Origin of the sequence: Iningainema tapete BLCC-T55, assembly GCF_014698965.1 — a bacterium.
In the GTDB taxonomy this organism is placed as follows: Bacteria; Cyanobacteriota; Cyanobacteriia; order Cyanobacteriales; family Nostocaceae; genus Iningainema; species Iningainema tapete.
The window spans coordinates 1-57671 of sequence record NZ_JACXAE010000085.1 but is presented as its reverse complement, the minus strand read 5'-3'; the positions used below and the strand labels follow the sequence as shown (position 1 = coordinate 57671).

General features: G+C 41.9%; 40 protein-coding genes and 1 pseudogene (1 of these 41 running past the window's edge). 26 read left to right on the top strand and 15 right to left on the bottom strand.

Going from position 1 to position 57671, the window contains the following annotated elements; translation table 11 throughout:
• The 11 genes from ICL16_RS27925 to ICL16_RS27875 all read left to right on the top strand — a co-directional run.
• On the top strand, nucleotides 1–2422 hold the 3' portion of the coding sequence (locus ICL16_RS27925; RefSeq protein ID WP_190834681.1) for a non-ribosomal peptide synthetase. It extends 977 nt beyond the left edge of the window; 2422 of the gene's 3399 nt are visible here — the last part of the coding sequence; its start codon lies off the left edge, out of view; it ends in the stop codon at nucleotides 2420–2422.
• A complete protein-coding gene (locus tag ICL16_RS27920) occupies nucleotides 2419–7092 on the top strand; it encodes a type I polyketide synthase (protein ID WP_190834679.1) in 4674 nt (1557 codons plus the stop codon). The genes ICL16_RS27925 and ICL16_RS27920 overlap by 4 nt, the downstream gene beginning before the upstream one ends.
• Nucleotides 7093–7154: 62 nt before the next feature.
• Nucleotides 7155–8225: an LLM class flavin-dependent oxidoreductase gene (locus ICL16_RS27915; RefSeq protein ID WP_190834677.1), complete on the top strand. Its 1071-nt coding sequence runs from the start codon at nucleotides 7155–7157 to the stop codon at nucleotides 8223–8225.
• 50 nt (nucleotides 8226–8275) lie between these two features.
• Complete coding sequence (locus tag ICL16_RS27910; RefSeq protein ID WP_190834675.1) at nucleotides 8276–14836, top strand: non-ribosomal peptide synthetase; 6561 nt, start codon at nucleotides 8276–8278, stop codon at nucleotides 14834–14836.
• A 62-nt stretch (nucleotides 14837–14898) separates the two neighbouring features.
• Nucleotides 14899–16551 carry a pyridoxal-dependent aspartate 1-decarboxylase PanP gene (panP, locus tag ICL16_RS27905; RefSeq protein ID WP_190834673.1) on the top strand — a complete coding sequence of 551 codons (1653 nt, stop codon included), beginning with the start codon at nucleotides 14899–14901 and terminating at the stop codon, nucleotides 16549–16551.
• Between the two features lie 35 nt (nucleotides 16552–16586).
• Nucleotides 16587–21284: a type I polyketide synthase gene (locus ICL16_RS27900; RefSeq protein ID WP_190834671.1), complete on the top strand. Its 4698-nt coding sequence runs from the start codon at nucleotides 16587–16589 to the stop codon at nucleotides 21282–21284.
• Between the two features lie 23 nt (nucleotides 21285–21307).
• Nucleotides 21308–25429 carry a non-ribosomal peptide synthetase gene (locus tag ICL16_RS27895; protein ID WP_190834669.1) on the top strand — a complete coding sequence of 1374 codons (4122 nt, stop codon included), beginning with the start codon at nucleotides 21308–21310 and terminating at the stop codon, nucleotides 25427–25429.
• Nucleotides 25430–25438: 9 nt separating this feature from the next.
• Entirely contained in the window at nucleotides 25439–26815 is a 1377-nt protein-coding gene (locus ICL16_RS27890; protein WP_190834667.1) for a cytochrome P450, read from the top strand.
• Between the two features lie 42 nt (nucleotides 26816–26857).
• Nucleotides 26858–28222, top strand: coding sequence for a cytochrome P450 (locus ICL16_RS27885; RefSeq protein WP_190834665.1), 1365 nt, complete (start codon nucleotides 26858–26860; stop codon nucleotides 28220–28222).
• Between the two features lie 68 nt (nucleotides 28223–28290).
• Nucleotides 28291–29655, top strand: a complete 1365-nt coding sequence (locus tag ICL16_RS27880; RefSeq protein WP_190834663.1) for an MATE family efflux transporter — start codon at nucleotides 28291–28293, stop codon at nucleotides 29653–29655.
• A 95-nt stretch (nucleotides 29656–29750) separates the two neighbouring features.
• Complete coding sequence (locus ICL16_RS27875; protein WP_190834661.1) at nucleotides 29751–29972, top strand: MbtH family protein; 222 nt, start codon at nucleotides 29751–29753, stop codon at nucleotides 29970–29972.
• Nucleotides 29973–29988: 16 nt separating this feature from the next.
• Here the strand turns inward: ICL16_RS27875 and ICL16_RS27870 are convergent, their stop codons facing one another.
• Nucleotides 29989–33048, bottom strand: coding sequence for an ATP-binding protein (locus ICL16_RS27870; protein WP_190834659.1), 3060 nt, complete (start codon nucleotides 33046–33048; stop codon nucleotides 29989–29991).
• 143 nt (nucleotides 33049–33191) lie between these two features.
• Here ICL16_RS27870 and ICL16_RS27865 point away from each other — a divergent pair, with 143 nt between their 5' ends.
• The 4 genes from ICL16_RS27865 to ICL16_RS27850 all read left to right on the top strand — a co-directional run bounded on the left by ICL16_RS27865 (nucleotide 33192) and on the right by ICL16_RS27850 (nucleotide 37365).
• Nucleotides 33192–34394 carry a sigma-70 family RNA polymerase sigma factor gene (locus ICL16_RS27865; protein WP_190834657.1) on the top strand — a complete coding sequence of 401 codons (1203 nt, stop codon included), beginning with the start codon at nucleotides 33192–33194 and terminating at the stop codon, nucleotides 34392–34394.
• A gap of 61 nt (nucleotides 34395–34455) precedes the next feature.
• On the top strand, nucleotides 34456–35625 hold the full coding sequence (locus ICL16_RS27860) for a DUF1822 family protein (RefSeq protein WP_190834654.1): 1170 nt from the start codon (nucleotides 34456–34458) through the stop codon (nucleotides 35623–35625).
• A 70-nt stretch (nucleotides 35626–35695) separates the two neighbouring features.
• The gene (locus tag ICL16_RS27855; RefSeq protein ID WP_190834651.1) at nucleotides 35696–36163 is read left to right on the top strand and encodes a DUF4870 domain-containing protein; all 468 of its coding nucleotides are present in this window, start codon (nucleotides 35696–35698) and stop codon (nucleotides 36161–36163) included.
• 92 nt (nucleotides 36164–36255) lie between these two features.
• Nucleotides 36256–37365: a Gfo/Idh/MocA family protein gene (locus ICL16_RS27850; RefSeq protein WP_190834650.1), complete on the top strand. Its 1110-nt coding sequence runs from the start codon at nucleotides 36256–36258 to the stop codon at nucleotides 37363–37365.
• A gap of 30 nt (nucleotides 37366–37395) precedes the next feature.
• Here ICL16_RS27850 and ICL16_RS27845 read toward each other — a convergent pair whose 3' ends face one another.
• Entirely contained in the window at nucleotides 37396–37725 is a 330-nt protein-coding gene (locus ICL16_RS27845; protein WP_190834648.1) for a hypothetical protein, read from the bottom strand.
• A gap of 612 nt (nucleotides 37726–38337) precedes the next feature.
• On the opposite strand from ICL16_RS27845, the gene ICL16_RS27840 reads away from it, so the two are divergent.
• A complete protein-coding gene (locus ICL16_RS27840) occupies nucleotides 38338–38565 on the top strand; it encodes a hypothetical protein (protein ID WP_190834646.1) in 228 nt (75 codons plus the stop codon).
• Between the two features lie 183 nt (nucleotides 38566–38748).
• Here the strand turns inward: ICL16_RS27840 and ICL16_RS27835 are convergent, their stop codons facing one another.
• The 5 genes from ICL16_RS27835 to ICL16_RS27815 form a co-directional block, all read right to left on the bottom strand.
• Entirely contained in the window at nucleotides 38749–39345 is a 597-nt protein-coding gene (locus ICL16_RS27835; RefSeq protein ID WP_420485310.1) for a hypothetical protein, read from the bottom strand.
• 93 nt (nucleotides 39346–39438) lie between these two features.
• Nucleotides 39439–39906: a MarR family winged helix-turn-helix transcriptional regulator gene (locus ICL16_RS27830; RefSeq protein ID WP_190834644.1), complete on the bottom strand. Its 468-nt coding sequence runs from the start codon at nucleotides 39904–39906 to the stop codon at nucleotides 39439–39441.
• Nucleotides 39907–40090: 184 nt separating this feature from the next.
• A complete protein-coding gene (locus tag ICL16_RS46960) occupies nucleotides 40091–40303 on the bottom strand; it encodes a winged helix-turn-helix transcriptional regulator (RefSeq protein WP_190834642.1) in 213 nt (70 codons plus the stop codon).
• Between the two features lie 168 nt (nucleotides 40304–40471).
• On the bottom strand, nucleotides 40472–40609 hold the full coding sequence (locus ICL16_RS27820) for a hypothetical protein (protein WP_190834641.1): 138 nt from the start codon (nucleotides 40607–40609) through the stop codon (nucleotides 40472–40474).
• Nucleotides 40609–41892: a proton extrusion protein PcxA gene (locus ICL16_RS27815; protein ID WP_190834638.1), complete on the bottom strand. Its 1284-nt coding sequence runs from the start codon at nucleotides 41890–41892 to the stop codon at nucleotides 40609–40611. Before ICL16_RS27815 ends, ICL16_RS27820 begins: the two co-directional genes overlap by 1 nt.
• Nucleotides 41893–42242: 350 nt before the next feature.
• Between ICL16_RS27815 and ICL16_RS27810 the strand changes: the two genes are divergently transcribed.
• From ICL16_RS27810 to ICL16_RS27795, 4 genes are all read left to right on the top strand, one after another.
• Nucleotides 42243–42773 carry a COP23 domain-containing protein gene (locus ICL16_RS27810; RefSeq protein ID WP_190834636.1) on the top strand — a complete coding sequence of 177 codons (531 nt, stop codon included), beginning with the start codon at nucleotides 42243–42245 and terminating at the stop codon, nucleotides 42771–42773.
• Nucleotides 42774–42854: 81 nt separating this feature from the next.
• Nucleotides 42855–43706 carry a S1 family peptidase gene (locus tag ICL16_RS27805; RefSeq protein ID WP_190834634.1) on the top strand — a complete coding sequence of 284 codons (852 nt, stop codon included), beginning with the start codon at nucleotides 42855–42857 and terminating at the stop codon, nucleotides 43704–43706.
• Between the two features lie 3 nt (nucleotides 43707–43709).
• Nucleotides 43710–45827, top strand: a complete 2118-nt coding sequence (locus ICL16_RS27800; RefSeq protein ID WP_190834631.1) for a serine protease — start codon at nucleotides 43710–43712, stop codon at nucleotides 45825–45827.
• 208 nt (nucleotides 45828–46035) lie between these two features.
• Nucleotides 46036–47736, top strand: a complete 1701-nt coding sequence (locus tag ICL16_RS27795; protein WP_190834629.1) for a serine protease — start codon at nucleotides 46036–46038, stop codon at nucleotides 47734–47736.
• Nucleotides 47737–47883: 147 nt separating this feature from the next.
• On the opposite strand, the gene ICL16_RS27790 is transcribed toward ICL16_RS27795, so the two are convergent.
• Nucleotides 47884–49290 carry a serine/threonine-protein kinase gene (locus ICL16_RS27790; protein ID WP_190834627.1) on the bottom strand — a complete coding sequence of 469 codons (1407 nt, stop codon included), beginning with the start codon at nucleotides 49288–49290 and terminating at the stop codon, nucleotides 47884–47886.
• 447 nt (nucleotides 49291–49737) lie between these two features.
• Between ICL16_RS27790 and ICL16_RS27785 the strand changes: the two genes are divergently transcribed.
• Together ICL16_RS27785 and ICL16_RS27780 are read left to right on the top strand one after the other, a co-directional pair.
• Nucleotides 49738–50268 (top strand): COP23 domain-containing protein, encoded by a 531-nt coding sequence (locus ICL16_RS27785; protein ID WP_190834625.1) that lies wholly within the window; start codon nucleotides 49738–49740, stop codon nucleotides 50266–50268.
• Nucleotides 50269–50349: 81 nt separating this feature from the next.
• Nucleotides 50350–52059 (top strand): serine protease, encoded by a 1710-nt coding sequence (locus ICL16_RS27780; RefSeq protein ID WP_190834622.1) that lies wholly within the window; start codon nucleotides 50350–50352, stop codon nucleotides 52057–52059.
• A gap of 143 nt (nucleotides 52060–52202) precedes the next feature.
• Here ICL16_RS27780 and ICL16_RS27775 read toward each other — a convergent pair whose 3' ends face one another.
• The 4 genes and pseudogenes from ICL16_RS27775 to ICL16_RS46060 all read right to left on the bottom strand — a co-directional run.
• Nucleotides 52203–52721 carry a hypothetical protein gene (locus ICL16_RS27775; protein WP_190834620.1) on the bottom strand — a complete coding sequence of 173 codons (519 nt, stop codon included), beginning with the start codon at nucleotides 52719–52721 and terminating at the stop codon, nucleotides 52203–52205.
• A 115-nt stretch (nucleotides 52722–52836) separates the two neighbouring features.
• Nucleotides 52837–52986, bottom strand: a complete 150-nt coding sequence (locus ICL16_RS47415) for a ribbon-helix-helix domain-containing protein (protein WP_337907134.1) — start codon at nucleotides 52984–52986, stop codon at nucleotides 52837–52839.
• A 92-nt stretch (nucleotides 52987–53078) separates the two neighbouring features.
• Nucleotides 53079–53234, bottom strand: coding sequence for a hypothetical protein (locus ICL16_RS27765; protein WP_190834726.1), 156 nt, complete (start codon nucleotides 53232–53234; stop codon nucleotides 53079–53081).
• A 2-nt stretch (nucleotides 53235–53236) separates the two neighbouring features.
• A pseudogene (locus tag ICL16_RS46060) lies at nucleotides 53237–53371 on the bottom strand (protein kinase domain-containing protein); the annotation flags it as partial.
• A gap of 23 nt (nucleotides 53372–53394) precedes the next feature.
• On the opposite strand from ICL16_RS46060, the gene ICL16_RS27755 reads away from it, so the two are divergent.
• Complete coding sequence (locus tag ICL16_RS27755; protein WP_190834616.1) at nucleotides 53395–54024, top strand: hypothetical protein; 630 nt, start codon at nucleotides 53395–53397, stop codon at nucleotides 54022–54024.
• A gap of 63 nt (nucleotides 54025–54087) precedes the next feature.
• Here ICL16_RS27755 and ICL16_RS27750 read toward each other — a convergent pair whose 3' ends face one another.
• A complete protein-coding gene (locus ICL16_RS27750) occupies nucleotides 54088–54297 on the bottom strand; it encodes a type II toxin-antitoxin system HicA family toxin (protein ID WP_190834614.1) in 210 nt (69 codons plus the stop codon).
• Complete coding sequence (locus tag ICL16_RS27745) at nucleotides 54294–54497, bottom strand: type II toxin-antitoxin system HicB family antitoxin (protein ID WP_190834612.1); 204 nt, start codon at nucleotides 54495–54497, stop codon at nucleotides 54294–54296. Before ICL16_RS27745 ends, ICL16_RS27750 begins: the two co-directional genes overlap by 4 nt.
• A gap of 454 nt (nucleotides 54498–54951) precedes the next feature.
• Between ICL16_RS27745 and ICL16_RS27740 the strand changes: the two genes are divergently transcribed.
• Nucleotides 54952–56124 (top strand): tetratricopeptide repeat protein, encoded by a 1173-nt coding sequence (locus ICL16_RS27740; RefSeq protein ID WP_190834610.1) that lies wholly within the window; start codon nucleotides 54952–54954, stop codon nucleotides 56122–56124.
• A gap of 78 nt (nucleotides 56125–56202) precedes the next feature.
• Here ICL16_RS27740 and ICL16_RS27735 read toward each other — a convergent pair whose 3' ends face one another.
• Entirely contained in the window at nucleotides 56203–56823 is a 621-nt protein-coding gene (locus ICL16_RS27735; RefSeq protein WP_190834607.1) for a Uma2 family endonuclease, read from the bottom strand.
• A gap of 150 nt (nucleotides 56824–56973) precedes the next feature.
• On the opposite strand from ICL16_RS27735, the gene ICL16_RS27730 reads away from it, so the two are divergent.
• Nucleotides 56974–57267, top strand: a complete 294-nt coding sequence (locus ICL16_RS27730; protein WP_190834605.1) for an antitoxin family protein — start codon at nucleotides 56974–56976, stop codon at nucleotides 57265–57267.
• The gene (locus ICL16_RS27725; protein WP_190834604.1) at nucleotides 57264–57485 is read left to right on the top strand and encodes a type II toxin-antitoxin system VapC family toxin; all 222 of its coding nucleotides are present in this window, start codon (nucleotides 57264–57266) and stop codon (nucleotides 57483–57485) included. Before ICL16_RS27730 ends, ICL16_RS27725 begins: the two co-directional genes overlap by 4 nt.
• Nucleotides 57486–57671: the final 186 nt, after the last annotated feature.

The window sequence follows — 57671 nt, the reverse complement described above, 5'->3', positions numbered from 1 at the left end:
GATTCAAGGGCTAATTGGATTCTTTGTCAATACCCTAGTTCTGCGTACTAACCTTTCTGGGAACCCAAGTTTCTTAGAGTTGCTCCGTAGAGTACGCGAGGTGTGCGTGGGTGCATATGCCCATGCAGATCTGCCTTTTGAGCAACTAGTGCAAGAACTACATCCAGAGCGAAATCTCAGCTACATGCCTTTTTTCCAAGTCATGTTTGTTTTACTTGAAGATATTCACAAGGAGTTGACATTACCCGGTTTAACCCTAAGTTGGCATCAGATGCACAGTAAGACTGCCAAGTTTGATTTGACTCTGTACGTCATAGACGGTGAGTTAGAACTGACAGGGTTTTTGGAATACAACACCGATCTGTTCAATTCGGAAACCATTACTCGAATGGTGGAGCATTTTCAAACCTTACTGGAAAGTATTACTGCCAATCCGCAAGCAAAGTTATCTGACTTACCCCTGTTGACAGCAACTGAGTTGCATACTCTAATAGTGGAGTGGAATAATACCTCTACTGATTGGTCTAGTGATGTATGTATTCACGAGTTGTTTGAAGCACAAGCGGCAATGACACCCGATGCTATTGCAGTGGTATTTGAAGAGCAAAAATTAACCTACCGAGAACTAAACACAAGGGCAAATCAATTAGCACATTACCTGAGAAAGTTGGGCGTCAAACCAGAAGTACTGGTGGGCATTTGTATAGAGCGATCCCCAGAGATGGCGATCGCGCTTTTGGGCATTCTTAAAGCAGGGGGTGCATACGTACCCCTAGATCCAGCGTATCCACAACAGCGCTTAGCCTTCATGCTAGAGGATGCAAAAGTTTCAGTACTGCTGACGACTCAGCAAGCCAACACACTTGGGCAACATCAAGCACAGATAGTTTACCTTGACACTGATTGGGATTGTATTGCCCTAGAAAGCCCACACAACCCTGTCAATCATTGCACCACTGACAATCTGGCATATGTGATTTATACCTCTGGCTCAACAGGTAAACCTAAGGGAGTTTGTGGTTTGCATCGCGGAGCAGTTAATCGTTTTCAATGGATGTGGCAGAAGTATCCATTTACACCAGATGAAGTTTGCTGCCAAAAGACATCCTTAAACTTTGTCGATTCAGTGTGGGAAATTTTTGGACCCTTACTGCAAGGAATTCCGACAGTCATTGTGCCAGATAGCGTTGTACTAGATCCGCCAAAATTCGTGGCAACCCTTGCCCACCATAATGTCACTCGCCTAGTACTTGTCCCTTCTTTGCTGCGTGTACTTTTGGAAAACGAAGACGACTTACAGTTGCGGCTACCTAAATTAAAGTTATGGGTGACAAGTGGTGAAGCAATCTCCATCGACTTGTTGCAGAACTTTCGTCTAGTGATGCCAAACAGTACTTTGTTAAACCTTTACGGGTCGTCGGAAGTCTCTGCTGATGTTACTTATAAAAGTATAGAGCCACTTGCATCGGTACAGTCGCGTGTGGCGATCGGTCGTCCGATTGCCAATACGCAAGTCTATGTACTGGACAAGCAGCAAAAGCCTCTACCCACTGGCATTCCAGGGGAACTGTATGTTGGTGGTGCTGGACTGGCAAGAGGTTATTTGAACCGTCCCGATCTGACGAACGAGCGGTTTATCCCCAATCCCTTCACCGATTTTGGATTTAGTGGGCGTTTATACAAAACCGGAGATCGCTCCCGCTATCTCCCCAATGGCGATCTAGAGTACTTGGGACGCATCGATTACCAAGTGAAGGTTCGCGGTTTTCGCATTGAGCTAGGAGAAATTGAAGCGGTGTTAGCTCAACATCCAGTGGTAAAGCAGGCTGTAGTCATAGCTAGTCCGGATGAACCTAGTAAACAACAGTTGGTAGCTTATGTAGTTTCGCATCCACAGCAGACAGTTACAGTAAGCGAACTGCATCATCTGCTCAAACAGCAACTGCCTGAGTATATGATCCCAAGAGCTTTTGTGACTCTAGAAGCTTTGCCACTGTTGCCAAACGGTAAGATAGACCGCCACGCTCTAAGAGTTCCCGATCAAACACGTCCCGAATTGCAAGCAATTTATCAGCAACCTCAAACCGAGATAGAAAAAACTATTGCTCAGATTTGGCAAGAAGTACTTCATTTTGAGGGTGTGGGTATTCATGATAATTTCTTTGAACTCGGTGGTCATTCATTGCTCTTGCTTCAGGTTCATAACAAGTTACGTCAGATATTTCCAGCAGATTTATCAATACTCGAATTATTCAGATATCCAACTATAAGCTCTTTAGCAGAATTATTGGCTAAAACAAACAACAATAAACTATCTTCTACTCAAATTGATAGCAGAACAGAAAAGTTACAAGATGGTAAAGCACGAATCAAAAAAATCCTAGCAATCAGTAATAAATTTATTCAGGGAAAATGTATATGAGTAATTCGGTAAAGAGCAACCGGAATGGATTAGAAATAGCGATTGTTGGCATGGCAGGTCGTTTTCCCTATGCCAAAAATATTGAAGAATTTTGGCATAATCTGCGGGATGGCGTAGAGTCAATATCCCCTTTCACTGATGCAGAATTGATATCTGCTGGGATAGACTCGGCGCTTTTGAGCGACCCAAAGTATGTTAAATATGGGTCTAGATTAGAAGACGTTGATTTATTTGACGCTTCATTTTTTGACATCAATCCTAGAGAAGCAGAAATTCTTGATCCACAGCATCGTATATTCTTAGAATGTGCTTGGTCAGCACTAGAAAATGCAGGCTATAATTCTAAAGTTTACCCTGGATTGATTGGTGTTTACGCTGGCACAGGTATGAGCAGCTATGCGTTCAATATTTATTCAAATCAAAATCTTAGAAATTCTATTGATGATTACCAATTTTTCCTGGGAAGTGACAAAGATTTCTTAGCCACACGGGTATCTTACAAATTAAATCTTGAGGGACCTTCCATTGGTATTCAAACTGCCTGCTCAACTTCTTTAGTTGCCGTGCATTTAGCTTGCCGAGGTTTGTTAGGTGGTGAATGTGATATTGCTATGGCTGGTGGTGTTACCATCAATCCATCACAAAAAGCAGGGTATCTTTATCAAGAAGGGGGAATTCTTTCTCCCGACGGACATTGCCGTGCCTTTGATGCTAAAGCGCATGGAACCATTTTTGGCAACGGTGTGGGTATTGTGGTTTTGAAGCGATTAGAAGATGCCCTAGCGGAGGGTGACTACATTCATGCTGTGATCAAAGGTTCAGCTATTAATAACGATGGATCTCTCAAAGTCAGCTACACAGCTCCCCGGATCGACGGTCAAGCGAAAGTAGTTAGAGCCGCCCAAGTTATCGCTGAGGTTGATCCCGAAACAATCACCTATATTGAAGCACATGGAACTGGAACATCCCTGGGAGATCCGATTGAAATTGCTGCACTGACACAAGCGTTCTCTGCCTCTACCCAGAACAAAAGTTTCTGCGCGATCGGTTCAGTCAAGACAAATATAGGACACCTAGATACTGCTGCAGGTGTTACAAGCTTAATCAAAACAGTTCTAGCCCTCAAACATAAACAAATACCTGCCAGTCTGCACTTTGAGCAGCCTAATCCCCAGATTGATTTTGACAACAGTCCTTTTTATGTCAATACTAAACTTTCTGAGTGGAAGACGAACGGCATCCCCCGTCGTGCAGGTGTGAGTTCTTTCGGTATTGGCGGGACTAATGCCCATGTGATTCTGGAAGAAGCTCCAGATGTAGAAACTGCAACTGCTTCTGGTTCTTCTCGCCCTTGGCAGTTATTGCAGCTTTCCGCCAAAACTAGTTCAGCGCTACAAACTGCTACAGCAAATTTAGCAGATCACCTCAAGCAGCATCCTGACCTAAACCTAGCCGATGTAGCATATACTCTTCAGGTTGGTCGTCGAGCTTTCGATCTCCGTCGGATAGTTGTTTGCCAAAACCTTGACGATGCAGTAAAACTCTTAGAGAAACTAGACCCGCAACGAGTTTTTACCCACAGCCAAGAATCGTGTAATCGGCAGGTTGTATTTATGTTTCCAGGTCAGGGTGCTCAATATGTGGACATGGGTCGAGAGTTGTATGAGACTGAGCCAATTTTCCGGGAACAGGTTGATTACTGCTCGAATGTTCTCAAATCTCATCTAGGAGGCATCGATCTGCGTACAATTGTGTATCCGCCCAAAGAAAATGTACAAGCAGACACGCAGCAGCTATTGCAACAGACTGATATTACTCAGCCAGCGCTATTCGTGATTGAATACGCTTTGGCGAGATTGTGGATGGCATGGGGTATATGTCCCGTGGCAATGATCGGTCATAGTATTGGAGAGTATGTAGCCGCAACTTTGAGTAACGTTTTCTCTTTAGAAGATGCTTTGGCTCTGGTAGCAGCCCGTGGGCGACTAATGCAACAACTCCCCTCAGGTACAATGCTCTGTGTTCCACTTTCTGAAGCAGAGATACAACCTTGGCTGAATCAAGATCTTTCTCTTGCTGCAACTAACGCACCATCCTTATGTGTAGTGTCGGGTTCTCTTGAGGCTCTAACTGAGTTACAAACTCGTCTGAGCAACCAAGGTGTTGAGTGTCGTCGTCTACATACTTCCCACGCCTTTCATTCTCAGATGATGGATTCGATCTTGGAACCATTCACCGAGTTGGTGAAAAAAATCAAGCTAAATCCTCCTCAAATTCCCTTTATTTCCAATGTCACCAGCACATGGATTACGACAATTGAAACAAGTGATCCGAACTACTGGGCAAGGCATTTACGGCAAACGGTGCGCTTTGCTGCAGGAATTGCTGAGTTAATTAAAGAGCCAAATCGCATCCTCCTAGAGGTAGGTCCTGGAAGGACATTAAGTACCTTTGCTCTTCAGCATCAGGTTGATGAGTTAGTAACTCTGACTTCGCTTCGCCATCCTAAAGACCAACAATCAGATGTAGCCTTTTTACTCTCCACCTTAGGGCGACTCTGGCTAGCAGGTGTCCAGGTAGATTGGTCCAGTTTTTATCAGCATGAACGCCGCTTACGTATCCCATTACCTACCTATCCATTTGAGCGACAAAGATATTGGATTGAACCACAAGGAATCGACTCCTCCAGTAATCTTCAAATCAAACTCAGCAAAAAGCCGAATATTGCCGATTGGTTTTATCTCCCTGTCTGGAAACGAGTAAAGCTGCTTGAACCATTCAAAGAAGCAAGGCAGGCATTGCAAAAACTGTGCTGGTTGGTTTTTGCCGATTCCTGTACAGTGGGTTCACAAATTGCCAAACGATTAGAACAAGATGGTCAAGATGTCATCACTGTGACAGTAGGAGAGGAGTTCCGCAAAATAGGCGATCGCGCCTACGTAATCAATCCCCAACAGCCAAACGACTATAAAACCTTGATCCAAGCACTTTGTCAACTAGATAAAACCCCACAAAGAATTGTTCATTTATGGAGTATCACGCCAAAAACACAGATAAAACCAGGAATTGAGTTTTTTCAAAAGTGTCAAGATCTTGGTTTTTACAGTTTACTCTTTTTAGCACAGGCATTGTCTAAACAGAATATTACTACCCCTGTGCAAATCACGGTCGTGAGCAACAATATTCACGACGTAGTAGGTCAAGAGGAGTTGAATCCAGAAAAAGCGACAGTGTTAGGTCCGTGTAAGGTGATTCCACAAGAGTATCCTAATATCACCTGTCGTAATGTTGATATTGTAATTTCTGAATCAGGGATTCAAGAAAATCAACTCATCACAGAATTGACTGCACAATCATCTGACGTAGTTGTTGCTTACCGTGATAATTATCGATGGGTGCAAACTTTTGAACCAGCTCAATTGAAAGATGCAGTTGAACAAACAACACGGCTAAGGAAAGGCGGAAACTACCTGATTGTAGGCGATTTTGTTGGCGGTCTTGGTTTAGTATTTGCCGAAGCGATCACGCAAACAGTTAATGTTAAACTAATTCTGGTTGGTAACACCGGGCTTCCGCAGACAAATGAGTGGTCAAAATGGCTGGAAACTCATGGTAATCAAGATAAAGTTTGTAGCCAAATTAGAAAAATACAAGCCTTAGAAGAGCTTGGAGCAGAGTTTTTGATTATTGATGCTGATGTTGCCAATCAAGAACAAATGCAAGCTGCAATCAATCAAGTATATGAACACTTTGATCGGATTCATGGGGTGTTCCATGCAACACCAATGAGTAACTACTCGTCAGCTTTCTCTATTCAAGACATAGGTCGAAGTGAATGTGAAACACAATTCCACACAAAAGTGTACGGACTATCTATATTAGAAAAAGTTTTGCAGGGGAGAGATATTGATTTTTATCTTGTGCAATCTTCATTATCATCATTAGTAGGAGGATTAGGGCTTGTTGCTTATTCAGCAGCAAACCTCTTCATCGACGCCTTTGTTAACAAACGGAATCAGACAAGCTTTATTCCTTGGTTCAGTATAAACTGGGATGTTGTCAACGAGGAAGAACAAGAAAAAAATACCTCGGTGTTAGGCAAAAGTGTGGCAGAATTAGCAATGACATCCAAAGAAGTATGGGATGTTTCGCAACGTATTTTATCAATAGGTGCGGGAGGTCAATTCGTAATTTCACCTGGAGATCTGCAAACTAGACTTGACCAATGGATTCAGCGTGAATTTCTACAAAATACTGAGAATTTAAAACAGTCTCAGCAAGGAGACAAGTCTGGGCATCACGCTAGACAAAATTTGCCAACTGTTTATACAGATCCTCGAAATGAGATTGAGCAAAGCATTGCAAATACTTGGCAAGAACTGCTTGGGATTGCTCAAGTGGGCATTTATGACAACTTCTTTGAGTTAGGCGGACATTCAATGCTTGCCATTCAAGTTATTTCCCGCCTGCGAGAAATATTCCAAGTCGAGATACCTCTGCGCAGTATTCTTTTTGATGCACCTACAGTGGCTGGACTTGCTGCTGTTGTTTTAGAACTACAACCCAAACAGGAAGAACTTCAAGACATACAAGAAATAACTACTTTATTACAAGAGGTACAAAGTCTCTCATCGGAAGAAATTCAAGCTTTTCTTGTTAAAGATTCTTAATTAAGCTGACAAGACAAATTAACAAATACATAATTGTTCAGCACAATCGAAGGAGTTAAATAATGCAATTTAGCCTTTTTTATTTTTCCGGTGATGGTTCATCAACTCAAGCAAACAAGTATAATTTATTTATAGAAGGTGCTAGGTTTGCAGATCAAAATGGGTTTTGTGCAGTTTGGACTCCTGAGCGGCATTTTCACCCTTTTGGAGGACTTTATCCTAACCCATCTTTAACCAGTTCAGCACTGGCAATGCTCACCGAGCGAGTTCAATTACGGGCTGGCAGTGTCGTAATGCCCCTTCACAATCCGGCAAGAGTTGCTGAAGAATGGTCTGTGGTCGATAATTTGTCTAACGGTAGAGTAGCTCTAGCTTTTGCTTCAGGTTGGACAGTGGATGACTTTGTCTTATCTTCAGAAAGTTATGCCAACCGCAAAGAAAATATGTGGCTTGGCATTAAGATTGTCCAGAAGCTTTGGGAAGGTGAGCCAGTTGAACTCCCGGATGTAACTGGAAAAACTTTTCAGGTGAAGACATTTCCAAGACCAATACAGAGTAAACTCCCTACTTGGATTGTTTGTCAATCCTCAGGAACTTTTGTTGAAGCAGGCAAGATGGGTGCTAACGTATTAACCTCTCTTTTAACAGGAACTTTGGAGGACTTAGCCCCCCAAATATCACTGTACCGTGAATCTTTGGCAAAACACGGTCACAACCCTCAAGCGTCCAAGGTAGCAATAATGCTACATACTTTTGTGGGAGAGGATTTTGATACCGTAAAAGAACAAGTGAAAAAACCTTTTTTCAATTACCTAAAGACGCATCTCGATCTACTGGAAAACCTAGCGAAAAGCTTAAACTTAAAAGTTAGTTTAAAGACATTCTCAGCAGCGGATATAGATAGTCTCTTGCTGTTTGCTTACGAAGGTTGGCTGAAAGGAAGAACCTTGATTGGGTCGAAAACTACTTGCTTACAAATGATTGAGCGTTTGCAACAAGCTGGTGTTGACGAAATTGCTTGTCTTATTGACTTTTACTCAGATTTTGATTCAGTGATGACAGGTTTACATTATATCAAAGAGTTGAAGGATATTTGTAACTTTACAAAAGAAAAACTGGTTTCTTTTAGCTGATGTATTACTTCAAATAATCAATTTCTACTAATTAATTTGGGTATAAATTAATGAGTGATTTGTCTAAACAAATTGCCGCGCTCTCTCCAGAGCAACGGGCGCTATTTGAGATGCGACTTAAGCAGAGGAATTTGAGTCCTCTCAAAACTTTAGAGATTTCTCGAAGAAAAGACTCTGAAGATTTGCCTTTATCTTTTGCTCAGCAGCGGCTATGGTTTATTCAGCAGTTATACCCTAACAATAGTACTTACAACGTTTCTAGTGCTTTGCATCTATTGGGTCAACTTAATGTAGCACTGCTAGAACAAGTTTTTACTGAGATTGTCAAGCGTCATGAAACTTTGCGCACAACTTTTACTAATACTGCACAAGGACAACCAATCCAGGTGATTGCGCCAATCCAGAGCGTAACATTATCGATAGTGGATCTCAAGGAAGTATTTGAGACTGAGAAAGAGGTTCAGCGGCTAGTTACTGAAGAAGCTTATCGCCCCTTTGACCTAACAGAGCCATTGCTAAGATTGACTCTTCTACAGTTGGGTGAGACAGAATATGTACTGTTATTGACGACGCATCACATCATTTGCGATCGCTGGTCTTTAGGAGTATTCTTTCGGGAAATCAAAGTACTCTACGAAGCCTTTGCCAGTGGAAAGCCCTCACCACTAACCGAACTCTCAATCCAATATGCAGATTGGACAATTTGGCAACGTCAGTGGCTGCAAGGAAAGACATTAGAGGCTCAACTTACTTACTGGAAGCAGCAGCTTGAGAGCCTCACTGTTTTGGAACTACCCACTGACCGACCTCGACCAGCTTTTCCAACTTACCGAGGTACAACGCTGCCCTTTGTATTACCTAAAACCTTATCAGATGCGCTCAAGGCTCTAAGTGCTAAGGAAGGGGTGACGCTGTTTACGTTATTATTAGCAGCATTTCAGGTTTTGCTGCACAGGTATACAAACCAAGATGACATTGTTGTCGGTACTGATATTGCCAATCGCAATCGAGTAGAAACTGAAGGATTAATTGGGTTTTTGATCAACACCTTAGTGTTGCGCACCAACTTATCTTCTGACCTCACTTTTCGCGAGTTGCTTAATCAGGTTCGCTCTGTAACGCTAGGGGCATATGCTCACCAAGATGTGCCGTTTGAAAAACTGGTGGAAGTCTTGAATCCAAAGCGGAACATTAGCCAAATGATGCCGCTGTTTCAAGTCAAATTTGATTTTCAACAGGCACAAGTAGAACCATTAGAGCTTTCAGGGCTAACAGTAAGTCCCTTGCCATTTACTTTGAAGGCAACGAGGTTTGAACTGCGCTTCAACCTATGGGATACGGAGCCGGGACTGGCAGGACAAGTGGAGTACAGTACCGATCTATTTGATGCTGCTACTATTACTCGAATGGTAGCACACTATCAGACCTTGCTGGAGGCTATTGTTACCAATACCCAACAGCAACTTTGGGAGTTACCATTGTTGACTGATGCCGAACAGTATCAGTTACTTCATGAATGGAATGATACCCAGGTTGAATATCCACAATCTCAGTGCATTTATCAGTTGTTTGAGTCTCAAGTAGAACATACACCCGATGCTGTAGCAGTGGTGTTTGAAGATCAACAGCTGACATACCGGGAACTGAACGCAAGGGCAAATCAACTGGCGCACTACCTGCGATCGCTAGGAGTGGGACCAGAGGTGCTAGTAGGAATTTGTGTTGAGCGATCCCCAGAGATGTTGATCGGACTTTTGGGCATTCTTAAAGCTGGTGGCGCATATGTACCCCTGGACCCAGCTTATCCGCAAGAGCGCTTAGCTTTCATGCTAGCAGACGCTCAAATTCCGGTATTGTTAACTCAAGAAAAGTTAGTATCGACCTTACCAGAACATCAAGCTCAGATAGTATGCTTGGACACTGACTGGATGGAAATTGCTCAACTAAGCACTTTTAATCCCACCAACACAGTCACCACTGAAAATCTGGCATATGTAATTTACACCTCCGGTTCAACCGGGCAACCGAAAGGAGTGCAAATTCCTCACAGCGCGGTGGTTAATTTCTTAAGTACCATGCGCCAAACTCCAGGGTTGACTCAAGAAGATATTCTCCTATCCGTCACCACATTATCCTTTGATATTGCAGCATTAGAAATATACTTACCGCTAATTGTTGGCGCTCGTTTATTACTAGTTAGTCGTGAAGTCGCAACTGACGGAATCCAGTTATTAGAACACTTAACCACTTCTGATGCTACAGTCATGCAAGCCACCCCTGCCACTTGGCGAATGTTGCTAGCTGCTGGGTGGCAGGACAAATTGCCATTGAAAATCCTTTGCGGCGGTGAAGCTCTGGAGCGTTCCCTTGCCAATCAGTTGCTCTCGCTTGGAACAGAAGTTTGGAACTTATATGGTCCAACGGAAACCACAATTTGGTCAGCGGTGCAAAAAATAGAAAGCCACAAGGAGCTACAACCAGAAGCCATTGTTTCTATTGGTCACCCGATTGCCAACACGCAATTTTACATCCTCGACTCACACCAAAAATTAGTTCCAATTGGAGTCAGAGGTGAATTGCATATCGGTGGTGCTGGGCTAGCTCGTGGTTATTTGCATCGACCAGAACTTACAGCCCAAAAATTTATCCCAAACCCCTTCGACAAAGAGTCGCGATCGCGTCTGTACAAGACAGGAGACTTAGTTCGCTACCGACCAGAAGGAACCATAGAATTTTTAGGGCGGATTGACAATCAGGTAAAAATCCGGGGCTTCCGCATTGAATTGGGAGAAATTGAAGCACTCCTGTGCCAACATCCAGGGGTGCAGGAGAGTGTGGTTGTGGCTGCAAAAGATAAATCAGGTTCTCAACTTTTAGTAGCCTATGTAGTTTGCCAGCCAGAGCAGGTATTGACAATTGCCCAGTTGCGCCACCTTCTAGAGTCTAAGTTGCCAAATTATATGGTGCCAAAGACTTTTGTGATGCTAGAGGCGCTACCCTTGACGCCTAACGGCAAAGTAGATCGGCGATCGCTGCCAGTACCTGATCTCACACAGCTAAAGCCCGAATTTGTGGCTCCAAGCACCCCTGTTGAAGAAATGCTAGCTGGGATCTGGGCAGAGGTACTTGGTATTGAGGTTGGCATTTACGACAACTTCTTCGAGTTAGGCGGACATTCCTTACTGGCAACTCGTGTCATTTCTCAAGTGCGGCAAATCTTTGCCATAGAGCTTCCCTTGCGTCAACTGTTTGAAAAGCCCACTGTAGCAGAGTTAGCCTCATACATTGAAATAGCCACTCAAGCAGGGTTAAGACCAGAAGTACCACCCATTGAGCGGATTTCCAGGGATGGAGAAATACCTGTATCCTTTGCACAACAGCGATTATGGTTCCTCACTCAGTTAGAGCCAGAAAGCCCCTTCTACAATATACCTGGTGCTGTTCGCTTACAAGGACAACTGAACATAGCTGCATTCTCAGAGAGTCTCAACGAAATTATGCGCCGTCACGAAGCCTTGCGAACTAATTTCAAGACAGTAGAAGGGCGTCCCGTGGCATTCATAAGCGCAGTAACACAGTTACGCTTACCAATGATCGACCTAAGTGAGTTACCTTTTGCGCAAAGAGAAGCCGAAGTATACCGTGAGGCATTGGCAGAGGCGCAACAGCCTTTTGACCTCAATAGCGCTCCTCTGCTGCGAGTGAAATTACTGCGGTTGGGTGAACAAGAGTATATAGCGCTATTTACAATGCACCACATTGCCTCTGATGGTTGGTCAATAGGCGTACTAGTGCGTGAGGTGGCAGCACTTTATCAAGCCTTTTCTACTGGGCAACCCTCACCCCTAAGAGAACTGCCAATTCAGTATGCAGACTTTGCGGCTTGGCAACGGCAGTGGTTAAAGACAGAGGTACTAGAATCCCAGCTTTCTTACTGGCGGCTTCAGTTAGATGGCGCACCCGCAGTGTTAGAATTACCTACTGACCACCCACGACCTGTAGTTGGGACTTTCCGGGGTAGCACTTATTCTTTCGAGCTATCTCAACAACTATCTGTTGCACTCAAAACTTTGAGTCAGCAGGAGAAAAGCACTTTGTTTATGACCCTGTTAGCAGCCTTCAAAATTTTGCTAGGGGGCTACACAGTCCGTGAGGATATTGTGGTGGGTTCCCCCATCGCCAACCGTAACTATGCAGAAATAGAAGGGTTAATTGGTTTTTTTGTCAATATTTTAGTGTTGCGTACTCAATTATCTGGCAATCCTACCTTCCGAGAGCTTCTGCATCGTGTGCGTGAAGTGGCATTAGGAGCATATGCTCACCAAGATTTGCCGTTTGAGCAACTTGTAGAACAACTACAGCCGCAGCGATCGCTCTCGTACACGCCTCTATTTCAGGTGATGTTTGTGCTTCAAAATGCACCAATGTCGGTGTTAGAGTTATCAGGTTTGACTTTAAGTCCTGTGGAGAGCCATACTAGCACTGCGAAGTTTGATTTGACTCTATACATCAAAGAAACAGCAGGGCAACTAGTTGCAACTTGGGAGTATAATACTGACTTATTCGCGGCACAGACCATACACCGGATGGCAGGACATTTTCAGATCTTGTTAGAGGGTATTGTCGCCAATCCCGATCAGCATATTTGGGAATTACCACTTTTGACTAAAGCTGAGCGTAAGACGCTGTTGATTGAGTGGAATAACACTTTTGCTGAATATCCCCAAGATACATGCATTCATCAACTTTTTGAGAGCTTTGTAGAGCGTACACCAGAAGCCATCGCAGTAGTATTTGGTACAGATACAATAACCTACAGAGAATTAAATACAAAGGCAAATCAACTAGCACATTACCTCAGAAAACAAGGTGTCAAACCAGAAGTACTAGTGGGCATTTGTGTAGAGCGATCGCTCTTAATGATGATTGGACTATTGGGCATCCTCAAAGCAGGGGGCGCATACGTACCTCTAGACCCAGCATATCCGCAAGAACGCTTAGCTTTCATGTTAGAAGATACACAACTGCCAGTACTACTGACGACGGCGCAGTTAGTCAACCCGGAACATCAAGCACAAGTAGTTTACCTCGATACTGACTGGGATAGTATCGCTTTGGAAAGCCAACACAATCCCATCAATTATACAAAAGATGATAATCTGGCATATGTGATTTATACCTCTGGCTCCACAGGTAAACCTAAGGGAGTTTGTGGTTTGCATCGCGGTGCAGTTAATCGTTTTCACTGGATGTGGCAAAAGTATCCATTTACACAAGGTGAGGTTTGCTGCCAAAAGACATCCTTAAACTTTGTCGATTCGGTATGGGAAATTTTTGGACCCTTACTACAAGGAATTCCGACAGTAATTGTGCCAGATAGGGTTGTATTAGATCCGCAACAATTTGTGGCAACCCTTGCCCAGCATAACGTCACTCGCCTAGTACTTGTACCCTCGTTGCTACGTATGCTTTTGGATACTGAAGACTTACAGCTGCGGCTACCTAAATTAAAGCTATGGGTGACAAGTGGAGAAGCACTTTCCATTGATTTACTACAGAAATTTCGTCTAGTGATGCCAAACAGTACTCTGTTAAACCTTTACGGTTCATCAGAAGTGTCGGCTGATGTCACCTGCCACAGCATTAGTTTTCAGGAAGAAAGAAACAGCGTTGTGATCGGTCGTCCAATTGCCAATACACAAGTTTATGTTCTCAATCAGCACATGCAACCTGTTCCGATTGGCATACCTGGAGAATTGCACATTGGTGGTGCTGGACTAGCTAGAGGTTATTTAAACCGTCCTAATCTAACGAACGAGCGGTTTATCCCCAATCCCTTCACCGACTTTGAATTGAATGGGTGTTTATACAAAACAGGCGATCGCTGCCGCTATCTTCCAAATGGCGATCTAGAGTACTTGGGACGCATCGACTACCAAGTGAAGATTCGCGGTTTCCGCATTGAGTTGGGAGAAATTGAAGCGGTGCTAGCTCAACATCCAGACGTGCGCGAGAGTGTGGTTGTGGCTCACTCCGATGAATCAGGTTCTCAACTTTTAGTAGCCTATGTAGTTTGCCAGCCCGAGCAAGTATTGACAATTGCCCAGTTGCGCCACTTTCTAGAGTCTAAGTTGCCAAATTACATGATGCCTGCAGCTTTTGTCTTGCTAGAGACACTACCACTTACACCTAATGGTAAGGTTGATCGTAAGGCACTGCCTGCTCCTGATACAGTACGTCCCGAATTAGAAGCAGTTTATCAACCACCCCAAACCGAGATCGAACAAGCTATTGCTAATATTTGGCAAGAACTTCTTCATATTGAGGATGTGGGAATCTATGATAACTTCTTTGAACTGGGTGGTCATTCATTACTCTTGGTTCAAATTCATAGCAAATTGCAAAAAAGGTTTCAGCGAGATTTTCCTTTGGTGGAAATGTTTCAATACCCAACTATAAGTCATTTAGCCAAATATCTTAGTCAGGAGTCAAGCGAACAAGAGTCTTTTACACAACATAGCGATCGCTCACATTGCAGGACAGCGTCAGTACAGCGTCGAAAACAAGCCAGAAAAGAACATCGTTCAACAAAGCAAAAAGGTGTTTCCTGACAAAGGACGATTGAGACGAGCATTGGCAATATAAAAGTGGAAAAATTATTCAAGGAGACAAGATGACATTAAGCAAACAAGAAATGCAAAATCAAAATTACTTTTTTGAGACAAAGCAAGCATTGCATAATGAAATTAAAGAAAAAGTGATGCAACTATTTGCCGCACCTACTGAGGAAACCTCTATTGAAGAAGAAATAAATGGAATAACCAATAATTTTTCTCAAGATTTTTTAAGCACGACTGATGCTAACACCGATGTTGATTTGGAGTCCTTATTAGAAAAGTTTTCTGATAGCCGAATACCCATTCAACCTGCTCATTTTGAAAGCTATCTCCAATCCTTAGGCAACAATGTTGTTGCTCATTCAATACACACATCTTCGCCGCGATTCATTGGTCATATGACCTCAGCGCTTCCCTGTTTTGTGCGCCCTCTAGCTCAACTGATGACGGCAATGAACCAAAACGCCGTCAAAATAGAGACAGCTAAAGCCCTAAGTTTCTGTGAACGTGAAGCTTTAGCTATGTTGCATCGACTAATATACAACTTGGATGATAATTTTTACGCTCAGCATATTCAAAACAACCTAAGTACACTGGGAATTTTGGTTTCTGGCGGGACAGTGGCAAATATCACGGCGGTTTGGTGTGCCCGAAATGCTTCCTTAGGACCGAAGGATGGTTTTCTTGGCGTAGAAAAAGAAGGCTTAGCTGCAGCCCTAGATTTCTACGGCTACAAAGGGGCAGTGATTATTGGCTCTGACTTGATGCATTTCTCTTTTGATAAAGCTGCTGATTTAATGGGTATTGGTACTCATGGTTTAATTAGAATCCCCACTGACTATCACAATCGAGTTGATATACAGGCGCTGCGCCAAGCTGTTATGGAGTGTCGTGCTAAAAACCTGCTGATCATTGCTATTGTGGGCGTTGCTGGTACCACAGACTCAGGTGGAGTGGATTCACTCTCAGAGATTGCAGAGATTGCGCATGAAGCTCATGTTCATTTTCACGTAGATGCTGCTTGGGGTGGACCACTCATTTTTTCCCAGCAACATCGGCACAAGCTTGCTGGGATCGAACGAGCTGATTCAGTGACTATTGATGGACATAAACAACTATACCTGCCAATGGGCATTGGTATGCTCTTTTTGCGCGATCCGTACATGGCAAAAGCAATCGAAAAGCAAGCAAGCTACACCATGCGTAAGGGGTCATTTGATTTAGGTAAACGTGCTTTAGAAGGTTCTCGACCTGGTATGGCTTTATTTTTACATGCTGGGCTAAATCTAATCGGACTTAAGGGATATGAATTTTTGATTGATGAAGGAATTCGGAAAACTCAATATATGGCAGCTCGTATCTCTACCATGCCTGAGTTTGAGTTGTTAGCAGAACCTGATACTAATTTGCTTCTCTATCGCTATCTTCCTCAACCATTGAGAGAGCTTGTGGCTAAAAAGCAGTTGACTGAAGTTGACAATCAACTCATCAATAAATTTAATGAACGCCTACAGAAAATCCAGCGCCAAATTGGTCATACATTTATCTCACGGACGACAAAAACAATCACATGTTTGGGCAAAGAAACTCCTATCACTGTCATGCGTGCAGTAATTGCCAACCCACTAACTACGGAAGATGATATCAACGCTGTTTTAAACGAACAGATCCAGCTTGCTTCAGAGATTTCAATTTCAACTTTTATATAAGCAAGTACAAAGTTAACTTTGAAAGGTTTTTAGTTATGAATGCGTTAGATAATCTTAATAACTTAAACGCTCAAGACGAAATAGCTATCATCGGTATGGCGGGTCGTTTTCCTGGAGCTAAAAACGTTGATAGTTTTTGGCAAAATATCCAAGATTGTGTAGAGTCTATTTCTTTTTTCACCGATGAGGAACTAGTATCTGCCGGAATAGAATCTACGGTATTTAAAGACCCTCTATATGTAAGAGCGGGCAGTGTTATAAAAGACATAGAGTTATTTGATGCTTCATTCTTCGGCTTTTCTCCCAGAGAAGCAGAAATCACAGATCCACAACACCGTCTTTTCATAGAATGTGTTTGGTCAGCTCTAGAAAATGCTGGCTATGACTCAGAAACATACAGTGGGCAAATAAGTCTTTTTGCGGGCGTCGCTTTTAGTACCTACTTAATTTCTATCTTATATCCTAATCGTAATTTGATAGAGTCAGCCGACAGCTTTCAAATTGCTATTGGAAATGATAAAGACCATTTACCCACACAAGTTTCTTACAAGTTAAACCTGACTGGACCAAGCATTAATGTTCAGACTACCTGCTCCACATCTTTAGTTGCCGTCCACTTAGCTTGTCAAAGTTTGCTCAATGGCGAAAGTGATATTGCTTTGGCAGGTGGCGTTTCGATCAAAGTGCCACAAAAAACTGGTTATCGATATCTTGAAGGAGGAATTAATTCCCCTGATGGACATTGCCGAGCTTTCGATGCAAAAGCTAAGGGAACTATTTTTGGCAACGGTTTGGGTGTCGTGGTGCTGAAGCGACTAGAAGATGCTATTGCCGACGGTGACTTTATTCATGCAATCATCAAAAGTTCAGCTATTAATAACGATGGTTCTTTAAAAGTTGGTTACACAGCTCCGAGTGTTGACGGTCAAAGGGAAGTCATTTTAGAGGCGCTTGCCTTAGCTGGAGTTGAACCAGAGACTATCACGTATATAGAAACTCATGGCACTGGCACTCCGTTAGGAGATCCGATTGAAATCAAAGCTCTGACACAAGCTTTTCGTGCTAGTACCAACAAAAAAAGCTTTTGCGCGATCAGCTCAGTAAAGACTAATGTCGGACATCTGAATACAGCTGCTGGTGTTACAGGGTTAATTAAAACAGTCTTTGCCCTGAAGAATAAACAAATACCACCAAGTTTGCACTTTGAGCAGCCCAATCCCCAAATAGATTTTGCCAATAGTCCGTTCTACGTCAATACCAAGCTGTCGGAGTGGAACACCAACGGAACTCCTCGCCGAGCTGGTGTCAGTTCGTTTGGAATTGGAGGGACTAATGCCCACGTTATCTTAGAAGAACCCCCAGATGTAGAGACGTTCCATGGAACGTCTCTACCATCGCGCCCAAGGCAATTGTTGCTGCTGTCAGCTAAAACCAGTACAGCCCTAGAAACTACTACGGCAAATTTAATTGCTCACCTCCAGCAAAATCCTGATTTAAATGTCGCTGATGTAGCTTACACCCTACAAGTCGGTCGTCGGGCTTTTGATCATCGCCGCATAGTGGTTTGCCGTGACTGCGACGATGCGGTGAAGGCGCTAACTTCGCAACAAGCGCAACGTGTTTTTACTTACCACTACAAACCGGGTCACCGTCCAGTCGTTTTCATGTTTTCCGGACAAGGAGCGCAATATGTAAATATGGGGCGGGAACTGTACGAGGTTGAACCCACATTTCGCAAATATGTGGATACTTGCGCCCAGATTCTCCAACCCCACCTCAATCAAGATATCCGTCATATACTCTACCCTAAAGAACAACAGATTGAAGCAGCTACCCGGCAACTGCAACAGACGGCAATTACCCAACCTGCACTGTTTGTGATCGAATACGCCCTCGCCCAGTTATGGATGGAATGGGGAGTGCGTCCAGAAGCGATGATTGGTCACAGCATCGGGGAATATGTGGCAGCAACAATTGCGGGTGTGTTCTCCCTGCAAGATGCTTTAGCGATTGTGGCAACAAGGGGTAAACTCATGCAACAGTTGCCCACAGGAAGTATGCTTGCTATTCCACTTGGGGAAAAAGATGTGCAATCCCTCATAGAAAATGTAGAGACGTTCCATGAAACGTCTCTACACACTGATAGAATATCTGTACAAATAGCTGCCATTAACAGTCCATCTTCGTGCGTAGTTTCCGGTACACGGGAGGCGATCGCCGGACTCCAAAACCAATTATCATCCAAGGGGATTGAATGTCGGCTGTTGCATACATCTCATGCTTTTCATTCCCACATGATGGAACCCATCTTAGATCCGTTTGTGCAAGCACTGAAAAAAGTTAAGCTAAATTCACCTCGCATTCGCTTCATTTCCAATGTCACTGGTACTTGGATTACAGACGAGCAAGCTACAAATCCCAGCTACTGGAGCCAACATCTACGTCAAACTGTGAGATTTTCAACTGGTATATCTCAACTGTTGCAGCAATTTGAAGGTGTTTTCTTGGAAGTGGGTTCGGGGCGAACCTTAAGCACATTAACAACACAGCACATAAAGCCAGAAGCAAAACAACTAGTGCTGACTTCTTTACGCCATGTCAAAGAGCAACAATCGGATATTAGCTTTTTGTTACAGACATTAGGTCGCTTGTGGCTCTTTGGAGTACAAATAGATTGGTCAAAATTTTATACCCACGAGCAGCGTCATCGTCTGCCTTTACCCACTTATCCCTTTGAACGACAAAGATACTGGATTGATGCAACGCCATCATCTTCTAGTGGTAAGCCAGTAACATTGGACAAAAAACAAGATATTGCCGACTGGTTCTATGTTCCTTCATGGAAACGTTCCTTGCTCCCTCATTCATCCTCCCCGAATCAAAACAAATTTGCTCTCATGCAATGGTTGCTGTTTGTTGATGAGTGTGGGGTGGGTTCTGAGTTAGTTCACAGACTCCAACAGAATGGCTTGAATGTGATTATGGTGAAGGTGGGAGAGCAGTTTACTAAATTTAGTGAGGGAATTTATGCTATTGATCCCCAAAACCGCAATGATTATGATGCGTTGTTCCAAGAACTGATTGCACTGGGTAAGACTCCGCAACACATTGCTCATTTATGGAGTTTGAATACTTTTGGAACTTGTCAACTAGGTAAGTATTTAGAATTTAACAGTTTGCTGTTTTTAACGCAGGCTTTAGATAAGCTCAAGATTAGCGATCGCTTGCAACTGTGGGTTGTATCGAACCAAATTCAAGAAGTCAATGGGAATGAAACTCTCGACCCGGAGAAAGCAACGGTGTTAGGTTTATGTAAGGTTATTCCTCAGGAATATCCTAATATTATTTGCCGGAGTATTGATGTTGTTTTAATGAACCGCATAGCCCCAGGTTTAAACCTGGGGGAAGCGGAGAACGCAGAGGAAGAAAGAGGAGAAGAGGATGATTATGTGATTGACCAAATTATAAAAGAGTTTACGGGTTTGTCCTCTGATTTGGTTGTTGCTTATCGCGATCGCTACCGTTGGGTACAAATGTTTGAGCCATTGCGCTTGGAGTCAGCAGTTGAAGAAAAAACACCATTGAGAAAACAAGGTGTTTACCTATTTGCAGGCGGAATAGAAAGTCTTGGAGTTACTTTGGCAGAATATCTGGCAAAAACTTTACAAGTAAAACTTATATTTATTGAGGATTGGGCTTTTCCAGAAAAGGATGAATTCTCACAATGGCTGGAAAGTCATGCTCAAGAAAATGAGGTAAGTTGCAAAATCAGAAAACTGCTAGCATTGCGCGAGTTGGGTGCAGAAGTTTTGGTGATACGTGCTGATACAACTAATTATGATCAAATGTACCAAAGCCTTGCATTTGAGAATATTGGTCAAATTCATGGGGTTATCTATTCCACTGGAAGAATCCGCGATAATATATTTTGCTCAATTCCAGAAATTGGTAAGATAGGGTTAGAAAAACTGTTTGACTCTCAACTTCATCATATTACTGTATTAGAACAAGCCTTACAGAATAGAAAGTTAGATTTTTGTATCATTATTTCTTCTTTATCTTCGATTTTGGGAGGATTTGGGTTAACTTTATATTCAAGCGTTAACCAGTTAATAGATACCTTTACTCAAAAACATAATCAAACTAATTCTTTATCGTGGTCTATCATAAATTGGGATAAATTGCAACTGAATGCAACCCAAGAACAAAACACACTTGGACAGGTATCTGGATTGGAATTAGCCATCACCGAAACAGAAAGCTTAGAAGTATTTAAACGGATATTCTCTTTAGGAGAGGGAACTCAAGTTGTTATTTCTACTGTAGATATCAAAGCTAGGAGCGAGCGTACATTTAAACGTGATTCTCTACTAGATTCAAAATCTTCCAGTCAAGAAGACTCTTCTTCACGTTATTCCAGATCTAACCTCGGTAATTCCTATGTTGCTCCAACAAACGAGTTAGAAAAACAAATTACCGAAATCTGGCAAGAAGTTCTTGGAATTGCTCAAGTAGGTATTTACGACAATTTTTATGAATTGGGAGGCGACTCCCTCATTGCAACTCAACTAGTTTCTCGATTGCGAGCAAAGTTTCCAGTTGAGTTACCACTGCGTGACCTTTTACGGCAAGCAATGATACCAGTTAAGCAAGCAGAAATGATTGAGCAACTTCTGCTAGATAAAATCGAAGAATTATCCGAAGAGCAAGTAGAAAATCTTCTAGCTAATTAACAATTAACAATTAGCAATGAACAATGGATAAACAATACTCTAATTTATCACCAGCTAAAAAAGCCCTTATGGAAAAATGGAAGGGAGGAAAATTTAAAGCTGATACTATTCCTAAGCGTCAAGTCTCCTCCCATATTCCTTTGTCTTTCTCCCAACAAAGGCTCTGGTTTATTGACCAAATTTACCATGAAAGTTCTTTCTACAATATTTCCAGTGCTTCTCATATAATAGGACTGCTGAATATTACAGCACTTCAGCAAAGTCTCAACGAAATCCTTAAACGACACGAAGTTTTACGCACGGTTTTTGTACTTGTAAATGGAGAGCCAGTTCAGCATATTTTACCCCAATTAACTTGGGATTTACCTATTATCAACCTTGAATATTTGTCGAGTCAAGATTGGGAAACTGAAATTAAACAACTTGCAGCCCAAGAAGCAAAAAAACCCTTTAATTTAGCTAAAGGACCTCTAGTTAGATCAACTTTACTGCGTTTGGGTGAAGAAGAACACGTTTTCCTTTTGACCATGCACCACATTATTACAGATGGATGGTCTGTTGGTGTGTTCATGCAGGAGTTGACAACACTGTATACAGCTTTCTTGTCAAATCAGCCTTCTCCTTTACCTGAAGTTCCTATTCAGTACGCAGATTTTGCAGTTTGGCAGCGCTCACGCCTGCAAGGTGAACTGCTCACAACCCACCTCAATTACTGGAAGCAGCAACTGGGCGATGAACTACCTGTACTACAGTTGCCCACAGATCGTCAACGACCTGCAGTCACTACTTTTGCTGGTGCTAAACAATACTTTACATTCTCAAAGACTCTGACAGATGCACTGAATTATTTAAGCCAGCAAGAAGACTCCACTTTATTTATGACTCTGCTGGCTGCATTTAATATATTGCTATACCACTACACAGACCAAGAAGACATCATAATTGGTTCTCCAATTGCAAATCGGAACCGAACCGAACTAGAAGGGATGCTAGGTTTGTTTGTTAATACTTTGGTATTGCGTAATAACCTCTGTGGTAATCCCAGCTTCCGCGAACTACTACATCGAGTGCGTGAGGTAACTCTCGATGCCTATGCACATCAGGATTTGCCTTTCGAGATGCTTGTAGAAGAATTACAACCCGATCGAGACTTAAGCCGGAATCCACTTTATGAAGTGATGTTTGTCCTGCAGAATACGCCAATTTCTGTACAATCCGTTTCTGGTTTAACCTTACGTAGTTTGCAATTCGATAGCGGTACAGCTCAGTTGGATATTTTTCTGTCGATGTCTGAATCTCAACAGGGATTAACAGGGTTCTTGGAGTACAATACAGATATTTTTGAAGAGGCAACAATCAGCGGATTCATTACTCATTTCCAAGCTTTTTTAGAAAATATTGTTGCTAATCCCGAACAGCGCATTTGTGAATTGTCACCACTCACTGCGCAAGAGCGACAGCAACTATTATTCGAGTGGAATCAGACGAGGACAGATTATCCTCAAGATGCATCTGTTCATCAGCTATTTGAACAGCAGGTTGAGCGCTCGCCGGATGCTTTGGCATTAATTGGGCAAATAGAACAACTCACGTATCGTCAACTTAACCAGAAGGTTAATCAGCTTGCCCATTATTTACAAAAAAAGGGTGTAACAAAAGAAACCCTTGTCGCCATTTGTCTAGAGCGTTCAGTAGAAATGATCGTGGGAATTTTAGCTGTCCTTAAAGCAGGCGGTGCATACATTCCCCTCGATCCAAGTTACCCGGTAGAGCGCCTGAGTTTCATGCTTTCTGATTCTCAAGTGTCATTGGTTATTAGTGATTCGTCATTAGTTGGTGGCGTAGGACAAATGACAAAGGACAAAGGACAAATGACGCTCATCTCCCTAGACAGTGACTGGGAATCGATTGAGCTTGAAAGTCAGGAAAACCCAGTTAGCATCTGTTCAGGTGATCATCTTGCCTATGTTATTTACACTTCTGGTTCCACCGGAACTCCTAAAGGCGTTCAAGGAACTCATCGAGGTACAGTCAATGGTTTGCACTGGTTATGGAAAAGCTATCCTTTTACACCAGAGGAGGTTTGTTGCCAGAAAACAGCTATTAGCTTTGTAGACTCAGTATGGGAGATTTTTACTCCCTTACTTCAAGGAATTCCCACTGTGATTATTCCCGATGCCATTGTACTAGACCCACAACTGTTCGTAGAAACTCTGGCAAATTACAAAGTTACCCGTATCGTACTTGTCCCCTCACTGCTACGCTTACTCCTAGATACCTACAATCATCTCACTAAGAATTTGTCACATCTCAAACTTTGGATAACCAGTGGCGAAGCTCTGTCTGTGAATTTAGCTCAAACTTTCCGAGAATTGATGCCAGGAGCAAAACTAATCAACCTTTACGGCTCATCGGAAGTTTCTGCCAACGTCACTTACTACGACAGCAGTTTATTACCAGAGAAACCAACCAATGTTCCAATCGGTCGCCCTATTGACAATACTCTTGTCTATGTGTTAAATAGCCATTTACAACCAACACCTGTTGGTGTTGTTGGTGAACTGTATATTGGTGGTGATGGATTAGCTTGGGGATATTTGCATCGTCCTGAATTAACTCAGGAACGATTTATCGATAATCCCTTTGTTCCGGAAACCAAATTGTACAAAACAGGTGACTTGGCACGTTATCTCAAAGATGGCAGTCTTGAGTATTTAGGTCGCCGTGATGACCAAGTCAAAATCCGTGGCTTCCGGGTGGAACTGGGAGAAATTGCATATGCGATCGCACAACATCCAGATGTGAAAGAATCTGTCGTCATTGTTCGAGATGATGCTCAAGGCTCAAGGCGTCTCATTGCTTATGTAGTAACAGATAGGCTTGATATAATACCACAGCTAAACAGCTACTTGCAAGATAAACTGCCAAATTACATGAAACCGTCTGCTTTCATCAGATTGGATGCTATACCTCTTACACCAAATGGCAAAGTAGACAAGCGATCTCTTCCAACTGAAGACGCGATCCGACCCTTCGCTGCTCAATCCTTCGTTGCTCCCCGAAATTTTACAGAATTGGCTTTAGTGAAAATTTGGGAAAACCTCCTGAATACTAGCCCTATGGGGGTAACAGATAACTTCTTTGACTTGGGTGGTCATTCATTTTTAGCTGTTCGCTTAATGGCTCGAATTTACGACCGATTTGGTCACAATCTTCCCCTGTCTACTCTGTTTGAAAATCCGACAATTGAAAAACTAGCGACTATTGTCAGTCAGCCAGTTCGTCAGACATCCAATTCTCCTCTGGTATCGATTGAGTCGAATGGTGACAAGATTCCTTTCTTCTGTATGCATGGCGCTGGTGGAGGTGTTCGTCAATACTTTAACTTGTCTAGAAGACTTGGTGAGGACTATCCATTTTATGCCTTGCAACATACCCCTAACCAAGAAGAACCGGAAATTATTTCAGTGGAGGAGACAGCAGCTCGCTACCTTCAAGAAATTCGTCAAGTACAACCGAATGGTCCTTATTTTTTAGGAGGTCATTGTTACGGGGGTGTCGTTGCTTTTGAGATGGCACAACAACTTCAAAGACAGGGTCAAACAGTAGGTTTGTTAGTTGTCATAGATGCCATACTTCCAGAAACAGCCGTTGAACCAGCAGAAGATGACGATGCAAAATTCGTACTTCGCATGGCTAAATCGATCAAAACTAACAATAACATAGATTTTTCAGTTCCTTTTGAGGAACTTCGAGATTTGCCACTGAATGAGCAATTTAATTTAGTGAATAAAAAAGCCAACTTCATCTTTAGCGACACAGAAATTAAGGATTTTCTGCGCTATTACAAACTTTTCAAAATTCATGTTCAAGCCATGCGAGATTATATACCGCAAGTTTATCCTCACTCTATGACTCTCTTTCGAGCTAAAGAGGAAATTATTCATGACTTTGAAAGTCCAGAATTTCATACTGATGACCCCTTGCTAGGTTGGGGCAAATTTTCTAGCCAACCCATACAGGTCATTGAAGTTCCAGGGGATCATTTCTCGATGTTCGTCGAACCTCATATTCAGGAGTTAACCAGACTGTTAAGAATTGCTATTGATAATGCTCTGTGTAGCATGGTGAAAAAAGGGGAGTAAAGAAGACTGATGAAACTACCACCAGGACCGAAAACACCCACTTGGCTACTTGTGCAGCAAATTCAGACTGACCCCTTTGGCTGTTTGGATACCATTTGCAAACGCTATGGCGACATCTTCACCTTTAAGCCTATTTCTACACCACTAGTGTCCGTTAGCCATCCTTTAGGGATCAAGCAAATTTTCACCAATACCAAAGAAATCACTGCATCCGGTGCATTAAACCGGAGTTTCGCTCTGATCACAGGAAAACAAGGAGTCCTTCAACTTGATGGCTTACGCCACAAACATCGGCGCAAGCTCTTAATGCCCGCTTTTCACGGAGAGCGGATGCAAGCCTGTGGGCAACGTATCTGCGAACTCACAGAAAAAATTATGAGTCAACAGGAAATCGGGAAACCTTTTGTTGCTTATTCTACCATTGAAGATATAACATTGCGGGTGAGTATAGAGGTTGTCTTAGGCTTACATGAAGGAGAACGCTATAACAAAATCAAGCATCTATTTGCTTCGATGATTAAATATGTACAATTTCCCATCATCAAGATGCTGAGAAATCTTCCCTTTGGACGAAGAGATTTCGGTCGATGGAGTCCACAGGGATATCTGCTTCACCTCCGGCATGAGCTTTTCCAACTGCTGTATGCTGAAGTTCAAGAACGTCGCAAACAAGCAGATTCCTCACACAATAATATACTTTGCGATCTGATCAAAGCCTCTGATGAAACAGGTGAACCATTAAGCGATGAAGAGGTACGCGACCTTCTATTATCGCCCATATTTGCCGCTCAAGATGCTTCCGCAACTGCGATCGCTTGGTCATTATACTGGATTCACCGTTTGCCTGATGTACGAGCGCGACTGCTTGAGGAACTCGACAGCCTTGGTACACCAGATCCAATGAGTATTGTTGCACTACCTTACCTCAGTGCAGTTTGTAACGAAACTTTGCGGATTTCCCCTGCTCAGTTATTTACATTTCCAAGGTTGATAGAGTCTCCAGTTAATATGATGGGATATCAGTTGAGTCCAGGAACAGTGCTCGTTGGCAATATTTATTCGACGCATCAGCGGGAAGATTTATACCCGGAGCCGAAACAATTTAAACCAGAGCGCTTTCTGGAAAAACAATTCTCGAACTATGAATTTCTGCCATTTGGCGGCGGTACTCGTAGTTGTATTGGTGGAACTTTTGCTTTATTTGAAATGAAGCTTGTGTTGGCGACGATTCTCTCGCACTATGAATTAGCGCTCTTTTACAAACGAGCAGAGAAACCAAAGTTTGGAGGTCTGATTTGTTACCCAGGGAGTGGCGTGAAAATGCTTATGCACGGTAGGCGTCAGAATCAAGGAAAGTTACAGCCATCGGTTGAATGTTCAATTTAACAAGCATACCGATAATTAAACAATTACCAATAAAAAATACAAATGAAACTACCTCCAGGACCAAAAGCTTCTTTTCGGTTGCTGAGCCGTCAATTTAAGACTGATCCCCTTGGTTTAATGGATACTATGAGTGATCGCTATGGTGACATTTTCACCATTATGGCAGGTTCTACACCTTTAGTCATAGTCAGCAACCCACAGGGGATAAAACAGATTTTTACCAGTGCCAAAGAAATTATAGCTTCTGGTAAACTGAACCAAGGTGCTGCCCCCTTAGTCGGTTTCAACGGATTACTCATGCTTGATGGCTTGCGCCACAAACATCGGCGTCAGTTGTTGATGCCTCCCCTACATGGAAATCGGGTGCAAGCATACGGGCAGCGTATCTGTCAAGTGTCAGAGAAAGTCATGAACGATCTGGCGATCGCTAAATCTTTTTATGCCTACCCTACTGTGCAAAAAATTACCCTAGAGGTAATATTGCAAGCTTTGTTTGGATTGCATGAGGGAGAACGTTACGAACAATTTAGACAACTTCTAACCAATTTATTAAGTTTTGCCCGGTCTCGGTGGCTGGAATTAACCCTGTCCTATCCCTTACTACAACAAGATTTAGGTCGGTGGAGTCCGTGGGGATACTGGCAAAACCTCCAGCGACAATTTGACAAACTACTCTACACCGAAATTGAAGAACGTCGAGCGATCACCTCCCCCTCACGTACTGATGTACTCTCTGAACTCGTGTTTGCTCGCGATGAAACTGGTCAACCGATAACCAATCAAGATATACGGGATTTGTTCCCATCATTGCTATTTGGTGGTCAGGATGCGTCAGCCACTGCCATCACTTGGTCATTGTACTGGATTCATCGTTTACCTAATGTTCGCAAAAGATTGCTAGAAGAACTAAATACACTTGGTGAATGCCCAGATCCAATGAGCATTGTCGGACTACCCTACCTCAGTGCTGTTTGTAATGAAGTACTAAGAATTTACCCAACTCAGGTAGTCACATTTCCACGACTTGTAGAATCACCAATTAAGGTGATGGGCTACGAATTGAGTCCTGGTACAGTAACCAGAGGCTCTATTTATCTGACACATCAGCGTGAAGACTTATACCCACAACCAAAGCAATTCAAGCCAGAGCGCTTTATGGAGCGACAATACTCTCCCTATGAATTTTTACCATTTGGGGGGGGTGCGCGTCGCTGTCCGGGCGAAGTTTTGGCAATGTTTGAAATGAAGCTAGTTTTAGCAACAATTCTCTCACGCTATCAACTAATGCTAGCAAATGAAAAAACAGTGGAAAAACCCAAAGCTAGAGGTGTTAACTATCCCCCTGCTAGTGGTTTGAAGATGGTAATGATCGGGGATCGTGTCAGCCGATTGGTCAAGGTTAAGTAAAAAGTTGCAAGCAATACCATGCAATTTGTATTAATTCATTAAACCCAATTCAATTACAAATATAACTAATGACTAAAAAGCTACAACCCAATATTACAAATGAAATCCTCAATGGTGATTTGATTAAACTGATGTTTAAATTATCTATTCCCGGTATTATGGGAATGCTGCTAATTGGCTTGAATACTTTTGTTGATGCTTTATGTGCAGGACAACTTATTGGTGAAACTGCTTTGGCAGCTATCTCTCTAGCTATACCACTCACGTCTATTGTCATTGGATGTGCCATGTCAGTCGGAGTGGGTTCAGCCTCAGTTCTCAGTCAAGCCATTGGTTCGGGAGATACCAAAACTCAATCAAAAATATTTGGTAATCTAATAATTATAAGTGTCATTGTCTCTTCTTTGCTCACCATTTTGGGATACAGTTTTGGCAAAGAACTAATTGCGCTTATGGGAGGAGAGGGTGAAGTTGCTTCTTATGGAGCAGACTTCTTTAAAACCTATATGTTAAGTTCAATATTTTTGGTCATAGCAGTATCTTCTAGTCAATTAATTAAAGCTGAAGGTAAAATCGCTCTTGCAACATTATTTGCTGGAATTTATGTAATAGTTAATTGCATTTTAAATCCTATATTTGTCCTTTCTTTTAACTTAGGAATTCAGGGAATAGCTCTTGCTACAGTTGTATCGGCAATAGTTTATTCTCTGATTAATTGTTCATACTTTTTTTGCGGAAAAAGTTCTATTCCAGTAAATCCTAAAAAGTTGACTCTCTCACTAGATTTACTGCCAGCCATCTTATCAGTAGGTGGAGCGGTAATGTTCATGCAAGTTGTGGGCATAGTTCAACAGATTGTGCTTTTTAAAGCATTTGCTCACTATGGAACAGATAGTGACATTGCCTTTGGCGGAGCAACAATCAGGTTGTTTGCCTTGGTAACTACTCCTTTATATGGGTTTGTGCAAGCCCTAAATCCAGTAATTGGTATGAGTTATGGAGCCAGAGATTATAAAAGAATCAAGAATGCATACTTGACTTTTGCAGTGGGTGGAAGTGTTTTTTTAATCCTCTTATGGATACCTCTACAATTAGAGCCAAAAATGTTTCTTCGCTGGTTAATTCCAGATTTTAATTTTACTTACAATGATTTGCTAAACTTTCGCATTGTGATTTTTTTTATACCGATTAGTTCTTTTATATCATGTAGTATAGCTTTATTTCAATCTATAGGTAATGGAAAAATTGTCGGATTTATTACCATTTTAAAACAAATAATTTTATTTGTACCAATGGTATTAATTCTCCCAATATTTTTTGGAGTAAATGGAATTTACTATAGTGCAGCTTTTGTAGAAATAGTAGCTTCTCTAATAGTTGCTGTTGTAACATGGAGAGAGTTAAGAAAAGTTTATTTTAAACTCATCGCCTAAAATGAAGAAAAGCTAAATTATAAAAATAAAAGTTAACTTGTTGAAAAAGTATATAATTGTACAAGACATAACCCATTAACTAATTGGAGATAAATATGTACCAAGACGACAAAGAAGACACAACAATTTACAAAGTTGTAGTCAATCACGAAGAACAGTATTCCATCTGGCCTGTTGATCGAGAGAACCCACTTGGGTGGAAGGATGCTGGTAAAAGTGGTCCCAAACAAGAATGTCTGGATTATATCAAAGAAGTTTGGACTGACATGAGACCGCTTAGTCTCCGCAAAAAGATGGAGGAAGCAACGAGCAGTTAGCTATAATGCATTTAAATTAGTCATCAGATAAACTCCCATTCTCCGCTTGAACGTAAAAGCTGTTTCTATGAGCAAGTGGAAGCGCGACAGTGAAAACAGAACCTTGTCCAACTCCTGGGCTGGTTGCTTGTACAGTTCCGCCATGAAGCTCAACGAGGTGCTTGACGATGGAAAGCCCTAACCCCAAACCGCCAAACTTTCTAGTTGTGGAAGAGTCGGCTTGGCGAAAACGCTCGAAAACATACGGTAAGAACTCAGGTTTTATACCCAAACCCGTATCACTTACCGTTAACTCGATGTGTGAATTTATCTTCTTCAGTGACACCTGTACTTTTCCACCACTTGGGGTGAACTTGATGGCATTAGAAAGGAGATTCCACAATACTTGTTGTAATCTATTCGCATCTCCAATCATGGAAATCGAATCATTTAAAACTGTTTGAAGTTGTATGTCTTTTGCTTGTGCAGCGGGGACAAAAGATGCGATCGCCACCTCAATCACCGAGCTAAGATTAATTTTTTCCACATTAAGTATAATCTTACCCGAAATTATTTTACTCATGTCGAGCAAATCTTCAATAATCTGAGCTTGCGATCGCGAGTTTCTCTCAATCGTTTCCAACCCCTTATTTAACTGAGCAGAACCAACGTTTCCCTTCCGCAGAATGTTGCTCCAACCAAGAATAGCGTTGAGCGGTGTTCTCAGCTCGTGGGATAGAGTTGCTAAAAATTCATCTTTAATCCGCCCAATTCGCTCTGCTTCTTGACGAGCTGCCCTTTCGCTCTCCAACTCCGCCTCGCGGCGTTCTTCCTCCAAACGGGATCTGATTGCTTCCTGCCGCAGCCGAGCCATTTCCAAAGTCGCCTTGACACGAGCCAAAAGTTCTCTCGCGCTAAACGGCTTCACCAAGTAGTCATCTGCACCTGCCTCCAGCCCCTCGACACGAGATTCCTCTCCTGCACGAGCCGAAAGCAGAATGATTGGCACAGAACATGTACGCTGATTTTGGCGTAGTTGGGTAAGAAGACCAAATCCATCTAGTTTCGGCATCATAACATCACTTAGTACCAAATCTGGTACTTGTTCCGATACCGCAGCTAATGCTGCTTCACCATCTGCCACAGCGACAACTTCATACTGTTTTTGCAAAAGCTTGCACACATACTCACGCATATCGGTATTGTCATCTGCCAAAAGTATTGTTGGTTTAGAAGAGTTAGTGAGTAATTCTTCATTCTCCCCCACTCCCTCACTCTCCTTCTCCCCTTCTCCCTCTGGCAACCACCGCAACGCTTCTTCAAGGAACGCATCAGCCCGAATATTTGTAGGAGTAAGTGTACTACCATTGCCAATTTTGTCTGCGCTTAAATGATCTTTGCCACGCAAAATGGAAACACTGAAAGTACTCCCAGCACCGTAAACGCTTTGTACCCGCACAGTACCACCATGAAGAAGAGCGAGTTGTTGCACCAGTGCCAGACCAATTCCCGTGCCTTCGTAAGTTCGACCTTGCGTTCCTTCAATGCGGTAGAATCTCTTAAATACATTGTCAATCTCAGATTCAGGAATACCGCAACCTGTATCTTCAACTTCGAGGACGATGTTCTCCCCAATTATACGCTGACGAACCGCAATGTAACCTTGTTGAGTAAATTTCAAAGCGTTTGAGAGTAAGTTCAGGACAATCTTCTCCCACATGTCCCGATCTACATAGACTTGTTCGGGTAAAGTTGGACAATCGACTATTAATTGTAATCCTGCCTTTTCAATCGCTGAGCGGAATACACTAGCAAGATCTGTAGTCAATGTTGCCAGATCTGTAGGTTCGTAGACAGCTTGCATTCTACCTGCTTCGATCCTTGAGAAGTCAAGCAGTGTGTTGACAAGTTTGAGCAGTCTAAGACTATTGCGGTAAGCAACAGTAATGCGCTCACGCTCTTGAGTTGGTAGTTGGGGATTAGAAAGAGCATCTTCCAAAGGACTGAGCATCAGCGTGAGTGGAGTACGAAACTCATGACTGACGTTGGAGAAGAAAGCAGTTTTTGCTCGATCAAGTTCGGCAAGCATTTCCGCACGCCGCTTTTCTTCCTCGTATGCTTGAGCGTTGCGTATAGCTACGGATACTTGAGCAGCAAGAAGTTCGTAGAAAGATCTGTATCCTTCGTCGAGCGCTCGGTTGGGACTTACTCCTGCAACTAAAACTCCCAGTGGCGCTGTCTTTTCCGATGATGCGAGCGGCATGACTAAAGCTGCACGGGTAGGCTCGTTCCAAGGTCCTCCTGGTAGCGACTCATAGCGCTCCACCCCTTCAACTAAAATAGTTTCACCTGTTGCTGCTGCTTTGAGCGACCATATATCTGTTTCGGATGCGGAAAGATCCACAGATTCTGGACTTAACAGATCGCTTGATAGCATCTGTATTCTACCACGAAGAGTTAGTTTTCCATCTGGTTCGCGCAAGTAAATGAGGGCAAATGGCACATCAAGGGGATGAGAGGCGATCGCATCTGCTACATCTTTGCACGTAGTTTCTACACTCCGCGTCTCCCCTGCTTTTGATGCCAAATCCCGCAGCAGCCGTAACCTGCGTTCACCCAATACCTGCTGAGTAACTTCACTGCAGACGCAAAACATCCCGACAATTTGCCCTGCATCATCTTCCGCCGGAGCGTGAGATAGGCTAAAATAAGATTCTTCACGGTAGCCCGACCGCTCCAAAACAAGCATCTGTGCTTCAACCCAGTTTGCCACACCTGTTGCCATGACCTCATCAATCATTGGTCCGAGGGTGTCCCATGCTTCAGATAGGGTAATTCTAATATCAGTACCAAGAGCAGCCGGGTGCTTGTCACCGATTAGCTTCGAGTAGGCGTCATTGTAGAACTGGATAAGATTATCACCCCAAATTAGGATCATTGGGTATCGTGACGCCAGAAGGATCTTAACGGTACTTTTTAGGCTTTGCGACCATGTTTCAACTGCACCTACAGGTGTGCTTGCCCAGTCAAATTCCCGCATCAGTGTCCTCATCTCACCTACACCTGGGAAAGTATCAATTCTCTGCCCGTCATTCATCTGTCTTCCCTTCTGCCTTTCTATTGGACGTGAGAATTTTGCTTGCTGGTCGAAACAAGGAAAGAAGCTCTTGTAGTAATGTTTTATGGGGGTGTCTTGATTTGACTCCTTCTACCATTCTATATGCCTGCTTGCTTATTTTTATGCATCCTCGGAAAAACATTATTGAAATCTTTTCAACTTTTTTGCTACTTGCTGGCGATCGCTTCGCTGGTTGGGCGACGGATGCTAGGTTGCGTCGTAGTATACAAAACGTAATCAAACAAACTCCACAAGAAATGCAAGAAAACTTTTGGGTACTTTTCTGGTATAATCGTTGGCAAAACCTAGAAGCTAAAATAGCCAAAGAACATCTGATTGCTTACTTACAAGAAGCCTGCTACTGGACAGCACAAAGAACAGCAGCCAGTTTTGTAAGTAGTCAGTACAAACTCTCCGACTGTTTTCAAATCGCGATTACCTCGGTTGATAAAGTCCTCAAGGGTTTTAAGCCCAATCAAGGTCATAATCTGAAAAACTACGCCAGTGTCATTTTTGGTAGTGCGATTCGGGAAACTTTACGACAACGCCAAGAAGTTGATATTTGTACCGATTGGGGGATGTTACGTAAAATTAGTCAAAAACGGATGATCGAGGCTTTGCAAGCTAGTGGTTTATCTACAGAAACTATTTCTGCTTACATCACCGCTTGGAACTGTTTCCGGTCTATATATATACCAACACAAGCTAACACTACTCGTCAACTGTCTCGACCTGACGAGCAAACTTGGTCAGCCATTACTCAAGCTTACAACACCCAATCTCCAGAGCAGATAGGGGCAAAAACTTTAGAATTTTGGTTGCAAAATTGTGCCAAAGCGGCACGCAGTTATCTTTATCCCAATTTGACATCGATAAATACGCCCAATGGTAGTGACGATTCAACTAATTGGTTAGATAATATACCAGCCACTGAACAGGATTCCTTACTCAATGAAATTATTACTCAGGAAGAGCAACAAACAAGAGTTGAGCGGCAGTCTGAGATTAATCAGTTGTTAAAAGCGGCAGTTTCCCAACTAGAATCATCAGCACAAGAGATTTTACGGCTCTATTACCTAGAAAAACTGACACAGCAGCAAATTGCCAAGCAATTGCAAATTCAGCAGTACACAGTCTCGCGGCGATTGACAAAAACTAGGGAATCTTTACTACAAATGCTGGCAAAATGGAGTCAAGACAATCTGCATATTTCTGTTACGTCAGACATATTAAAAAGTACTAGTGCGGTAATGGAGGAATGGCTGCAGGCTCATTACAATTCGTCTTCATTACCTGAAGAAAGAAGAAAAGATAGTGGAGAATGAAGAAATTCTTTCTTGACGATCGCTTCTTTCTTCTTTTTTCCCTATTCCTTAAGTAACCATTATGATAGAACCTGCCATTTTTACTTTCGCTTCCTCTACCGATCTTATTCTAGAAATACCACGAGAATTTCAGAATCAAGTTTGGCATCAAAGTGAATTTTTTTCTAACCCTACTTCTTTTTACCAAGCTTATTTGAATAAACTTTGCCTTAACGCTGTTTTGTCATGGTTTCAAGAAGATCTCGCCTGGAGGCGTGCAGTACCTTGGCCTTGTACTAATGTATTATACAGTTTTTGGGAACTGGTGAATGGAACTGCAATCACATCAGATGGAACGAAATTTGTGTTGATTCCCTCAGAAGCTATGGATGTGAGCGAAATACGAGTAGCCCAAGAATGGGTAGACATTCCTAGCTGGGCGGGGGATTATTATTTAGCAGTACAAGTTGAACCAGACGATTGTTACGTGAGAGTTTGGGGCTACTGTACCCATGAACAACTTAAGCTTCGGGGAACTTACGATCCAAGCGATCGCACTTATTCCCTTGAAGCCGCTGAAATTATTACTGATATCAGTGCTTTGGCAGTAGCGCGGCAACTTAATCCTCAAGAACCAACACAGCATAAGTTAGCACCATTACCAAAAATATCATTAGAACAAGCACAAAATCTGCTTACCCGTTTGGGAAACTCGATCATCACACCGAGATTATTGCTGCCTTTTCAAATTTGGGGAGCTTTTATTGAGCATGGGGGTTGGAGACAAAGCTTGTATCAAAGACGCTTGGGATTACCAGAACAATGGTCTGTTCTCCAATGGCTCAACAACGGAGTTTCTCAACTTGCCAGTGCGATCGGTTGGGCTACCTTTAGTATACAACTTAGAGGTGCTTCTGCCCGTAGTGTTGAACAATTACAATCAACAGCAGCCATCACTCGTCAGCTAGTTATTGCTGGTCAATCTTATGAATTACTAATTATACCACAAATCGGAAAATTGACAACTTGGCGCTTTGAATTGCATAACTCAGCCACAGGCGCAGCCGTTCCCGGTGGCTTTAAACTCAGATTACTGACCGAAGATTTGCAGGACTTCCCTAACAATGAAGATACCGCCATCACTGCCGTAGAACAACTCTTTGTCGAAGTTGCACTACAACCAGGCGAGGGTATTGTTTGGGAAATAGAACCACGTCCCGAAAACTATGACCAAGAAATATTGAGATTTTAACCTATGAATTGGCTTTTTTATGTTGTAGTGTGGAGAATCATTCCAGCGATCCATTACCAAATAAAAAGCCATGAGAGAAAATCCCAAACAAAAAATGCGCATATGGGCGATGTTATGTCATCTCTCGGCTTTGTTATGGGTGCCATTAGTTTCTCTATTATTTCTTGGTATTCCTTTGTATTTACCATTTCTTAGCACTTTGGGACCATTGATTATTTGGCGGTGGAAAAAAACTCTAGACCCCTGGATTGATTTTCAAGGTCGAGAAGCCCTGAATTTTCAACTGTCACTCTCGATCTATGCTTTAATTGTAATCGTACTTTCTTTAGTCATGGTTGTAATGACATTTAGTATTGCTTTGACTACTAATTTAACAACCAGGCAAATAAATACAATTTTTAATGTTTTAGTAACATGTCTTATTACACTAATTTCAGTATTAATGATCGCACAATCTGTTTTAGTCGGTTTTGCAGCAGTTAAAGCATATAAGGGGCAGCATTATCGTTACCCTTTTACAATCAGATTTTTAAGGTAGAGACGCCCCACCGGGGCGTCTGTACATGGCAATGTCGGGCGTCTGTACATGGCAATGTCGGGCATCAGTAGATTAGTAAATGGTATAAATGTATGAATCAAAATGTGATTGGCGTTGCAGTTGTGGGTACAGGATTTGGTCAAAAAGTTCACATTCCAGGATTTGAAAATTATCCTCGCACACAGCTAGTTGCGGTTTATCATCGAGATATAGAAAAAGCTAGAGCGATCGCACAAGCACACAATATTCCCCACGCCTGCAACACATTAGCAGATATATTAAAGCTACAAGAAGTGCAAGCAGTTAGCATTTCCACACCACCGTTCTTGCATTATGAAATGGCAAAATCAGTACTGCAAGCCGGAAAACACTTATTACTAGAAAAACCTGTTACCCTGAATGTCAAGGAAGCCAAAGAATTATACCAAATAGCACAACAAAAAGGTGTAATTGCTACTGTAGATTTTGAATTTCGCTTTGTACCGGGATGGCAATTATTTTCTGAACTTTTAGCAGAAGGCTATGTTGGTTCTCAACGTTTAATTAGAATTGATTGGTTGGGTTCTTCTCGAAGTAACGCACAACGTCCTTGGAACTGGTATTCGCTTCAAGAGCAAGGTGGCGGTGCATTAGGATCTTTAGGTTCTCATACTTTTGATTATATCCACTGGTTATTTGGTTCTGTACGCAGATTAAACGCTCATTTTACTACAGCTATTCCCCAACGTCCAGATCCTACTACCGGGGAATTAAAGCCAGTAGATTCAGATGACACCTGTATGCTCATGCTAGAGTTAGCTTCGGGAACACCTTGCCAAGTTTCGATCAGTGCTGTAGTTCATGCACAGCGCACCCATTGGCTAGAAGTTTATGGTGACAAAGGTACTTTAGTGTTGGGAAGTGAAAATCAAAAAGATTACATACATGGTTTCCGTGTTTGGGGTAGTCAACCAGGGAAACCGTTAACTGAGATGGAAATTCCCAATCGATTATTATTTCCCAAAAATTACGCTGACGGTCGTGTTTCTGCTTTTATTCGTGTAGTAGATAATTGGGTACAAGCAATAGATCGAGGAGAGGCGATCGCACCATCCCTACGAGAAGGCCTATACTCTCAGTTATTAATGGATTTAGCACATCAATCAAATGCCACTTCCACTTGGGTAGATGTACCAAGCTTGGCAGAATTTCTTGTTGTATGAATTACCATTATTTGAACTATTGTGATGATACTAACATCCGGTTATTGGTTCTCTTCGCCCAATTCCAAGCTCAATTAATTTATCTTTAACACCAGTAGGAAGAGTACCGCAGTAATAGTAATGTTTGTGCATAATATCAACAAGATAGAATCCTTCTTTACCACCATTAATTTTACCGAGTTGACTGGCAGCTTCACGCATACTCATACCAAAAGACGTAAACAAATCATCCAGCGACATAGATGGTAAGTTAAGCGGGTTGTAAAAAGACTCACCTTTAACAAAATGCCATTGAGTACCACAACGGCGCACAACGCGGTAATAAACAGGTGCAACAATATATGCGTCTAAATCATTCATGGTGCAAATGTTAGAATAGTGGATGAAACAGCCCCTAGCACCGCTGCGCAAAAGTCAAAAGTCAAAAATCAAAAGTCAAAAGTTTATTTATTCAACCTTTCTTTAAATTTGTATCATAATTAGACATCGACCGAATTTAATTATGCGTCAATTCAAACCCCTGTAGAAACGCGAAATACGAAGTCTCTACATTCTTTTTCGGAGATGTCTATTTACTATATAATTTCTTATTAATAATGCTAAAATACTAACATATTTTAAGTTTTAAAATACTTAATTTTGACTTTTGACTTTTGACTTTTGAATTCCCCGTAGGGGCTGGCTCCTCTCTCGCCTCATCATCATCGATAACGTTTGACTCGCCAGTTATAATGTTTTGGCGTTCCCAAAAACTGCGAAACAACCGTAACTATACAACAACAGGGTCAAATACGTTTCGACGACCGTTACCTTTGTTAGTCAGACTTTTTACCTCCTTTTTTTAGTTGTACGGGAAGGATTCATTTCCTCCACAATTAATATTGTATCCTAGTTAACCGGGAATCATTAACAATTTTATAATTGATTAACTGTGGTTATGATGGTTTTATAATCTAGTATGTGTTTTCGTTTATGAGCAATCCTAATCCAGTACAAACACAGGCATTTAAAGATCGACAATATCAAGGGTATACAGAGGATTGGTTAAACGAGCCTCTGGCAAAACAGGTGACTGGTGTAAAACTACCACAAAGCATTTACGAAGCATTGCGAAGTCTTAGTGCAGAAGAAAGAGTTAAGTATTTAAGACGGGTAATATCCGAAGCAGTTAAACGAGATTTATTAGCTAAAGAAGAATGAAAATAGTCAAGAAATAGAGGATCTGCGTGCCAATAAAAACCTATAACCTTGATTGAGAGGGCGATCGCACCCACTAGAAGCGCTCATACTCATTATTATTATGTGCATATCTTGTACTACTTTATGTTAACGTGCTGACTATTAACATATAACTAGTCAACACATTAAGTATTTAGGAAAAGTTTAATTGGCAGTAACCGACTTAGCCTGACTTTGCTCTTTGACAAGTCTTCTCCCCCACGGTTTTAGAAAAGAGATGCCAATGATGGCAAGAAGACAAAGAACCTGCACGAGCGTACCAATGAGTACACCTCTAACATCAAACATATAAAGCGGATTTTGCAATGCTTGTAGTTTTTGCTCTTGAGAGATAGCAGTCGCAGTATTTGCCCAAGGAAAGAGCCAGAATGTACCAAAGACAATCAGAAAAACAGTCGCAATCCACTTGGCAATTACCCAGTAAAACTTGAAAAATCCCCAGACGGTTAACCAGCAAAGCAATGTGCCAGTTACCAAAGAACCGATCGCCGATGGAATGACAACGAAATCATCCAACAGGTTAATAGCTGAGTTGAGAGCATACAGAATATCAGGATTGGTTGAATGTTGGTTCCTCCATGCTAAGAGCAACATACTTAATACAGTTCCAGTCCAAAGCGCAGCGAAACTAACATGAAACGTTAGTAGCCAGTTTTTCTGCTTGACACTGAGTTTTGGAGCCTTCTCCTTGACATTAGATTTGGGCATATTACTGTCAAGCTTGATATCGTGTGTTGACATGTCGTTCTCCTTTTTCCGGTGTTACTTAACAGGTTGATAATTAATACGTTAAATAATTAGCTCCAGTTTTCCCAGCGATCGCCAGATAACGCTTTAGGAAAAATTCAGCACAATGCGATCTAAGATTTTTTCCATGTATTCACGCTCAGAATCGGAAATTCCAGCAAGAGCTTTTTCAATTACTTCTTGTCCCAATGGGGGTAAGACTTCTTTTAAGTTCTCACCCTCAGGAGTCAGCCAAATTCTCACTATACGCCTATCTGAGGCATCACGCTCTCGACGCACAAGGTGACGTTCTTCCATCCGATCTACAACACCAGTTAATGTCGCACCTAACTGCCCAAGTTTCTCGGCAATCACCGAGGTAGGCAGCCCATCCTCCTCCCACAGACAACATAGTACCAACCAATGAAAGGGAGTAAGACCAAAAGGTTCTAGTCTTCCCAAAAAATCGCGGTACATTAGCTGTGACACCAGTTTGAATCTGTAACCCATGTCGTAGGGTGCTAAGACACGACGCCACTTTTTCAGAAATTCTTGGTGCGTGGACGAATTAGACATTAAAGGGTTGTTGTCTTTTGGAGCCGTTCTTTTTACACTATAAATAGTAAACACATATTTAGTCAATATATTAAGTAATTTTCCACTTTGCTTCAATTGACACCGACAGTAGGGACACAATAATCTGCGTGTCCCTACCAGTAGGGTTTCTAAACAAGAAGCGTTATAAAGTTGTAGTTTGAGCTTATTCTTCCATTGGGGCGAACTCAACTTCATGAAGTTGCTTCTGCTCAAGGAGTTTGCTGATATATTTGTCTCCCCACTCACGCATCAACAACAAAATTGGCTCAAGGCTTCGACCAAATTCTGTCAAGGAGTATTCTACTTTGGGGGGAACTTCAGCATAAACCTTACGCTCCACCACTCCATCACGTTCTAGTTCACTTAATCCAACCAACTTAGCGAAGGCACATGCTCAACTTGAATCTGGAACAACAATTGGAAAATTGGTTTTCTCTGAAATTGAACGCTAGCAGGGACTTTTGCCATCCCAAAGGTAAACACCAATTTTACAGTATTCCTGAAATCCTATGCGACGATAAACGCTCACCCCCATTGGCGCAGCTTACAGCGTTCCTATTTGGTATCCCAGATTACTAGCTTCCTGTAGAGCCGCTAACACCATTGTTTCAGCATCTTTGACTTGGGCGAACGCTAACTGTGATCGGAAGATTTGTTCTGGTATTGACAAATCAATTGCCATTAATCATTCATTTCTTTCAATGTAGCTAATGCGGAAGGAGAGAGGCGACTGAGATAGCGGAATATCCAGTATTTAAAGATAGTATCTAAAATTACCGGAAATGTAGCGATAAACAGAAATATAGCACTTTCATTAGCTGGTAGACCTAAATGTTCTGCCAATCCAGACAATAAAACCTCCCATCCATGAGGAGAGTGGAACCCGACAAATATATCTGTAAATAAAATAATTATAAAAGCCTTAGCACTATCACTCAAACCGTAAACAATTTCGTCTATAAAACTTTTAACAATAGCAATTTCTGTTTTACTCGTAACAATTACAAACCCAAAAGCTAATAATGAAAGTAAATCAGCACACACATTACTAATCGCTTCAGTACTCTTTTCCCGAAATTCATTGGCTATTTCAACTGCTCTTTGTTTTACTTTTTCTTCTACTACTTCTTGAGCAAGGGAATGATTTTCCTGAATTAGGTTTTCAAATTTCAGTCGCTCTTCAAAAAATTTTAATTCTTTAAATGCTTTTTCTTCCATTTCGGAGTTAAGGAAGATTTGTGCTGTCTCACCTCTGGTTTTCTCTAAAATAGGAGCGATGAAAAATGGCTTAGATAATTGCTGAGTTAAAAGAGGTACAATAATTAATAATGCTAAAAATCTTACCGCTTTTCTTGTTCTAGCTTTAGAAATTTGGAAGTTTCTAATAAACTCCTGTTCTGCTTCAGGGGAAATTTCGTTGATGATTTTAGTAATTGTTCTTCCTATAGATCTGGGAAAAACACCAGTTTTTTGTAGCACTGGATCAACTTTAACCATTTCTAAATCAGATACATCTGTTTGTTTATTTACTAGATTCTGATTAATTGATATGGTTGGAGAATTTGTAATTAGAGGCTGACCAATAATATGTTCTTCTTTAGGTGTGTATTTGACTATTACTTCATCAATAAATTTCAGCTTTTCTAAAGAATCATTATGATAATTATTTAATAGCGATCGCGACATTTTAAATTCAACTAGTTTCGCCCTAATAATCCCTAAGTATTTATCAAGCTGTTCTTGCCAATAAGCAATTACATTTTCTGTATAATTAGCTGTATCTAAATAAATTTGCTTACCTTCAAAGTGTTCATTTTCAATTTTTTTAATTGCCTGAGCCGCTTCATAAGCTTCTAAAAGCGCTCTGTCTGGTATGTGCGATAACCATCTATTACTACCGCTCCAGTATTCTTTCATTCTTTGCCAGAATAAACTTATATTTATTGTTAATAATGAACCAATCATAATAAATAACCATTTGCTGTATACATTACTGTTGCTCTAAATTTTAGCCTAAAAATGACAAATTTGTAGTTACGCAAACTGATCTATTTCCTGATGTTATCCTTGGAAAATGATTTGACAGTGTCAAGGTGACTCACAATAAGATTTTGATTTCAGTCGGCAATTTCTCCGGTTTGTTTCTCTGCTCCCTCTGTGCCTGTAGCGATTTAAAAGTATTTTATTTAACCGCAGAGGCGCAGAGGACACAGAGGAAAGAGGTGATCGGTTTGATTCCGGAATTTAACTTTTATTAACTGTATCTAGATCTGAGTATCTGTATAATCTGTGTTACAGCGATTTTTGTCTTATTTATGAAGCGGTTAATTGTCCAAGTTTTGGCAGGAGTTGCGATCGCTGCCATCGCAACTGCAACCCTCAATCAACCTAGCTCTGCTCAAGGTGCAATCTTCTACTGCGACAAAAGCAATGGTGTACCCACGACATTTGTGCGCACTCAAGACGGTAAGAATTTGCCGATGATTCGCTGGGCAGCTGACTATTTTCGCGGTACAAATTTGACACCGATACGACGCTGTCAAGAAGTATCGCGAAGATTTCAGAGCAACTACGATAACGGTACGCTCAGATATATTAAAGCAGGTATGCTCAACGGATTACCTGTTGTCTGCGCCGCTGCTCAACAAGATGCAACTTGTACAAATAGAACATTGTTATTCACGCTCAAGCGTGGTAGCAATCCTAATACTACTGCCCGCCAGTTATTTGATCGCCGTGCCTTAGCAGCAGGCAACACAGTCAATCAAGTAGGCGGCAACACAAGCAACGAGCCAGTCAATATTGATGTGGAAGCGTACTTGTACTTCGCACCATCAGCTAAATAAGTTGCTCATTGTTAATGGTTAATTGTTCGCCATTAACCAATCTTTACAAATAAGCGGCGGTATATTAACGCAACATCTGAAATGAATTGGCGTAAATTCACACTGATTGCTTGTCTGAGCGGTTTATTCATTACGTTACCAATTTGGGTAGCAAATATTAGTGTGAGCAAACTTGCTCAACCAAAACCACCGCTCAACCAATTCTCTGTAGAACAAATACAGCAGCAAGCACAAGCTATCACTGTAAAAGTGATGTCATCAGATGTATTAGGTTCAGGAATTATATTACAGAGGCAAGGTTCTGTTTATACCGTGTTGACAAATGCTCATGTGCTGCGAGCAGGTAATCCCCCATATCGGATTCAAACAAGCGATCGCCACATCTGGCAAAATGTAGAGACGAACGCAAGTACGTCTCTACATAAAAATGATTTGGCGATATTGCAGTTTCGTAGCACAGGCAAAGTTTATCTTGTCGCATCCCTGGGTTCTTCCCCAGTAGTAGGAATGGAGGTATTTGCCGGTGGGTTTCCGACTACAGAAGAAGTATCTGGGGAAAAAGGCTTTGTTTTCAACACTGGTAAAGTGTCGCTAGTGTTGCCAAAAGCTTTAGAAGGCGGATATCAAGTTGGGTATACCAATAATATCCAAAAAGGGATGAGCGGAGGACCACTCCTGAATCGTCAAGGTAAAGTTGTCGGTGTCAATGGAATGCACGCCAACCCAATTTGGGATGCTCCTTCCGTGTTTGCCGATGGTTCCGAAGCTGCTCCCGCGTTACATCAAAAAATTACTCGCCTCAGTTGGGCTGTGCCAATAGATACTGTTCGCACCCTCCTGCCTCGTTCCCCTCGTTCCCAGGTTCCACCTGGGAATGCACTCCAGGAGGCTCTGCCTCCGCCCACCCCAAAAAAACAAACTATACAAAATTAAAAAATGAACTTTTATCATCGACTCACACCAGCATTAATTGGTGTATCCATCGCCCTTGTGCAACCGCAAATTGCCGTAGCAATTTCTGCATCTGAAGTATCTAAAATTGCCAAAGAAGTCACAGTATTAATCCAAAGTCAAAGTAAACAGCCCAGGTACGGTTCAGGAGTGCTCGTTAAGCGACAGGGCAACACTTACAGCGTCCTCACCGCCGCGCATGTAGTAAATGTTGCCGATAAATATGAAATAGTCACCGCTGATAATCAACGCCACTCAGTTAATTACAATACCAAGAAACAATTACCAGGAGTAGATTTAGCAGTAGTAGAATTTACCAGCAATCGTAACTACAACGTTGCGAAAATGGGTAACTCTGACAGCAGCACAGAAGGTACAACAGCTTACGTTACTGGTTATCCAGAACCGACACTGGCGATTAATCAATCGATTTACACTTTCACCACTGGCGAGGTTACTGCTAACGCCACGAAAGCGCTACGTGATGGTTATGCTTTAGTTTACAGCAATGACACCAAAAATGGTATGAGTGGTGGTGCTGTCATGAATGACAAAGGTGAACTGGTAGGAATTCATGGCAAAGCAGACAAAGATACCAAAGAAGCCAAAACAGGTTTCAACTTAGGTGTTCCAATCAACACTTTTTTGCGACTCTCCGCCACAAATGCCGTAGATGTGGGAGTTTCTGCACCTAATACTCCAGTAACCACAAAACCCATAGCCGCAGACTTTTATATTCAGGGTGTGGATAAGTATCAAAAAAAAGACTTCACTGGAGCGATCGCCGATTATACAGCAGCAATTAACCTCAATCCCAAATATGCCAGAGCTTATAATAATCGAGGTCTTGCCAAGGCAGAGTTGGGAGATCATCAGGGGGCAATTACCGATTATAACTCTGCTCTTCGTCTCGATGCTAACTTAGCTGTAGCTTACTATAATCGGGGTAGTAGCCGCGCCGACTTGGGAGATCATAAAGGTGCGATCGCCGATTACAATTCTACGCTACAGATTAGTCCTAACTATGCCGATGCCTACAATAATCGCGGTCTTGCTAAGGCAGCATTAGGAGAGCATAAAGAAGCAATTGTTGATTACAACTCTGCTATACGCATTGATCCTAGCTTAGCTGTAGCTTACTACAATCGGGGTACTAGCCGTGGCGACTTGAAAGACTATCAAGGCGCAATTGTCGATTACAACTTGACATTAAAGATTGATCCTAATTATGCCAATGCCTACAATAATCGCGGTCTTGCCAAGGCAGCTTTAGGAGACAATAAAGGCGCAGTAGCAGATTATAACACTGCTTTGCGCATCAATCCCAACTTAGGCGTAGCTTACTATAATCGAGGTCGGATCAGCTTTGACATGGGAGACAACAAAAGCGCAGTTGCCGATTACACCTCTGCTCTACGATTTGACTCTAAAGATAGCAAACTTTACTATAGTAGAGGTTATGCCCGCTACAACTTAGGCGACGATCAGGGGGCAATCGCCGATTATAACATAGCGCTCAGCCTTAATCCCAAAGATGCTGATGCATATAATAATCGAGGTCTTGCTAAGGCAGCTTTAGGAGATCATAAAGAAGCAATTGCCGATTTCAACTCTGCTTTGCGCTTCAATCCCAACTTAGCTGTAGCCTACTACAATCGAGGTCGTAGTCATGCTGACTTAGGCGATCGCAAAAACGCACTCTCCGATTATAACTCTACACTAAAGGTTAATCCCAAATATGCCAATGCTTATAATGATCGGGGTTTGATTCAGGCAGAGTTGGGAGATCACCAAGGGGCAATTGCCGATTACACCTCTGCTGTGCGCTTTGATCCTAACTTAGCTGTAGCCTACTACAATCGGGGTCATAGTCACGCCGACTTGGGAAATCTCAAAGATGCAATTGCCGATTACGATTCTACACTACGGATTAATCCTAAATATGCCAATGCTTATGCTGCCCGTGGTCTTACTCGTGCGCAGTTAAAAGACAAACCGGGAGCAATTGCCGATTTACAAAAAGCATCTGAGCTTTTTCAACAACAAGGAAAACCAGAAGATTACCAAAAAGCTCAGGAGTACATTAGAAAGTTTCAGAAGTGAAAAAAGATGTAGAGACGTTCCATGGAAAGTCTCTACAAGGATTCTGAATAATATATGTTTAAATTTGATCGATGTCTAATAGACATAGCAGTAGAGACGTTCCGGCGGAACGTCTCTACAAGAAATCTGAATAATGCATGTTTAAATTCGGTTGATGTCTAATCGCAACAGCCACCCTAACAAGACAAACTATATAATAAATGAAAAAATGAAATATCATCAATCACCACTACTAATTGGCGTATCCATCGCCCTAATACAACCGCAGATTGCTGTAGCAACTTCTGCAACTGAAGTATCCAAAATTGGCAAAGAAGTTACAGTATTGATCCAAAGTCAAAATAAACCGCCAAGGTATGGTTCGGGAGTAATTATTAAGCGACTTGGCAATACTTACACAGTTCTCACCGCCGCTCATGTAGTCAATGTTGCCGATAAATATGAAATAGTCACCTCTGATGGTCAGCGTTATCTGCTCAACTATAGTAAGATGAAGCAATTAAAAGGAGTAGATTTAGCTGTCACGGAATTTACCAGCAGTCGAAATTACACTGTGGCAAAAATAGGGAACTCTGACGCCAGTACAGAAGGTGCAAAGGTTTATGTTACCGGGTATCCGGAACCTACCTTTGCAATTAATCAGTCGATTTACACCTTTACCACAGGAGATATTACTGCTAACGCTACGAAAGCACTACGCGATGGTTATGCCTTAGTTTACAACAATGACACTAAAAAAGGTATGAGTGGTGGTGCTGTGATCAATGACAAAGGTGAACTAATTGGAATTCACGGCAGAGCAGACACAGATACGAAAGAAACCAAAACAGGCTTTAACTTAGGTATTCCCATCAATACTTTTTTGCGCCTCTTTGCAACAACTGGGCTAAACGTGGGAGTGTCTGCGCCTAACACTCAAGAGGGGACAAAATCTAGAGCCGCCAACTTTTATCTTCAAGGTGGAGATAAACGGAAACAAAAAGATTATCGAGGAGCAATTGTTGATTATAATGAGGCAATTCGCTTAAATCCTCAATATACTTTTGCCTATAATGATCGAGGTATTTCTCGAATCGAATTAGGAGACTATCAAAGAGCAATTGCTGATTTTAACTCAGTACTAAAAATTAACCCTAACTACGCTCTTGCCTACTACAACAGGGGTTTAACCCGTAACAAGTTGGGCGATAAACAAGGAGCAATTGCCGATTACACTTCGGCTTTGCGTATTAATCCCAACTATACTCAAGCTTACAACAATCGGGGTGATATCCGCAACGAATTGGGAGACAACAAAGGCGCACTTGAAGATTTAAATTCTGCCCTGCTGATTGATCCTAATTACGATCTTGCTTACCTAAATCGGAGTCGTAGCCGCATAGGTTTGAGAGACTACCAAGGAGCAATTGCTGATGCTAATTCTGCGCTGCGGATTAATCCTAACTATGCCAAAGCCTTCTACAATCGGGGGATTGCTCGTAACGCTTTGAGGGACTACCAAGGGGCAATTTCTGATTATGATTCTGCCTTGCGCATTGATCCTAACTATGGTAACGCCTATATCAACCGGAGTCAAAGCCGCATAGCTTTAGGAGATTACAAAGGAGCGATCGCTGATACCAATTCTGCCTTACGCATCGATCCCAAATCTGCTCTAGCATACAATAATCGAGGTCTTTCCCGCTCTTACTTGGGAGATAAGCAGGGGGCAATTTCTGATTACACTCAAGCCTTGCGCATTGATCCTAAATATGCTTTATCTTACCGCAACCGGGGTCGTGTCCGTGCTGATTTAGGTGACAAACAAGGAGCATTGGTTGATTTTCAAAAAGCTGCTGATTTATATCAACAACAAGGAAAAATCCCAGATTATCAAAAAACTCTTGAGTATATGAGAAAGTTTCAATAAGTAGGTAGGCGGAAATAAATGCTCGTTTGTAGTAAGGGCTTCAGCCCTTATCACATACGCCCTGAGCGCTCTCTAAATCATTGGTAAACAAACAGATCCCCGACTTCTTAAAGAAGTCGGGGATCTGAGCCGCAATTTTAGATTAACTTACTGAAATTCAAAAGATTTGACCATTTTCTCGGCTGTTTGGATAAACGTATCATATTTATCTATTTCTGCTGTATAAGTAATAACGTATGCCTTGTCACCTTTTAAAGTAAAAACTTGCAGATTTTTTAAACTATTTTCCCCGTCTTTTCCAGTAAAAACTAGTTGATTTGCTGATTTGTATGCCAGAGTTGTTGTACCTGTATTAACAATCTTTGCTTGTGAAAGATGGTTGCTGATATCCTTAATCGAGGAATCTTTAAATTCATCCAATGTTCCAGAAAAATTCTCAACAGTTATAGTCAGTTTTTCTTGAAATTTATCGGTATTACTTTCTCTTGGCGACAGAAATATAACCACTTCATTAGTAATCGGGTTATTTATATTTTGTAATTCCCAATTTTGCGGATATTTTATCTTGATCCCATGACTAGAATTGTCGTAGTTGAGAAAATTTTCATCGGCAGGTATAATGTTGCGTAAGAGAAAGATGGCAGTTGCGATCGCTCCTACTATTGCTAGTCCACGTAAAAATTTCTGAAATAATCCTGAAGGCTGACTAGAACCAGAAATTACTGTTACTGGATGTCCCTTGATCTTACTTGGTGATATTGCCCTTAAAGCTTGCAAAGCTTCATCTGCTGACTGGTAACGCAGACGAAAGTCATAGCGCACCATCTTATCTAAAACATCTGCAAACTCTTGACTCACTTGTGCGCGTTTACGCCAATCAATTTCACCCGTATGAGGATCTCTGGGTAAATCTTTTGGAATCATTCCTGTCAGAGCTTGGATACCAATGATCCCCACTGCATAAACATCACTACTAAAATGTGGACTATGGTTAGCTTGTTCACTAGGCATATAACCAATAGTACCCACTGCTACAGTATAATTTGTTTGTCCCTTAGTAATTTGTTTAACTGTACCAAAATCTATCAGCACAATTTTATTGTCTGACTCGCGCCGGCGGATATTTGATGGTTTGATATCTCGATGGATAGTGTTGTGATTGTGAACAAAGGCTAAAACTTCTAAAATATCTTGTAGAAGTTGAATGACAAAAGTTTCACTCAGTTGTTGACCATGAGGCAGTTCTTTTTCCAGATCGTGACCTTCAATAAATTCTTGTACTAGATAAAATTCTTGATTTTCTTCTATATGAGCTAATAATCGGGGAATTTGGTCATGATTGCCTAATTTCTCCAGCATTTGCGCTTCTTGATCAAACAATCTTTTTCCCGTCTGTAAAGCGTAGGGGTTTGTAAAGATTGGTTTAAATTGCTTGACAACACATTTAGGGTGATTTGGGCGTTGCAGATCCAAAGCTAGGAAAGTAACACCAAAGCCTCCTTGTCCAAGGGATTCGATAATTTGGTAACGTCCACCCAGCATTTGACCCTGCATTTAAATCACCATGTATGATGGAGGTTGACACTTCATATGATTTTAGATTCTGACACAAAATAAAGTGGCGAATCGCCACCCCTAAATCTACAATAAGGTAGTTATGGTGTAACAACCATGCCCAAACCCAAAATTCTCCTCGAAAACCGCGATTACACATTCCCTACACCCTAGAAGGGTGTGGCTACACAAACAAAGCCCGCCCCTTCGGGTTCGCCAGTTCCCTACGGCGGGAAACCCGCCTGCAGGACTGGACTCACTGCGCGGGCTGTAGAAAAAGGGATTGACAAAGCAGATGTGGTATGGTAGCGACTGTTTAATCTGGAAAGAATTTGTTAGTCGTTCTATCAAAACTTAACCTCAGTTAGATTACGGAATTTAACTTTTATTAACCGTATCTATATCTTATGTGTGTATAATCTGTGTGAAACGATTTTTACCATACTTATGATGCGGTTATTTGCCCAAATCTTGGCAGGAGTTGCGATCGCACTGAGCGCAACTGCAACCCTCAATCAACCCAGCTATGCTCAAGGTGCAACCTTCTACTGCGACAAAAGCAATGGTGTACCCACAACATTTGCTCGCACTCAAGACGGTAAGAATTTGCCCATGATTCGCTGGGTTACCGACTATTTCCAAGGTACGAGTTTGACACCACTACGGCGCTGTCAGGAAGTATCGCGAAGATTTCAGAGCAACTACGATAACGGTACGCTTAGATATATTAAAGCAGGTATGCTCAAAGGATTACCAGTTGTCTGCGCTGCCGCTCAACTAGACGCTACTTGTACAGATAGAACATTGTTATTCACACTTAAGGCTGGTAGCAATCCCGATGCTACTGCACGCCAGTTATTCGACCGCCGTGCCTTGGCAGCAGGACAAATAGTCAATCAAGGCGGTAAAACAAGCAATGAGCCAGTCAACATTGAGCCAGTCAACATTGATGTGGAAGCGTACCTGTACTTCAAATAAATAAGTTGTTAATTGTTAATGGTTCATTGTTCATAGGCAACAGCCCACCCTAACTAGACAAACTATACAAGAAATTAAATAATGAACTTTTATCATCGACTCGCACCAGCACTAATTGGCGTATCCATCGCCCTTGTGCGATCGCAAATTGCCGTAGCAATTTCTGCATCAGAAGTATCCAAGATTGCCAAAGAAGTCACAGTACTGATCCAAAGCCAAAGTAAACAGCCAAAATACGGTTCAGGAGTGATAATTAAGCGAGAAGGCAACACTTACACTGTGCTGACAGCCGCTCATGTGGTAGAAGTCGCAGATAAATATGAAATAGTTACCTCTGACAATCAACGTTACTCGCTCAACTACAGTACCAAGAAAAAATTGCCCGAAGTAGACTTAGCTATAGTACAGTTTACCAGCAATCGAAATTACACCGTTGCGAAGATGGGTAACTCTGACACCAGTACAGAAGGTACAACAGCTTACGTCACTGGCTATCCTGAACCAACTTTCGCGATTGATAAGTCGGTTTACAATTTCACTACTGGGCAGATTACTGCTAATGCCTCAAAGGCTTTGCGTGAAGGCTATGCCTTAGTTTATAGCAATAATACGTCAGAGGGGATGAGTGGTGGTGCTGTGATGAATGAAAAGGCCGAATTGGTAGGAATTCACGGCAGAACAGACAAAGATCCCAAACAAACCAAAACAGGTTTTAACTTAGGCATTCCCATCAACACCTTTTTGAGACTATCAGCAACATCTGGGGTAAATGTGGGAGTTTCTGCTCCTAATACTCAAGTAGTTACAAAACCCCTAGCTTCCGATTTTTACATTCAGGGAGGGGATAAGTATCTCAAAGGAGACTTTAAAGGAGCCATTGGTGATTATACCGAAGCTCTTCACCTCAATCCCAACTATGCCGAAGCTTACTTAGACCGGGGTCGTACCCGCTACGAGTCAGGAGACAAACAGGGAGCAATTTCCGATTTCAATCAAGCCCTGCGAATCAATCCCAACTTAGCCATTGCCTATAACAACCGGGGTATTACTAGCTACGAGTCGGGAGACAAACAGGGAGCAATTGCTGATTACAATCAAGCCCTGCGTATTAATCCCAACTTAGCCCTAGCTTACGTTAACAGGGGTAATGCCCGCGACGACTTGGGAGACAAACAGGGGGCATTTGCTGATTTCAACATGGCACTACGTATTAATCCTAACTATGCCTATGCGTACTACCACCGGGGTATTACCCGATCTACGTTGGGAGACAAACAAGGGGCAATTGCCGATTTCGACTCGGCGCTGCGGATTAATTCCAACTACGCCCCACTCTACTTCAAGCGGGGTGTTGCCCGCGACGACTTGGGAGACAAACAAGGAGCAATCGCCGATTTTAATCAAGCCCTGCGCATTAATCCCAAATATGCCTTAGCCTACGTTAGCCGGGGTAATGTCCGCGACGACTTGGGAGACAAACAAGGAGCAATCGCCGATTACAAAACTGCGCTACAGATTGATCCCAACAATGCCTATGCCTATTACAACCGAGGTGTTACCCGCTTTAGGTTGGGAGACAAGCAGGGAGCAATTGCTGATTATAACTCTGCCCTACGAATTAATCCCAACTATGCCCAAGCCTACAACAACCGGGGTATTATCCGCTCCGAGTTGGGAGACAAGCAGGGGGGAATTGCTGATTTGCAGAAAGCTGCTGACTTGTATCGACAACAAGGAAAAACAGAAAATTACCAAAAAGTTCAGGAGTTAATCAGAAAGTTTCAGCAGTAGTCATTAGCATCGTTTCTTGTTGAATACAATCGCCCCTTCCAATCATTCCTGTACAAACTACGCCCGATGAAAATGGCGATCACGTTTTGGTGTGAAACAATCATAGCGCGATCATTGTTTTGCCTTGTCTAGACTTCACACCTTTAAGATGCTGCTTTGAAAGTAGTATTTACATTTTCAGTTTGCCGAACAGCTGCTAAATGCTCTTTGTAAAAGTCGTCTAATTCAGCAACAAACCTACCTTCAAGTATCTTAATTCCCAAAGCATCGCTTACAGCTAGAAAATCTAAAAAAGAAGCATTTTGGTAATCTTTATCTTCAAAAGACTTAATTTGTTGTTTTGTGCGATCGCGTAAGGCTGCAAGTTCATCTGATGTGATTTTGAAGGCAATTCTTGCTTTTATCAGCAGATCTGATAATTTATTCATACTATTAGCCGTCAGTGTTATTGGCTCATTGGGATTATGAGCGACGAGAATTTCGTACTCACTGATTTCATCTAATAGCGATTGACGCAGTGCTTCGTTAGAATCTTGTAATAATTGCCAACCTTCAGGATCTTTTAATCTTTTCTCTTCATTTGCATGTAGTTTGCGGTTCGTCTCATCGAACTTTTTTGCCCACTCTTTTGAGTATTCGTACTGCAAGTAATTCTTAATCATGCGTTTTACCTTAGCAAATCTGACGCAGCTTATCCATCAGGTATGCGTGTTTTTGCTCCCACCATTTATCAGTCACTTCAATAAGTTCACCACTCTCAAGCCCTTCTATCAACAATTAGTTTAAACGTTCTTGTTCCTTGCGCTTTTGATCTTGACTGATTAACTCTTGAAGGTATTCACTTGTTGAATTATAGCCGCCTTTAGCAACTTGTTGCTCAACAAAGGCTTTCATTGACTTAGGTAAGGAAATATTGATGCTAGTCATAGCTTAAAATTGGAAGTGAATTGTTTTTTCATTTTAGATCGCACTCGGGCGGACGAAAACTACTGTAGGGTTATCTGCAACATATGAAACACTTAAGCAACGTTTTCAGCAATAGGCTGAGACAATGCTATTTCCTCAAGCTCATCGCTCTTTTTACTAAAAGCAGCTTCAATTTCTGGATTGGATATTGCTAAAGCACTCTCATGCCATTTATGACGGCTGAGCAGGCATATTTGTCGAAGAGCCACAGAGCATTAACTACTTGAGTAGTAATTTGTTTGACTGTGCCAAAGTCTATCAGCACAATTTTATTATCTAATTCGCGTCTGCGGATATTTGAGGGTTTGATATCCCGATGGATCGTGTTGTGATTGTGAACTACAATAAAGTAGTAGTAGTGTAACAACTATGCCCAAACCCAAAATTCTCCTAGAAAACCGCGAGTACACCTTCCGCTCATATTTTGAGATGAACTATGAGCCAGAAGAAATCCTTGTTGAGTTCGGTTACACTCTGAAGCGCTCAAGGCTTTCCCTCCCAAAAACACAAAAACCTCTGGATAGACTAACAGAATTAAGCGAACGTATCGAACGAACCCTCCCACGTGTTAGCCTGACAAGTGAAACCGCACGTCGAGAAACCTTAGTTGCACCAGTACTATTGGAAGTTGCGACATACTACTGTGACTGTCAGCTGCGAATTGAGTACCCACTTGCAGTAAATCAGTGGCTAAAAGGGAATTTTGATTATTTACTGCGCTCAACTCAAAGCCTTTTAGTTGTTGAAGCCAAAAATGATGATATCACCAGAGGGTTTACTCAACTAGCAGTTGAGTTAATTGCCTTATCACTTGTCGAAGAACAACCTCTTCACTACGGTGCAGTTACTATTGGTGATGTTTGGCGCTTTGGGATACTGGATGTGAAGGCGCAACGGATTACAGAGGATATTACTATCTATTCCCTACCTGATAATTTAGAAGCTTTACTGACTGTCCTTGTAGGTATTGTGGAAAGAAGTTCTAGCAATTCGCTATAATTTACAACAGGTAGCCGAAAAGCGTCTACCTTATTATCCTTCCTCTGTCAGTTTCTCTTATTGCTAAATTAAATCCTCCTCAATTAACTCAGCCATCTTCATCAAAGCTTTTAAAGTTCCGATTTTAAGGTCTTTATTTTTATGAACTGGAATCGAAATGATTTTACTTGTTTGAGGATTTTCGTAGATGTGATGGCTACCTGTGACTCTCTGTAAAACCCAACCTTTTTGTTCGACAATCTTACACAGTCGCTTACCAGATATAGATTTCATACCGCAATTTCGATAACTTGATCGCTTGGCTCTATTTTGTGACTGCTATTTGCGACTTCAAGCCATCCTTCAATTGCATCTTTCAAGTTAGCTAATACTTCTTCCTTCGTGTCACCTTCAGTAATGCAACCGGGAAGTGCAGGAACTTCTGCCCAGTAACCACCTTCTTCGGCTGGATGAATAATTGCTTTTATCTTCATATGATTACTGTCTTTAATCTTTACTCTCACTCAAGCTTACTTTCATCTATTATTCTAAACGACATTACTCTTTAAGGACGCCACGTCCGGGTTAGACAGCATTCGTAAATACCTTCACGACTAACTGCATAATCTGATAGTGTTGGAATTGACCCAACGGATAATGCAATCCCTTTTCTGCGCTGTAGCCTTTCAATAATTGCATGGAAATCAGTTTTTTTGAAGATGTAGCGTTTGGGTTAGACGGTCGTTGTTTTTAAGAGTTGCTTAAATCTTGGAGATGCTTTTTATATATTCCCAACTTAGTATTATACCATATAATCCAGAAAATGCTATAAATTTACCAAGAGAATAATAAGTGACTACTGTGAGGGAACAACCTGCCATAAGGCATCGTAGGTTATCTTTCAGTAAGTCTAAATAACGGCAGCATCTTATGAAAATCAGCTTGTGCATGATTGTTAAAAACGAAGAAACAACATTGCCAAAATGTCTTGGCAGTGTTAAGAATGTTGTGGATGAAATGGTAGTGTTAGATACAGGGTCGAGCGATCGCACTGTGGAAATCGCCAAAAAGTATGGTGCTATTGTGCATCACTTTGAATGGTGCAATGATTTTAGTGCTGCCCGCAACGAAGCCCTAAAGTACGTCACAGGTGATTGGGTTCTGGTATTAGATGCTGATGAAACTCTTACCCAGAAAATTGTACCTTTGATAAAAGATGCAATCCGTCGGGACGAATACCTCTTGGTTAACCTTGTTCGACATGAGGTGGGTGCAGAACAATCACCTTATTCCTTAGTTTCTCGCTTGTTCCGCCATCATCAGGATATTAGCTTTTCCCGTCCTTACCACGCGCTAGTAGATGATAGTGTCACCGAGATTTGCGCCAAGGAACCACAATGGCAGATAGGTTACATCCCCGGTGTAGCAATTCTTCATCATGGTTATCAAAAAAGTGCGATCGCTCAACTGAACAAATACACCAAAGCACAAACGGCGATGGAAGAGTTTCTCGCTAGTCATCCCCATGACCCTTATGTTTGCAGTAAACTAGGAGCATTGTATGTAGAAACTGGGAAAACAGTACAAGGTATTGAGTTGTTAGCAAGAGGAGTAGCTGCTTGTGAGGACAACTATGATATTTTGTACGAACTCTACTATCATTTAGGTATTGCCTACAGTCGCTTACAAAATCCCAAACAGGCGATCGCCCACTATCAAGCTGCAATTAAGTTACCTATCTACCCGATTCTTAAACTAGGATCTTACAACAATTTGGGTAACTTACTGAAAGCATCTGGAGATTTACAAGGGGCAAAAACAGCTTATGAAACAGCAGTGAAAATCGATCCCACTTTTGCTGCTGCTTATTACAATTTGGGCATGACTCTGAAAGCGATGAACTTATTCACAGATGCAGTAACATTCTACCAAAAAGCCATTCAATTCAACCCCAAATATGCAGAAGCGTATCAAAACTTAGGGGTAGTGCTGCTCAAAATTGGTAATCTCCAAGAGAGTTTGATTGCATTTAAAAAAGCGATCTCCCTTCACGAACAACACAACCCCGAAGAAGCAAAGCGACTGCGCCAAGGTTTGCAAGAAATGGGATTTAAGTTGTGATACAGAAGCTGCTGGGGAGATTCAGGTAATTCGGGCGAAGCGTGAGTTGAATGCATGATTTTATGGGCGGAATAACCTTTATACCCCTCCAGCTTGAAAAATCTGTTTTGCGGTTAAATTCAATTCTGGGAATGTTGGTGAAATTAAGCGATCGCCACCTCTAAACTGGTTAACTTGATACTCACCTTCCACTAATGAGTAAATAGAAATAGTAGGTAGTTTAGGATTACCGATAAATCGTTTACCGCCCAAAGCTAAGTAATCCACAATCCAGTATTCACCTATGCCGAATGACTCATACTCTTCTAATTTCAAAGCGTAGTCATCCGACCAATTGGTAGAAACAACTTCAACGATTAAACGAATAGAATCACCTCGTGTAATGATAGATTCTTTTTTCCATCGAGGTTCATGCTTAGAAACCTGTTGTTTATCTAGAATAATGACATCTGGTTCATAACCGCTATTGTCTCTTGGTTTAATAACACATTCTTTTGGAATGAAGTAAGGTAGTTGCAAACGCTCAATTTCTATAAAGAGTTTGCCAGAAGTAAATCCCGCTACCTCTGAATGTGGTCCTGTTGGCTTAGGCATTTCAACAATTATTCCATTATGTAACTCATATTTGTGTTCTGAATTCTCTGGATACCATTCAATGAATTTATCAAATGTGACTAGTTGTGGTAACGATTGAATCATAAAAATCCTATTTTTAGTATAACTAAAAACTTAGTTTGATTCAGATGCCCGCCTTCTTAAAGAAGTCGGGCATCTTAGCCTCGTCTTTGAAAGAAGTTAATCATTTCTTCTACAATGGGAAGAAACTTATCATATTAATTATTCTAGCCAATGCCAGAAATTATCACTGCCGTTTATGAAAACGGGGTTCTGCGCCCCTTAAATCCCCTATACCTACAAGAACACCAAACTGTGCGGATTCAAGTTTTGAATGAAGAACCCGCGATGGATGCCGAACAAATAATCCAGTCGCTAGTTGCAGCAGGACTGGTTAGTCCTCCCCCCCGTCGGGGCGATGTTGAGCCAGTTTCAGAACAAGCGTGGCGTGAACTCACCCAAAGACTGGAGGCATCTCCCAGTAAGCCCCTCTCAGAAATCATCATTGAAGAACGGGGTACGATGTGACTGCTTACTTTCTAGACAGCAGTGCTTTGATCAAACGGTATGTGCCGGAAACTGGCAGTGCTTGGATACGGGCAATCTCGGCTCTCGATTCCGGCAACTCATTAATCATTGCCCGAATTACTTGGGTAGAAGTCAGAAGCGCTCTTGCCCGAAGGCAACGGGAAGGCAGTCTGACTATTTCTGATGCAAGCCCTAATTACCCAAAGGTTTCGCTTTGACCTAAATAATCAGTACCAAGTCATTGAACTCGATTCAATACTTGCGGAAACTGCGGCTCAGTTGGTCGATCAATACCCTCTACGCGTTAAAACGGACTTGATCTATTAGCTGACTTTTCCCGTTAAGTCTCGAAAAGCTTACTCACAAAGGATTATGAAGAAGGGACACTATATACGGTACAGTAA

Bases quoted from the DNA above. Each gene is read 5' to 3' on its own strand.
- ICL16_RS27920 (WP_190834679.1), top strand. From the start codon at position 2,419: ATGAGTAATTCGGTAAAGAGCAACCGGAATGGATTAGAAATAGCGATT.
- ICL16_RS27740 (WP_190834610.1), top strand. From the start codon at position 54,952: ATGATTGTTAAAAACGAAGAAACAACATTGCCAAAATGTCTTGGCAGT.
- ICL16_RS27730 (WP_190834605.1), top strand. From the start codon at position 56,974: ATGCCAGAAATTATCACTGCCGTTTATGAAAACGGGGTTCTGCGCCCC.
- ICL16_RS27815 (WP_190834638.1), bottom strand. From the start codon at position 41,892: ATGATTGGTTCATTATTAACAATAAATATAAGTTTATTCTGGCAAAGA.
- ICL16_RS27745 (WP_190834612.1), bottom strand. From the start codon at position 54,497: ATGAAGATAAAAGCAATTATTCATCCAGCCGAAGAAGGTGGTTACTGG.
- ICL16_RS27890 (WP_190834667.1), top strand. From the start codon at position 25,439: ATGAAACTACCACCAGGACCGAAAACACCCACTTGGCTACTTGTGCAG.
- ICL16_RS27865 (WP_190834657.1), top strand. From the start codon at position 33,192: ATGCATCCTCGGAAAAACATTATTGAAATCTTTTCAACTTTTTTGCTA.
- ICL16_RS27785 (WP_190834625.1), top strand. From the start codon at position 49,738: ATGATGCGGTTATTTGCCCAAATCTTGGCAGGAGTTGCGATCGCACTG.
- ICL16_RS27900 (WP_190834671.1), top strand. From the start codon at position 16,587: ATGAATGCGTTAGATAATCTTAATAACTTAAACGCTCAAGACGAAATA.
- ICL16_RS27835 (WP_420485310.1), bottom strand. From the start codon at position 39,345: ATGTCAACACACGATATCAAGCTTGACAGTAATATGCCCAAATCTAAT.
- ICL16_RS27805 (WP_190834634.1), top strand. From the start codon at position 42,855: ATGAATTGGCGTAAATTCACACTGATTGCTTGTCTGAGCGGTTTATTC.
- ICL16_RS27855 (WP_190834651.1), top strand. From the start codon at position 35,696: ATGAGAGAAAATCCCAAACAAAAAATGCGCATATGGGCGATGTTATGT.
- ICL16_RS27735 (WP_190834607.1), bottom strand. From the start codon at position 56,823: ATGATTCAATCGTTACCACAACTAGTCACATTTGATAAATTCATTGAA.
- ICL16_RS27915 (WP_190834677.1), top strand. From the start codon at position 7,155: ATGCAATTTAGCCTTTTTTATTTTTCCGGTGATGGTTCATCAACTCAA.
- ICL16_RS27755 (WP_190834616.1), top strand. From the start codon at position 53,395: ATGCCCAAACCCAAAATTCTCCTAGAAAACCGCGAGTACACCTTCCGC.
- ICL16_RS27910 (WP_190834675.1), top strand. From the start codon at position 8,276: ATGAGTGATTTGTCTAAACAAATTGCCGCGCTCTCTCCAGAGCAACGG.
- ICL16_RS27875 (WP_190834661.1), top strand. From the start codon at position 29,751: ATGTACCAAGACGACAAAGAAGACACAACAATTTACAAAGTTGTAGTC.
- ICL16_RS27860 (WP_190834654.1), top strand. From the start codon at position 34,456: ATGATAGAACCTGCCATTTTTACTTTCGCTTCCTCTACCGATCTTATT.
- ICL16_RS27895 (WP_190834669.1), top strand. From the start codon at position 21,308: ATGGATAAACAATACTCTAATTTATCACCAGCTAAAAAAGCCCTTATG.
- ICL16_RS27850 (WP_190834650.1), top strand. From the start codon at position 36,256: ATGAATCAAAATGTGATTGGCGTTGCAGTTGTGGGTACAGGATTTGGT.
- ICL16_RS27790 (WP_190834627.1), bottom strand. From the start codon at position 49,290: ATGCAGGGTCAAATGCTGGGTGGACGTTACCAAATTATCGAATCCCTT.
- ICL16_RS27810 (WP_190834636.1), top strand. From the start codon at position 42,243: ATGAAGCGGTTAATTGTCCAAGTTTTGGCAGGAGTTGCGATCGCTGCC.
- ICL16_RS27840 (WP_190834646.1), top strand. From the start codon at position 38,338: ATGAGCAATCCTAATCCAGTACAAACACAGGCATTTAAAGATCGACAA.
- ICL16_RS27775 (WP_190834620.1), bottom strand. From the start codon at position 52,721: ATGATTAAGAATTACTTGCAGTACGAATACTCAAAAGAGTGGGCAAAA.
- ICL16_RS27880 (WP_190834663.1), top strand. From the start codon at position 28,291: ATGACTAAAAAGCTACAACCCAATATTACAAATGAAATCCTCAATGGT.
- ICL16_RS27780 (WP_190834622.1), top strand. From the start codon at position 50,350: ATGAACTTTTATCATCGACTCGCACCAGCACTAATTGGCGTATCCATC.
- ICL16_RS27800 (WP_190834631.1), top strand. From the start codon at position 43,710: ATGAACTTTTATCATCGACTCACACCAGCATTAATTGGTGTATCCATC.
- ICL16_RS27845 (WP_190834648.1), bottom strand. From the start codon at position 37,725: ATGAATGATTTAGACGCATATATTGTTGCACCTGTTTATTACCGCGTT.
- panP (WP_190834673.1), top strand. From the start codon at position 14,899: ATGACATTAAGCAAACAAGAAATGCAAAATCAAAATTACTTTTTTGAG.
- ICL16_RS27830 (WP_190834644.1), bottom strand. From the start codon at position 39,906: ATGTCTAATTCGTCCACGCACCAAGAATTTCTGAAAAAGTGGCGTCGT.
- ICL16_RS47415 (WP_337907134.1), bottom strand. From the start codon at position 52,986: ATGACTAGCATCAATATTTCCTTACCTAAGTCAATGAAAGCCTTTGTT.
- ICL16_RS27795 (WP_190834629.1), top strand. From the start codon at position 46,036: ATGAAATATCATCAATCACCACTACTAATTGGCGTATCCATCGCCCTA.
- ICL16_RS27885 (WP_190834665.1), top strand. From the start codon at position 26,858: ATGAAACTACCTCCAGGACCAAAAGCTTCTTTTCGGTTGCTGAGCCGT.
- ICL16_RS27750 (WP_190834614.1), bottom strand. From the start codon at position 54,297: ATGAAATCTATATCTGGTAAGCGACTGTGTAAGATTGTCGAACAAAAA.
- ICL16_RS27820 (WP_190834641.1), bottom strand. From the start codon at position 40,609: ATGGCAATTGATTTGTCAATACCAGAACAAATCTTCCGATCACAGTTA.
- ICL16_RS27870 (WP_190834659.1), bottom strand. From the start codon at position 33,048: ATGAATGACGGGCAGAGAATTGATACTTTCCCAGGTGTAGGTGAGATG.